This is a genomic window from Campylobacter sp. RM16189 (genome assembly GCF_012978815.1).
GTDB lineage: Bacteria > Campylobacterota > Campylobacteria > Campylobacterales > Campylobacteraceae > Campylobacter_A.
The window spans coordinates 173,015-225,158 of the sequence record NZ_LIWR01000003.1; the positions used below are offsets into that span (position 1 = coordinate 173,015).

The 52,144-nt window shown below is 36.8% G+C and carries 65 protein-coding genes (1 of these 65 only partly in view); 37 read left to right on the forward strand and 28 right to left on the reverse strand.

Going from position 1 to position 52,144, the window contains the following annotated elements:
* A protein-coding gene (gene mnmC, locus CDOM16189_RS03020) for a bifunctional tRNA (5-methylaminomethyl-2-thiouridine)(34)-methyltransferase MnmC2/FAD-dependent 5-carboxymethylaminomethyl-2-thiouridine(34) oxidoreductase MnmC1 (protein WP_169974167.1) crosses the window boundary here: on the forward strand, positions 1-952 show its 3' portion. It extends 923 nt beyond the left edge of the window; 952 of the gene's 1,875 nt are visible here — the last part of the coding sequence; its start codon lies off the left edge, out of view; its stop codon occupies positions 950-952.
* Between the two features lie 88 nt (positions 953-1,040).
* Positions 1,041-1,310, forward strand: a complete 270-nt coding sequence (locus CDOM16189_RS03025; protein ID WP_169974165.1) for a hypothetical protein — start codon at positions 1,041-1,043, stop codon at positions 1,308-1,310.
* On the opposite strand, the gene CDOM16189_RS03030 is transcribed toward CDOM16189_RS03025, so the two are convergent.
* From CDOM16189_RS03030 to aspS, 5 genes are all read right to left on the reverse strand, one after another.
* Positions 1,258-1,464: a hypothetical protein gene (locus CDOM16189_RS03030; protein WP_169974163.1), complete on the reverse strand. Its 207-nt coding sequence runs from the start codon at positions 1,462-1,464 to the stop codon at positions 1,258-1,260. The two genes, CDOM16189_RS03025 and CDOM16189_RS03030, sit on opposite strands and share 53 nt — an antisense overlap.
* 37 nt (positions 1,465-1,501) lie before the next feature.
* Positions 1,502-2,020: an inorganic diphosphatase gene (gene ppa, locus CDOM16189_RS03035; protein ID WP_169974161.1), complete on the reverse strand. Its 519-nt coding sequence runs from the start codon at positions 2,018-2,020 to the stop codon at positions 1,502-1,504.
* A 133-nt stretch (positions 2,021-2,153) separates the two neighbouring features.
* Positions 2,154-2,534 (reverse strand): YgiW/YdeI family stress tolerance OB fold protein, encoded by a 381-nt coding sequence (locus CDOM16189_RS03040; protein ID WP_169974159.1) that lies wholly within the window; start codon positions 2,532-2,534, stop codon positions 2,154-2,156.
* Positions 2,535-2,752: 218 nt separating this feature from the next.
* A complete protein-coding gene (locus CDOM16189_RS03045) occupies positions 2,753-3,322 on the reverse strand; it encodes an adenylate kinase (RefSeq protein WP_169974157.1) in 570 nt (189 codons plus the stop codon).
* A gap of 9 nt (positions 3,323-3,331) precedes the next feature.
* Entirely contained in the window at positions 3,332-5,083 is a 1,752-nt protein-coding gene (aspS, locus tag CDOM16189_RS03050) for an aspartate--tRNA ligase (protein ID WP_169974155.1), read from the reverse strand.
* A 94-nt stretch (positions 5,084-5,177) separates the two neighbouring features.
* On the opposite strand from aspS, the gene CDOM16189_RS03055 reads away from it, so the two are divergent.
* The 14 genes from CDOM16189_RS03055 (at position 5,178) to mrdA (ending at position 17,080) form a co-directional block, all read left to right on the forward strand.
* Complete coding sequence (locus CDOM16189_RS03055; RefSeq protein ID WP_169974153.1) at positions 5,178-6,053, forward strand: NAD(+) kinase; 876 nt, start codon at positions 5,178-5,180, stop codon at positions 6,051-6,053.
* The gene (locus CDOM16189_RS03060) at positions 6,046-7,569 is read left to right on the forward strand and encodes an AAA family ATPase (RefSeq protein WP_169974151.1); all 1,524 of its coding nucleotides are present in this window, start codon (positions 6,046-6,048) and stop codon (positions 7,567-7,569) included. The genes CDOM16189_RS03055 and CDOM16189_RS03060 overlap by 8 nt, the downstream gene beginning before the upstream one ends.
* Before the next feature lie 81 nt (positions 7,570-7,650).
* Positions 7,651-8,907 carry a GGDEF domain-containing response regulator gene (locus CDOM16189_RS03065; protein ID WP_169974149.1) on the forward strand — a complete coding sequence of 419 codons (1,257 nt, stop codon included), beginning with the start codon at positions 7,651-7,653 and terminating at the stop codon, positions 8,905-8,907.
* The gene (locus CDOM16189_RS03070) at positions 8,904-9,692 is read left to right on the forward strand and encodes a TatD family hydrolase (RefSeq protein ID WP_169974147.1); all 789 of its coding nucleotides are present in this window, start codon (positions 8,904-8,906) and stop codon (positions 9,690-9,692) included. Before CDOM16189_RS03065 ends, CDOM16189_RS03070 begins: the two co-directional genes overlap by 4 nt.
* Positions 9,693-9,704: 12 nt before the next feature.
* Positions 9,705-10,928, forward strand: a complete 1,224-nt coding sequence (locus tag CDOM16189_RS03075; RefSeq protein WP_169974145.1) for a lytic transglycosylase domain-containing protein — start codon at positions 9,705-9,707, stop codon at positions 10,926-10,928.
* The gene (locus CDOM16189_RS03080; RefSeq protein ID WP_249321498.1) at positions 10,912-11,721 is read left to right on the forward strand and encodes a septal ring lytic transglycosylase RlpA family protein; all 810 of its coding nucleotides are present in this window, start codon (positions 10,912-10,914) and stop codon (positions 11,719-11,721) included. Before CDOM16189_RS03075 ends, CDOM16189_RS03080 begins: the two co-directional genes overlap by 17 nt.
* Before the next feature lie 2 nt (positions 11,722-11,723).
* Positions 11,724-12,293, forward strand: coding sequence for an imidazoleglycerol-phosphate dehydratase HisB (gene hisB / locus CDOM16189_RS03085; RefSeq protein ID WP_169974143.1), 570 nt, complete (start codon positions 11,724-11,726; stop codon positions 12,291-12,293).
* Positions 12,290-12,778, forward strand: coding sequence for an HAD hydrolase family protein (locus CDOM16189_RS03090; RefSeq protein ID WP_169974140.1), 489 nt, complete (start codon positions 12,290-12,292; stop codon positions 12,776-12,778). Before hisB ends, CDOM16189_RS03090 begins: the two co-directional genes overlap by 4 nt.
* Positions 12,769-13,290, forward strand: coding sequence for an LPS export ABC transporter periplasmic protein LptC (lptC, locus tag CDOM16189_RS03095; RefSeq protein WP_169974138.1), 522 nt, complete (start codon positions 12,769-12,771; stop codon positions 13,288-13,290). Before CDOM16189_RS03090 ends, lptC begins: the two co-directional genes overlap by 10 nt.
* On the forward strand, positions 13,269-13,742 hold the full coding sequence (lptA, locus tag CDOM16189_RS03100; RefSeq protein WP_169974137.1) for a lipopolysaccharide transport periplasmic protein LptA: 474 nt from the start codon (positions 13,269-13,271) through the stop codon (positions 13,740-13,742). The genes lptC and lptA overlap by 22 nt, the downstream gene beginning before the upstream one ends.
* A complete protein-coding gene (gene yihA / locus CDOM16189_RS03105; RefSeq protein ID WP_169974135.1) occupies positions 13,739-14,341 on the forward strand; it encodes a ribosome biogenesis GTP-binding protein YihA/YsxC in 603 nt (200 codons plus the stop codon). The genes lptA and yihA overlap by 4 nt, the downstream gene beginning before the upstream one ends.
* Positions 14,341-14,805, forward strand: coding sequence for an N-acetyltransferase (locus tag CDOM16189_RS03110; protein WP_502707248.1), 465 nt, complete (start codon positions 14,341-14,343; stop codon positions 14,803-14,805). Before yihA ends, CDOM16189_RS03110 begins: the two co-directional genes overlap by 1 nt.
* Positions 14,806-14,879: 74 nt before the next feature.
* A complete protein-coding gene (locus CDOM16189_RS03115) occupies positions 14,880-15,260 on the forward strand; it encodes a hypothetical protein (protein WP_249321503.1) in 381 nt (126 codons plus the stop codon).
* Complete coding sequence (gene mrdA / locus CDOM16189_RS03120) at positions 15,257-17,080, forward strand: penicillin-binding protein 2 (protein WP_169974131.1); 1,824 nt, start codon at positions 15,257-15,259, stop codon at positions 17,078-17,080. The genes CDOM16189_RS03115 and mrdA overlap by 4 nt, the downstream gene beginning before the upstream one ends.
* A gap of 2 nt (positions 17,081-17,082) precedes the next feature.
* Here the strand turns inward: mrdA and ybeY are convergent, their stop codons facing one another.
* Positions 17,083-17,493 (reverse strand): rRNA maturation RNase YbeY, encoded by a 411-nt coding sequence (ybeY, locus tag CDOM16189_RS03125; RefSeq protein ID WP_169974129.1) that lies wholly within the window; start codon positions 17,491-17,493, stop codon positions 17,083-17,085.
* Positions 17,494-17,568: 75 nt separating this feature from the next.
* On the opposite strand from ybeY, the gene queC reads away from it, so the two are divergent.
* The gene (gene queC / locus CDOM16189_RS03130; RefSeq protein ID WP_169974127.1) at positions 17,569-18,237 is read left to right on the forward strand and encodes a 7-cyano-7-deazaguanine synthase QueC; all 669 of its coding nucleotides are present in this window, start codon (positions 17,569-17,571) and stop codon (positions 18,235-18,237) included.
* Positions 18,238-18,274: 37 nt separating this feature from the next.
* Here queC and CDOM16189_RS03135 read toward each other — a convergent pair whose 3' ends face one another.
* The 6 genes from CDOM16189_RS03135 to mobB all read right to left on the reverse strand — a co-directional run bounded on the left by CDOM16189_RS03135 (position 18,275) and on the right by mobB (position 23,555).
* Positions 18,275-18,718: a hypothetical protein gene (locus CDOM16189_RS03135; RefSeq protein WP_169974125.1), complete on the reverse strand. Its 444-nt coding sequence runs from the start codon at positions 18,716-18,718 to the stop codon at positions 18,275-18,277.
* Positions 18,719-19,131: 413 nt separating this feature from the next.
* Complete coding sequence (locus tag CDOM16189_RS03140) at positions 19,132-20,118, reverse strand: ferrochelatase (protein ID WP_169974483.1); 987 nt, start codon at positions 20,116-20,118, stop codon at positions 19,132-19,134.
* A gap of 2 nt (positions 20,119-20,120) precedes the next feature.
* Positions 20,121-22,016 (reverse strand): methionine--tRNA ligase, encoded by a 1,896-nt coding sequence (metG, locus tag CDOM16189_RS03145; protein WP_169974123.1) that lies wholly within the window; start codon positions 22,014-22,016, stop codon positions 20,121-20,123.
* Between the two features lie 12 nt (positions 22,017-22,028).
* Positions 22,029-22,232: a hypothetical protein gene (locus CDOM16189_RS03150; protein ID WP_169974121.1), complete on the reverse strand. Its 204-nt coding sequence runs from the start codon at positions 22,230-22,232 to the stop codon at positions 22,029-22,031.
* Positions 22,225-23,076, reverse strand: coding sequence for a class 1 fructose-bisphosphatase (locus tag CDOM16189_RS03155; protein ID WP_502707249.1), 852 nt, complete (start codon positions 23,074-23,076; stop codon positions 22,225-22,227). Before CDOM16189_RS03155 ends, CDOM16189_RS03150 begins: the two co-directional genes overlap by 8 nt.
* Entirely contained in the window at positions 23,076-23,555 is a 480-nt protein-coding gene (gene mobB / locus CDOM16189_RS03160; protein WP_169974118.1) for a molybdopterin-guanine dinucleotide biosynthesis protein B, read from the reverse strand. The genes CDOM16189_RS03155 and mobB overlap by 1 nt, the downstream gene beginning before the upstream one ends.
* Positions 23,556-23,663: 108 nt before the next feature.
* Between mobB and CDOM16189_RS03165 the strand changes: the two genes are divergently transcribed.
* A complete protein-coding gene (locus tag CDOM16189_RS03165) occupies positions 23,664-24,140 on the forward strand; it encodes a hypothetical protein (protein ID WP_169974117.1) in 477 nt (158 codons plus the stop codon).
* Here CDOM16189_RS03165 and CDOM16189_RS03170 read toward each other — a convergent pair.
* From CDOM16189_RS03170 to gltX, 3 genes are read right to left on the reverse strand one after another with little or no spacing between them, the layout of a single operon-like run.
* Positions 24,058-25,653 carry a lytic transglycosylase domain-containing protein gene (locus tag CDOM16189_RS03170; protein ID WP_249321505.1) on the reverse strand — a complete coding sequence of 532 codons (1,596 nt, stop codon included), beginning with the start codon at positions 25,651-25,653 and terminating at the stop codon, positions 24,058-24,060. The genes CDOM16189_RS03165 and CDOM16189_RS03170 overlap by 83 nt on opposite strands.
* A gap of 28 nt (positions 25,654-25,681) precedes the next feature.
* Positions 25,682-25,975, reverse strand: a complete 294-nt coding sequence (locus tag CDOM16189_RS03175; RefSeq protein ID WP_169974113.1) for a YggT family protein — start codon at positions 25,973-25,975, stop codon at positions 25,682-25,684.
* On the reverse strand, positions 25,972-27,273 hold the full coding sequence (gltX, locus tag CDOM16189_RS03180) for a glutamate--tRNA ligase (protein WP_169974482.1): 1,302 nt from the start codon (positions 27,271-27,273) through the stop codon (positions 25,972-25,974). Before gltX ends, CDOM16189_RS03175 begins: the two co-directional genes overlap by 4 nt.
* Positions 27,274-27,386: 113 nt before the next feature.
* Here gltX and mscL point away from each other — a divergent pair, with 113 nt between their 5' ends.
* The 7 genes from mscL to CDOM16189_RS03215 all read left to right on the forward strand — a co-directional run bounded on the left by mscL (position 27,387) and on the right by CDOM16189_RS03215 (position 32,884).
* Entirely contained in the window at positions 27,387-27,785 is a 399-nt protein-coding gene (gene mscL / locus CDOM16189_RS03185) for a large-conductance mechanosensitive channel protein MscL (RefSeq protein WP_169974111.1), read from the forward strand.
* Positions 27,786-27,812: 27 nt separating this feature from the next.
* Positions 27,813-28,451, forward strand: coding sequence for a cyclic nucleotide-binding domain-containing protein (locus CDOM16189_RS03190; RefSeq protein ID WP_169974481.1), 639 nt, complete (start codon positions 27,813-27,815; stop codon positions 28,449-28,451).
* A gap of 125 nt (positions 28,452-28,576) precedes the next feature.
* The gene (locus tag CDOM16189_RS03195) at positions 28,577-29,125 is read left to right on the forward strand and encodes a cytochrome c3 family protein (RefSeq protein WP_169974109.1); all 549 of its coding nucleotides are present in this window, start codon (positions 28,577-28,579) and stop codon (positions 29,123-29,125) included.
* A 19-nt stretch (positions 29,126-29,144) separates the two neighbouring features.
* Positions 29,145-30,491 carry a multiheme c-type cytochrome gene (locus CDOM16189_RS03200; RefSeq protein WP_169974107.1) on the forward strand — a complete coding sequence of 449 codons (1,347 nt, stop codon included), beginning with the start codon at positions 29,145-29,147 and terminating at the stop codon, positions 30,489-30,491.
* A gap of 150 nt (positions 30,492-30,641) precedes the next feature.
* Positions 30,642-31,715, forward strand: a complete 1,074-nt coding sequence (locus CDOM16189_RS03205) for a metallophosphoesterase (protein ID WP_169974105.1) — start codon at positions 30,642-30,644, stop codon at positions 31,713-31,715.
* Positions 31,716-32,525: a phosphatidylserine decarboxylase gene (locus CDOM16189_RS03210; protein WP_169974104.1), complete on the forward strand. Its 810-nt coding sequence runs from the start codon at positions 31,716-31,718 to the stop codon at positions 32,523-32,525.
* A gap of 11 nt (positions 32,526-32,536) precedes the next feature.
* On the forward strand, positions 32,537-32,884 hold the full coding sequence (locus CDOM16189_RS03215; protein ID WP_169974102.1) for a hypothetical protein: 348 nt from the start codon (positions 32,537-32,539) through the stop codon (positions 32,882-32,884).
* Between the two features lie 52 nt (positions 32,885-32,936).
* Here CDOM16189_RS03215 and CDOM16189_RS03220 read toward each other — a convergent pair whose 3' ends face one another.
* The 11 genes from CDOM16189_RS03220 to folD all read right to left on the reverse strand — a co-directional run bounded on the left by CDOM16189_RS03220 (position 32,937) and on the right by folD (position 41,155).
* Positions 32,937-33,674 (reverse strand): DNA alkylation repair protein, encoded by a 738-nt coding sequence (locus CDOM16189_RS03220; RefSeq protein WP_169974100.1) that lies wholly within the window; start codon positions 33,672-33,674, stop codon positions 32,937-32,939.
* A 12-nt stretch (positions 33,675-33,686) separates the two neighbouring features.
* On the reverse strand, positions 33,687-34,169 hold the full coding sequence (locus tag CDOM16189_RS03225) for a DUF6622 family protein (protein WP_169974098.1): 483 nt from the start codon (positions 34,167-34,169) through the stop codon (positions 33,687-33,689).
* Between the two features lie 25 nt (positions 34,170-34,194).
* Positions 34,195-35,298 (reverse strand): redox-regulated ATPase YchF, encoded by a 1,104-nt coding sequence (ychF, locus tag CDOM16189_RS03230; protein ID WP_170000719.1) that lies wholly within the window; start codon positions 35,296-35,298, stop codon positions 34,195-34,197.
* Positions 35,298-36,749: a leucyl aminopeptidase gene (locus tag CDOM16189_RS03235; RefSeq protein ID WP_170000721.1), complete on the reverse strand. Its 1,452-nt coding sequence runs from the start codon at positions 36,747-36,749 to the stop codon at positions 35,298-35,300. The genes ychF and CDOM16189_RS03235 overlap by 1 nt, the downstream gene beginning before the upstream one ends.
* On the reverse strand, positions 36,739-37,335 hold the full coding sequence (locus CDOM16189_RS03240; protein ID WP_169974095.1) for a DedA family protein: 597 nt from the start codon (positions 37,333-37,335) through the stop codon (positions 36,739-36,741). Before CDOM16189_RS03240 ends, CDOM16189_RS03235 begins: the two co-directional genes overlap by 11 nt.
* Before the next feature lies 1 nt (position 37,336).
* Positions 37,337-37,885, reverse strand: coding sequence for an adenine phosphoribosyltransferase (gene apt / locus CDOM16189_RS03245; protein WP_169974093.1), 549 nt, complete (start codon positions 37,883-37,885; stop codon positions 37,337-37,339).
* Positions 37,886-37,901: 16 nt separating this feature from the next.
* Positions 37,902-38,234 carry a hypothetical protein gene (locus CDOM16189_RS03250; protein WP_169974091.1) on the reverse strand — a complete coding sequence of 111 codons (333 nt, stop codon included), beginning with the start codon at positions 38,232-38,234 and terminating at the stop codon, positions 37,902-37,904.
* Positions 38,231-38,683, reverse strand: a complete 453-nt coding sequence (gene rpiB / locus CDOM16189_RS03255) for a ribose 5-phosphate isomerase B (RefSeq protein ID WP_169974090.1) — start codon at positions 38,681-38,683, stop codon at positions 38,231-38,233. The genes CDOM16189_RS03250 and rpiB overlap by 4 nt, the downstream gene beginning before the upstream one ends.
* A gap of 102 nt (positions 38,684-38,785) precedes the next feature.
* Positions 38,786-39,430, reverse strand: coding sequence for a site-2 protease family protein (locus tag CDOM16189_RS03260; RefSeq protein ID WP_169974088.1), 645 nt, complete (start codon positions 39,428-39,430; stop codon positions 38,786-38,788).
* Between the two features lie 6 nt (positions 39,431-39,436).
* A complete protein-coding gene (lepB, locus tag CDOM16189_RS03265; protein ID WP_169974087.1) occupies positions 39,437-40,303 on the reverse strand; it encodes a signal peptidase I in 867 nt (288 codons plus the stop codon).
* Positions 40,304-40,306: 3 nt separating this feature from the next.
* Positions 40,307-41,155 carry a bifunctional methylenetetrahydrofolate dehydrogenase/methenyltetrahydrofolate cyclohydrolase FolD gene (folD, locus tag CDOM16189_RS03270; RefSeq protein WP_169974085.1) on the reverse strand — a complete coding sequence of 283 codons (849 nt, stop codon included), beginning with the start codon at positions 41,153-41,155 and terminating at the stop codon, positions 40,307-40,309.
* A gap of 84 nt (positions 41,156-41,239) precedes the next feature.
* Between folD and CDOM16189_RS03275 the strand changes: the two genes are divergently transcribed.
* From CDOM16189_RS03275 to CDOM16189_RS03315, 9 genes are all read left to right on the forward strand, one after another.
* A complete protein-coding gene (locus CDOM16189_RS03275) occupies positions 41,240-41,611 on the forward strand; it encodes a c-type cytochrome (protein ID WP_169942476.1) in 372 nt (123 codons plus the stop codon).
* Complete coding sequence (gene hemL, locus CDOM16189_RS03280) at positions 41,601-42,887, forward strand: glutamate-1-semialdehyde 2,1-aminomutase (RefSeq protein WP_169974083.1); 1,287 nt, start codon at positions 41,601-41,603, stop codon at positions 42,885-42,887. The genes CDOM16189_RS03275 and hemL overlap by 11 nt, the downstream gene beginning before the upstream one ends.
* Complete coding sequence (locus CDOM16189_RS03285; RefSeq protein ID WP_169974081.1) at positions 42,880-43,167, forward strand: AtpZ/AtpI family protein; 288 nt, start codon at positions 42,880-42,882, stop codon at positions 43,165-43,167. The genes hemL and CDOM16189_RS03285 overlap by 8 nt, the downstream gene beginning before the upstream one ends.
* A 5-nt stretch (positions 43,168-43,172) precedes the next feature.
* A complete protein-coding gene (locus CDOM16189_RS03290) occupies positions 43,173-43,724 on the forward strand; it encodes a hypothetical protein (RefSeq protein WP_169974479.1) in 552 nt (183 codons plus the stop codon).
* 19 nt (positions 43,725-43,743) lie between these two features.
* Positions 43,744-44,931, forward strand: coding sequence for an MFS transporter (locus tag CDOM16189_RS03295; protein ID WP_169974478.1), 1,188 nt, complete (start codon positions 43,744-43,746; stop codon positions 44,929-44,931).
* Between the two features lie 16 nt (positions 44,932-44,947).
* Entirely contained in the window at positions 44,948-46,612 is a 1,665-nt protein-coding gene (gene fliK / locus CDOM16189_RS03300) for a flagellar hook-length control protein FliK (RefSeq protein WP_169974079.1), read from the forward strand.
* A 22-nt stretch (positions 46,613-46,634) separates the two neighbouring features.
* Entirely contained in the window at positions 46,635-46,901 is a 267-nt protein-coding gene (locus tag CDOM16189_RS03305; protein ID WP_169974077.1) for a FlhB-like flagellar biosynthesis protein, read from the forward strand.
* A 12-nt stretch (positions 46,902-46,913) separates the two neighbouring features.
* Complete coding sequence (locus CDOM16189_RS03310; RefSeq protein WP_169974074.1) at positions 46,914-47,480, forward strand: CheB methylesterase domain-containing protein; 567 nt, start codon at positions 46,914-46,916, stop codon at positions 47,478-47,480.
* A gap of 82 nt (positions 47,481-47,562) precedes the next feature.
* Positions 47,563-48,312 carry a CheR family methyltransferase gene (locus CDOM16189_RS03315; protein ID WP_502707250.1) on the forward strand — a complete coding sequence of 250 codons (750 nt, stop codon included), beginning with the start codon at positions 47,563-47,565 and terminating at the stop codon, positions 48,310-48,312.
* Here CDOM16189_RS03315 and CDOM16189_RS03320 read toward each other — a convergent pair.
* Together CDOM16189_RS03320 and CDOM16189_RS03325 are read right to left on the reverse strand one after the other, a co-directional pair.
* Entirely contained in the window at positions 48,309-49,511 is a 1,203-nt protein-coding gene (locus tag CDOM16189_RS03320) for an MFS transporter (protein ID WP_169974070.1), read from the reverse strand. The two genes, CDOM16189_RS03315 and CDOM16189_RS03320, sit on opposite strands and share 4 nt — an antisense overlap.
* Positions 49,512-49,607: 96 nt before the next feature.
* Complete coding sequence (locus CDOM16189_RS03325) at positions 49,608-50,054, reverse strand: copper resistance protein NlpE N-terminal domain-containing protein (protein ID WP_169974068.1); 447 nt, start codon at positions 50,052-50,054, stop codon at positions 49,608-49,610.
* A 114-nt stretch (positions 50,055-50,168) separates the two neighbouring features.
* On the opposite strand from CDOM16189_RS03325, the gene CDOM16189_RS03330 reads away from it, so the two are divergent.
* From CDOM16189_RS03330 to CDOM16189_RS03340, 3 genes are all read left to right on the forward strand, one after another.
* Positions 50,169-51,083, forward strand: a complete 915-nt coding sequence (locus CDOM16189_RS03330) for an SPFH domain-containing protein (protein WP_169974066.1) — start codon at positions 50,169-50,171, stop codon at positions 51,081-51,083.
* A gap of 16 nt (positions 51,084-51,099) precedes the next feature.
* On the forward strand, positions 51,100-51,492 hold the full coding sequence (locus CDOM16189_RS03335) for an NfeD family protein (RefSeq protein ID WP_169974064.1): 393 nt from the start codon (positions 51,100-51,102) through the stop codon (positions 51,490-51,492).
* 150 nt (positions 51,493-51,642) lie between these two features.
* On the forward strand, positions 51,643-52,144 hold a 502-nt coding region (locus CDOM16189_RS03340), incomplete at its 3' end, for a retention module-containing protein (protein ID WP_170000720.1).

Below are 52,144 nucleotides of genomic sequence, written 5' to 3' on the forward strand. Positions count from 1 at the left end.
CATGAACGCGTTTTTACAAGCGGTTAGGTTTTATAAAAAGGCTATGAGCAAGACTGAGTGTGAATTTAGGGGGTGCATAGACTATGCACACGATGAAAAGCTTTTAGCAAGGCTAGAAGAGTGGCTTAAATTTGATGATGAAAATGGAGTTTTTGATATAAATTTAAATAGCGCTCCTTATCCTAGTGCCTTTATAAAAGAAGGTGCCAAGGCTAGACCGCGAAAGATGTGCAAGACGGCAAGTAAGTGCGCTGATATCTTGCTTGGATATGAGTTTGAGAGCTATGAGGTTTTGCCTGATGGTAAAATTTCGGCGAAATTTAAAAACGGAAAAGCCATCATTAGCGATATGCTGATCCTAGCTCTTGGCAGCGATAGTATGGAGTTTTTCTCAAATTTTGACATGCAACTTAGCTCGGTTCGCGGGCAGGTCACGCACATAAAAGAGTCCGTAAAGACAAATTTGGCTTTTAGCGCTAAAGGCTATGTCTGCCCTGAGGTTGATGGCGTGCAAGTTGTCGGTGCAACTTATGATAGAAATTTAAAACTTGATGAGTCTAGAAGCAGTGACGATGAGAAAAATTTAGCCGATATAGGTGAGTTTTTGCAGGGTAAGAAGCCTAAAATTTTAGGCTCAAAAGTAGGCTATAGAAGCTATAGCGGAGATAGATTTCCGATTGTCGGAAGGCTTTATGACGACGAATTTTATAAAAATAGTTATAAAGCGCTTCTTTGGACGAAAAATAAAAGCGAAAATTTAAGCGCCAAATATATCCCAAATGTCTATATCAATACCGCTCACGGCTCGCGCGGACTCTGCACCGCCGTGCTTGCGGCTGAGCTCATCTGCGATCTTATGTTTGATCGACCGTTATGTATAGAAAAGAGCCTTTTTGACGCACTTCATCCAGCTAGATTTTTGATACGAAAGCTTAAAAAGGGCATTAAGTAGTTTTTAAAATTTAAACGCGATCTATGCAAATTAATTAGCACTAGCTATATTTATCGCGTCTTATAAAATAACTCGTTATAATAAATCCATGAAAAAGCTTTTTGTCCTTGCTCTTATAATAGTGTTTTTTACCGCTTTTATCTCTATGTTTAGACCGTCGATTCAGACTGAGCCCGGTGGCGTGGCGAGTGCTGCACGCACGATATTTTGGCTTTCGATTTTATATATAATTTATCTAAGCGATCCTGATAATATAAAAGGCATGATAAATTTCTTTAACGCAAATGATTTAGCGCTTGGTTTGCTTATTTTGACGGATATTTATCTTGTTTGTATGGTTTGTGAGGCTGCTCTTTAAATTTGCCAAATTCGCTAGAGTTTGAGTCCTCAAATTTCTTTGAAAATCCGCCGTATTTTTGAGTTTTGCCTCCGTGCATATCTATGATGCCTCTTTCTTGTGAGGCAGCAAGTAATGAGACGCAAGCTGTTAGTATAAGTAGTATTTGTTTCAAATTTTACCTTTTAAAGCCCCAAATTTAGGGGCTTATATTATTTATAGCTTTTTATCGCTTTATCTAAAATTTCTTTTGCCGTATCGGCACACTTAAACTCTTTTACTTTTACCCATTTGTTCGGTTCAAGCATTTTATAGGTTTCAAAGAAGTTTTTTATCTTATTTAGCGTCGCTTCGGGAAGATCTTTGTAGCTTTTTATAGCGTCATATCTTGGATCTATCTTGCTAACCGGCACTGCAAGAAGTTTTTCGTCCATGCCTGCTTCATCTTCCATCACAAGAACTCCGATCAGACGGCAAGGGATGACGCTGCCCGCTTGCAAAGGATACTCGTTAAGCACCAAGATATCGGCAGGATCGCCATCTTCTGCTAAGGTATTTGGCACGAAACCGTAGTTTGCAGGGTAAAACATCGCCGAATAAAGCACGCGATCGACGAAAACCGCGCCGCTGTCTTTGCAAATTTCATATTTTATGTTTGAGCCGTAAGGGATCTCGATAACGGCATTGATCTTATCAGGGTTTGAGCCTGCTTTGATTTTTGATATATCCATGTTTGCTCCTTGTTTTATGTGAGTGTGATTATACTTATTTGCGGCTTTTATTTAAGTTAAATTTGAGTTGTGACACGGCTACCGCTTGATAGCCGTGCGAGTGAATATGAGATGAGCTAAAAGTAAGTTAAAATTATTTGATTATCTCGACAGATTTTACGTCGATAGTTGTTTTCATGAGGTCTTTATCAACTTTTCCTGTAATTCTTATAGGCGTGTTTTCATCTACGGTTACGCCCTTCCAGACATGGTTATCTATCTCGATTTCGATTGTCTCACCGCTTCTGCCGACAAATTCATAATCATCTGATCTGATTTGAGATTTGATCTTGCCTTCAAGAATGACCGGCGCTCCGTCTCTCATATTAAGAGCTTCTTTGATAGTGACTAGCGTCGCACTTCCTTTGCCTGTGAAGCCGCCTTGGTTTTGTGCGGCGTTATTTGTGCCTATAAATCCTCCGCTTGCCAAAAGCGAGCCTGCTAGAAGAGCTGATAGTGTAAGTTTTTTAAGCATTTTATATCCTTTAAATTTTGATTTTATTTTTTAAGCTCCGCTAAATAGAGCAGCCTGATAACTTAGTTTTATAACTTACTATGAAGTTTGTTATAAACTGAAGCGAATTGTAATGCGAATTTGTTAATTAAAAGTTAAGGGGTAATATTGCTTAAAAAATAGTAAATTTGCCACATTTCGCGCTATTTGCAAAGCGTGGCAAATCAAATTTGTGTAGTTTACAGAAGTGAATTTATTAGTTTTCTCATGTCTTGCACGATCTCATCAATCGTTCTTTCGCCGTTTATCTCGTGAAGCAAATTTTTGCCTGAATAAAATTCACGAATAGCGCCGATTGGCTCAAGATATACTTTCATGCGGTTATTAAAGACTTCGTTGTTATCATCAGCGCCTCTTGCACGTCCAAGCACACGCTCTCTGGCTATATCTTCGCTAACGGCAACTTCGATAACGCCTTTTAGCGCGATTTCATCCTGCGCAGAGAGAACTTTATCAAGCTCACTCATCTGCTCGACGCTTCTAGGATATCCGTCAAGCACGACATTTGGCGTTTTGGAGCTTTTTATAGCGCTTATTATCGCATTTACAACCACTTCAAGAGGGACTAAATTTCCTTTTGAGATGTAGCTGTCTATGAGTTTGCCCAGCTCGCTTCCGCTGGCAACTTCTTCTCTAAGCAGATCGCCCGTGGAGTAGTGAGTAAAGCTCTCATCGCCTTTTGCGATCAAATTTGCGTCTGTTGTCTTACCGCTTCCCGGTGCTCCGATTATCAAAAATAGTTTTTTCATCAAATTTCCTTAGTTGGTTTTTTCTCTTAGTCTAAGTCCAAGCTCTCGAAGTTGCTCGGAATTTGCTTCACTCGGCGCTTTTGTCATAGGGCATTGTGCGCGCTGTGTTTTAGGGAATGCGATGACGTCGCGAATACTGGTTGATTTAGTAGCTAGCATCACAAGGCGGTCAAATCCTATCGCGATACCTCCGTGCGGTGGCGCTCCAAAGCTAAGCGCGTCAAGCAGGAAGCCAAATTTCTCTCTTTGCTCGGCTTCGTCTATGCCAAGAAGTTTAAATACCTTTTGTTGAACGTCGTTTTTGTGGATTCTCACGCTCCCTCCACCTAGTTCAAAGCCGTTTAGCACAACGTCGTGAGCTATGGATAGGATATCTTCCAAGTCCTCTTCGTCTATATTTTTAGGCATGGTAAACGGATGGTGCATTGCAGAGTAGCTTCCGTCGTCATTTTGCTCAAACATAGGGAAATCTAGCACCCATAAAAATTCCATTCTGTCTTGATCGATGATCCCCATTTGCTCGGCTAAGAAAATTCTAAATCTTCCCATATAGTCAAGTACTATCTTTTTCTTGCCTGCACCGAAAAATACGACGTCACCAAGTTTTAACTGGCATCTATCAACTATCTCTTGAAGGTCTTTTTCTTCAAAGAATTTGCAAAGAGGACCTTTTAATCCATCCTCTTTCATCTGGAAGTATCCTAGTCCTTGAGCTCCGAATTTGCGGACAAATTCTTCAAATCTATTCATCTCGCGTTTGCTGAATATATTATCTCCGTTTGGCACTTTAAGCGCTTTTATGCGGTTTTTCTTAGGATCTTTTGCGATAGAGCTAAAAATTTCATTTGTCGAGCGAGCAAATATATCAATCACGTCAACCATAGCTAGATCGTAACGAAGGTCAGGTTTATCCGAGCCGTATGTTTCGGTAGCTTCTTTGTAGCTCATGCGTCTAAACGGCGTTTTGACATCATATCCGCAGGCTGCAAAGATGTCTTTTAGAACTTCTTCAGCCATATTTAAGATATCATCTTGTTTAATAAAGCTCATCTCGATATCAATCTGCGTAAATTCAGGCTGGCGATCAGCTCGCAAATCCTCATCTCTAAAGCATTTTGCTATCTGGAAGTATTTATCAAAGCCCGAACACATCAAAAGCTGCTTAAATAGCTGAGGGCTTTGCGGAAGTGCATAAAACTGCCCCGGATATACGCGGCTTGGCACCAGATAATCTCTTGCTCCTTCAGGTGTGGCGCGAGTTAGGATAGGCGTTTCAAATTCTATAAAGCCAAGCCGGTCAAGTGCGTTTCTAGCGGCAATCGCAGCCTTTGAGCGCATTTTAAAGATATTTTGCAAGCGCTCGTTTCTTAAGTCCAAAAATCGGTATTTAAGCCTGATATCTTCATTTACCGAGTTATCGTTGATCATAAACGGAAGCGGTTCGCTTGGGTTTTCAACTATTACTTCGCTAACTACGACTTCGATCTCGCCGGTCTTTAGCCTTGGATTTACAAGTCCTTCACCACGCGCTCTTATCTTGCCTTTAATTTTTAAAACATACTCGTCGCGAACTTTTGACGCTATTTCATGAGCGCTTATGCTATCGGCAGGATCGCAAACCAGCTGGATTAGCCCTGTTCTATCTCTTAAATCGATAAAGATAACTCCGCCGTGGTCTCTATATGTATTGACCCAGCCGCAAAGATCGACTTCTTTGCCGATGTCCGCCGCACTAAGCTCTGCGCAATAATGGCTTCGCATTAGATACTCCTTAAAATTCGTTTTTGAAAGCCTGATTATACTCAAATTTTGCTTTTACCGAGCTTTTAAACCAAAATATGCTACAATCAAAACTATGAAAAAAGAGAGAAATTTAAATATTGCCGATGTAAAAAAAGTCGGAGTTGTAGCTAAGATAAATGCCGATTTGGCTAAAAATTTAAAGACGATTGAGAAAATTTTAGCCAAATACGGTGTAGAAATTTTACTTGAAAAAAGTTGCGCTAAAGAGCTTGATAAGCAGGGTTTTGAGCTAATAAATTTGGCTAAAAATTGTGATTTTTTAATCTCTTTAGGCGGAGACGGTACGATCATCTCAGTTTGCAGACAGAGTGCAGAAATTTCGCCGTTTGTGCTTGGAATTCACGCAGGAAGGCTTGGATTTTTAACCGATATCACGATGGATGAGTGCGAAGAGTTTTTTAAAGACTTTTTTGAGGGAAAATTTGATATCGAAACTCCGTTTATGCTTGATGTATTTATGCATAAAAAAAGTGGCGATACGGTAAAAAAGATAGCCTTTAACGAAGCCGCGATACTAAGCTTGAAGCCAGGCTCTATGGCTCATATCAATGCGCTTTTAAACGGAAAAGATTTTAACTCGTATTTTGGTGACGGCGTTCTTATATCAACGCCGATCGGCTCGACTGCTTACAACATGAGCGCAAACGGACCTATCATCTATCCGTTAAGCGATGTTTTTGCCGTTACTCCGATATGCTCTCATTCACTTACTCAGCGCCCGGTTGTGCTTCCAAGAGGGTTTGAGATGAAATTTAAAACCCAAAGCGATGCTGTTTTGGTTATCGATGGGCAAGATAGGTTTAACATGTCAAATTTAGATAGCATTAGCGTTGCTTTGAGTGAAAAATCGGCAAAATTTATCCGCCATATCGGTAGGGATTACTTTCAAATTTTAAAAGAAAAACTTCACTGGGGTTATAATGATTGAGAGGCTTTTGATAAAGGAATATCTAAATTTTGATAGCGTGGAGCTTAAATTTAAAGAAGGGCTTAGCGTATTTACAGGCGTAAGCGGTGCGGGCAAATCAGTGCTAATGAGCGCTATAATGGCTGTTTTTGGACTTAAGGATAGCGATGCAAAGCTGATTGAAGCGGATGTGGAGTATAAATTCAGTGCCGAGGAGTATGGGATTGAGAGCGAGCAGATAAATACTTTTAAACTGTTTAGAGATAAGGCGACAAGGTATTTTATCAACTCTCAGGCTATCTCAAAGAAAAATCTCGCCTCAATTGCAAAAGAGCATATAAAATATCTGTCCGCCAAAGAGATAAACGAGTTTGAAAACGAGAGATTTTTAAATTTGCTTGATATCGTCGAAAGTAAAAAAAACGGAGAATTTTTAAAATTTAAGCAGGAATTTGAGGCGAAATTTAAGGAATTTGATCAAATTTCAAAAGAGTTGCAAAATATAATAGAAGATGAAAGAAGGATTGAGGAGCTTAAGGAATTTGCAAGCTTTGAGATATCAAAAATAGAGTCTGTTAGCCCAAAAGTAGGCGAATTTGAAGAGCTTATGGAGATAAAAAAACGCCTTAGTAAAAAAGATAAGATAAATGAAGCTTGGAGTAGAGCCGAAGCCGTATTTCATGCCGAAAGAGCAGTCATAGATGCGCTAAATATAAGCGATATAGATGCGAGCTTTTTTGAAGAGTGTATGAACGAGCTTAGGATAGCGCGCGACAACCTAAATATGGATGAGCTTGAAGATATCGATATAGAAGGCGTTTTGGATAGGATCGAGGCACTAAATTCGCTAATTCGCAGATATGCAAGCATTGAAGAAGCGCTTGAAACTTTAAAAAAACGAAAAGCCGAGCTTAGTAAATATGAAAATATAAGCTTTGAAAAAAGCTTGCTTGAAGCTAAATTTAACGCTTTAAAAAGCGAGATTAACGATATGTCAAGCAAGCTTACAAAGGCAAGGAGTGAAAATTTAAAAGAGCTTGAAGAGCTTATAAATTCATATCTTAAAGAGCTTTATATGAGCAAAATCACTCTTAAAATAAGCCAAAAGCCGCTTGATAAATTCGGCGTTGACGAGATAGCTTTGAGTTTAAACGAGACTAATTTAAAAAATTTAAGCTCGGGCGAACTAAACCGCTTGCGACTTGCCTTTATAGCAAGTGAAACGCAAATTTCAGGAAGTGGAGAAGGGGTAATAATCCTTGATGAGATAGATGCGAATTTAAGCGGAAAAGAGGCGATGAGTATCGCAAATGTGCTTTTAAATTTAGCTAAATTCTATCAGATTTTTGCCATCTCACATCAGCCTCAGCTTAGCTCAAAGGCAAATTCTCACTTTTTAGTTGAAAGACAAGGCGAAAAATCAATCGCAAGAGAGCTTAAAAACAGTGAACGCATAACCGAACTTGCCAGAATGATAAGCGGTGAGAAGATAACAAATGAGGCTGTAAATTTTGCTAGGCAACTTTTGGAGGGTTAAAAATTTTATATTTTAACAAGAAAAAAAATGGTAGCATTGAAGAAAATTATAAATTTAATGTGTAATGGATAACTTATATTTATGAAAAAAAGTAGAATTTTAATAGTAGAAGACAACAAGGCATTGGCAAAACTTATTGCAAAAAAGATGGAAGGCAACGTCGAAATGGATATAGACGTAGCCCATAGTATGGCTGAAGCGGAAGTTTTTTTAGCTAAACCAAGCGAATATTTTATAGCCTTGCTTGATCTGAATTTGCCTGACGCTCCAAATGGAGAGATAGTAGATTATGTGATTTCAAAAGGTATTGCGGCGATAGTGCTAACAGGAAGTCTTGATCCTAAGACTAGAGAAATATTTATACATAAAGATATAGTAGATTATGTTTACAAGAGCAACATGGATGATATAAACTATATATTTCAAATGATAAATAGGCTTATTAAAAATAAGCAGTATAAGGTTATGATCATTGAAGATTCGATGCCTTTTAGAAATAATATTAAAAAAATTCTAACAAGTCTTCAGTTTCAGGTATTTACAGCCGCTCATGGCGAGGAGGCTATGAGCTATTTTGCCGATCACCCCGATATAAAGCTTGTTATAACTGATTATAGAATGCCTATTAAGGATGGCCTTGGAGTTTTAAAAGAGCTTAGAAAAGAAAACGACAAGAATAATCTTGGAATAATAGTTATTACATCTCCAAAAGAGGAGGTTAACGCCTCTATATTTCTTAAAAATGGAGCAAATGATTTTATCGCAAAGCCTTTTGAAAAAGAGGAATTTATATGCAGGATACATAATACCATAGAGGCTATAGAAAATATTAATAGAATTGCAAATTTTGCGAATCATGATTTTTTGACAGGTGTTTATAATAGAAGGTATTTTTATGCCAATATGGAGGAGTATTTAAGTAAGCATGAGGAATTCTTTGAACCTTACGCGATAGCTATGCTTGACATAGATCATTTTAAGAGTATTAATGATACATATGGTCATGATGGTGGAGATAAAGTACTGCAATTTTTGGCAAAAAAATTAGTCGATGAGACAAAAGGAAATGATATTGTAGCTAGATTTGGAGGGGAGGAATTTTGTATAGTTCTTAAAAATATCTCCAAAGAAGAGGCTATTAAATTTTTTGTAAATTTAAGATCTAATATTGCGTCTCAATCCATAACTCTAAAAAAAGAGAGTTTTAAATTTACTGTTTCTATCGGTGTTGCATTTGGAAGAAGCGATTATTCTTTAGATGAAATTTTAGAATTTGCAGATGATGCACTATATGAAGCTAAGGAGAATGGTAGAAATAGGGTAGAGGTAGCTGGATGATAATAGATACGCATTGTCATCTTGATGATAATAGATACGATGAAGATCTTGATATGGTTATGCAAAATGCCTATAGTGGTGGCATTGGTGGGGTTTTGATACCTGGTGCTGATATTAAAGATTTACCAAAAGCTGCTAGAATAGCCAATGCTTATAAAAATGTTTTTTTCGCAGTCGGAGTTCATCCGTATCATATAGATGATTTTGATGAGAATGAGTTGCGTAAATTTGCTAATGATGACAAATGCATAGCTGTAGGTGAATGCGGACTTGATTATTTTAGGCTGCCAAAAGATGAGAGTGAGAAATTAGCCGAGAAAGAGTCTCAGAAGAGAGTTTTTAAGGCTCAGCTTGATTTAGCTGTAGAGCTTAATCTGCCTGTAATTTTGCATATTAGAGACTCTAATGAGGATTGTTATAATATATTAAAAGAGTATGCAAGTAGGCTAAAAGGAGCGGTTTTGCATTGTTATAACGCATCGCCATTACTTTTAGAGCTTAGTAAATTTGGAAATTTTTATTTTGGAATCGGCGGAGTTTTAACATTTAAAAATGCTAAAAATTTAGTGGAAATTTTGCCTAAAATTCCAAGGGATAAGTTACTTATCGAAACAGATGGGCCATATCTTTCGCCTGAGCCATATAGAGGTAGGAGAAATGAGCCTTTTTATACGCAATTTGTTGCACAAAGAATGAGTGAAATTTTAGATTTAGAAAAAGAGGAGATAATTAGAATAACCAAGCAAAATGCTAAAATGCTTTTTGGAAATTTTAATACCGAATAAATAAGGAGAAAAATGAGAATTTTAAAAATAGTTTTTTTGTGTATGACCTGTACTATATTTTTATCTGCTTCGACTATGAATAAAAACGTTAAAGATGTAACCGAATTACAAAAAAAAGTATTGAAAGAATTTGACATAGACTATAAATTTCTAACCAGTCCTTACTATAAAACAGTTAAAAATAGTATCAAAGATAGTAAGAAAAAAGAATTTGCAAGGACAATAGAGAACGGATATAAGCATATTCCTGTCTTGCAAAAAATTATTAAAGATTCAGGTATCCCGGAGTCGTTTTTATATCTTGCGATGATAGAATCCGGTTTTTCCAACGAGGTTGTATCAAGAGTTAAAGCCGTAGGTATTTGGCAGTTTATGGCTCCTACGGCTAAGCTTTATGGTCTTAGAGTAGATGAGTACGCTGATGAGCGTAAAGATCCAATAGCTGCCACTATTGCCGCTACAAAGTATCTTCAAAATTTAAAAGATGAATTTGGAAAATGGTATTTGGCTATGATGGCATATAATTGTGGAGGAACTAGGCTAAAATCTGCTATAAAAAAGGCCGGAAGCGATGATATACACGTGCTTCTTGATAGCAAAAAAGGTTATTTGCCAAAAGAAACCAGGGCTTTCGTAACAAAAATTTTAACTGTAGCGAATATAGCTGCCGATAATAATACGCAAGATACAAATAATTCTAATCTAATAGGTGGTGATAAGGCTGTTGAACTAGCAAAGATTGATGTTCCTGGAGGAACTACCTTGATGGAGGTTGGAGACAGTATAGGAGTTAGCTTAAAAAGAATGAAAGAGTATAACTCTCATCTTAAATTCGTATATACTCCACCTACGGATAAGCAATACTATCTATACATTCCTAAAAATAAAAAAAATATGTTTAATGATAATTTTGAGGCCTCCCAAAATCGTAAATTTGAAATTTATACAATAAAAAAAGATGATACTCTCTTGGCTATTGCTCAAAAAACAGGAGTTAGTCATAAGATAATCAAAGAGTATAATAATCTAACATCCGATAAGTTAAAACCAAATGAGAACATAGTAATCCCTACGGAGCAAAACATCAACTATCTTGCCGAATATATAGTAAAGAGCGGAGATAGCCTAAATGAAATTTCTGAGAAATTTGATGTCGCACTTAAAGATTTAAAGGATGCAAACAGTCTAATTAGCTCAAATTCATCTATTGGAGCAAAGCTTGCTACTGCAAAATAGTATCAAATTTGGCCTTTTGGCTATTTTTGTATCTATTTTTTTTACAGGATGCTCTTGGATAGGTATAAATTTTGGCCCTACGGGACCTACAAACGTAAAGATAAATAATTCAAAAGGTGTTCATCAAGCCACCATGCGTCCCTATACCATAAACGGAAAGACATATTATCCGACTATAGTAAGCGTGGGAGATAGGGCAAGTGGAATAGCCAGTTGGTATGGACCGAATTTTCATGGCAAAAAAACCTCAAACGGTGAAATTTATAATATGTATAATATGACTGCCGCGCATAAAACTTTGCCTATGAATACAATGGTGAGAGTTACAAATTTAAAGAACGGCAAAAATATTATAGTTAGAATTAATGATCGTGGTCCTTTTGTGGCTGGCAGGGTTATAGATCTGTCAAAAGTAGGAGCGCAAAAGATAGACATGATAGCATCTGGCACTGCACCTGTAGTGCTTGAAGTTGTCGGGTTTAATGGTAGTATAAATAGCAAAGTTGCCAATATACCAAGCTCTCAAAAGCCTAAGGTATCAAGTAGAGTTCAGCAAGATACTTTTGTTGGCGGTATATTTATGGTGCAAATTGGTGCTTTTAGAAATTTAAGTGGTGCAAATGCTTACAAAAGAACTCACTCTGCCAAGAACTACAATACTCAAATCAAAGAGTATATACTTGATGGAAGGACTATATATAGAGTATTTTTAGTAGGCTTTAGAAGCGAAAACGAGGCTAGAGACTTCATCGAAGCAGGGCATATAGAAGGCGCATTTATCGCAAGGGAGTAAGCGTGCAAAAGATAAGAAAGACCAAAGAGACTGATATAAGTTTAGATTTAGAAATTTATGGAAGTGGAAAGTGTGATATAAGCACGGGCATAGGATTTTTTGATCATATGCTTGAAGCCTTTGGCAAGCACGCTTTGTTTGATATGAAGCTTGTTGCAAAGGGCGATTTGCATATAGATTTTCACCATACGGTTGAAGATACAGGCATCGTCATAGGCTCGCTTTTAAAAGAGATGATATATCCTGTAAACGGAATTGAGAGATTTGGCGAGGCGACGGTTGTCATGGATGAAGCAGCTGTAAACTGTGCTCTTGATCTATCAAACCGACCGTTTTTAGTTTATGAAAGTATTAGCGATGGTAAAGTAGGTGATTTTGATATCGAGCTTGTTAATGAATTTTTCCAAGCTCTTGCATTTAACGCAAATATCACGCTTCATATAACTAAAATTCGTGGCAAAAACTCTCACCATATAATCGAAGCAAGCTTTAAGGCCCTAGCTGTCGCACTTAGAAGAGCTCTTGCTAAAAACGAGCGAATCGGAGTTCCAAGTACGAAAGGCGTGTTGTGATAGAGATAATTTTTTTAGATGTTGACGGTTGTATGACTGACGGCAAGATAGTCTATGGCGCAAATGGAGAAGAGGTTAAATTTTTTGACGTTAAAGATGGATATGCTATAGAGAGCTGGTTAAAGCTTGGTAAAAAAGTCGCAATCATAACTGGTAGAAAGTCAGCAATTGTAGAAAAAAGAGCCGAAAATTTAAAGATAGACCATGTATATCAGGGAGTAAGTGATAAATTTGCCGTTGCTGAGGAAATTTTAAAGTTTGAAGGACTTAAGTTTGAAAATGCGGCCGCAATAGGTGATGACTATAATGATTATAAGCTACTTAAGGCTGTTGGTTGGAGCTTTAAACCAAAGGATGCAATTAAAGAGCTTGAAGTAAAGACAAAGCTGAAATACAAAGGCGGACACGGAGCTATTAGGCAGATGATAGAAATTTTAATAGATCATGAAAATTTAAAAGAAGAGTGGTCTAAGCGTTGGTTATAAAAGTTTTTTATTTTGTCATAGCTATCTTTAGTGTGGCTATGGTATATATGACACTTCAGGATCCTTACTATAGTGAAATTCTAAAACCAGATAATAGCATTGCCACTATCGGGATGAATGATGTTGTGGATTACGAAATCAATGCCACTATTGTAAGTGCTAAATATGAGGCTGACGAGTGGAATAGATATAAAAATATGGATGAATTTTTAAATTTTAAGGCTGATGTTTTAAGAGATGATACTCATCATAGTATTATTTCTGATAAAGCTTTTTATCAAGACGATACTATTAAGCTTAAAGGAAATGTTAGATATTTAAATAGTGAAAATTTGAAATTTGTTTCAGAAGAAGCAGATTATAATACTAAAACAAAAATTGCCAGTTCGAGCATGCCTTTTACTATGACTAAAAATGAGGATAAGATAGTTGGCGATAGTATTATTTATGATGCAAATTTAAAAAGAACTTACGCAAAGGGAATTCAAGCATGGGTGCAGGAAAAAAGATAATTTTGGCCTTTATTTTTAGTATTTTACCTTTGGTCGCTCAAAATGTGGAAGTAACCGCGGATGATTTTTTTGCAGATGAGAACAAATTTATAAGTGAATTGAGTGGTAATGTTAGTGTCAAAAAAGGTAAAGATATATTAAGTGCCGATAAAGTTGTGATACATTTTGATAAAAATCGTAATCCTATCAAATATGTTGCCACAGGAAATGCTAAATTTAAGGTTTTTATTAAAGACAAAAATTACAACGGAAGCGGACATGAGCTTATATACGAACCAAAATCAAATTTATATACTATAAACGGAAGTGGATTTTTGCATGAAGTTGATAGCGATAAGAGAATTTATGGTGAAAAGATAAGTGTAAATCAAAATAGTGGCACATATAGTGTAAATAGTGGCAATAAAAAGCCTGTAAAATTTGTATTTCAAGTGGAGGATAAGAAAAAGTGATCAGGCCGATAAATGCCAGATTTCTCTTATCTGCTCCAAGTATCTCTCTAGCTCCACCAATTAGTGGTAGCGAGGTCGCGTTTTTGGGACGTTCAAATGTGGGCAAAAGTAGCCTTATAAATGCTCTTGTAAATCAAAACAATCTGGCTAAAAGCTCCTCAACTCCGGGCAAAACAAGGCTTATCAATTTTTTTGAAGTTGAATATATAAATGATGAGGATAGAGTAAATTTAATATTTGTGGATCTGCCGGGTTTTGGATATGCAAAGGTATCAAAAACTATGCATGATGATTGGAAACGAAATTTAGATGAGTATTTGAAACAAAGATCAAATATAAGACTTTTTGTCCATCTTATAGATAGCAGACAACATGATATGCTCATAGATAGAGAGGTGGGTGATTATCTGCAAAGTTTTTTGAGAGCCGATCAGAAAATTTTAAATATCCTAACAAAGGCTGATAAGCTAAATCAAAGTGAGAAAAGCGCAGCTTTAAAAGCATATCCTAACGCACATCTAGTATCGACTCTAAAAAAAATAGGAATTGATAAAGCAAATGAGCTTATAGTAAAAAACGCATTAGGTATAAATCAGTAGTGAAAAATTTAGATTTTAGAAAGCCCAAGCCAAAAGATATAAAAGCTATGCAAGATCTTGTTAAAGATGAGGTTGCAAGCGGAGTTATACTGCCAAGAAGCGATGATGAGATCGCTATGAATATTCGCTCATATATCGTGGTTTGCGACAAAAATGAGATAGTGGGCTTTTGCGCTTTACATATACACACTGCAAATTTGGCCGAAGTAAGAAGTCTTGTAATATCTAAAAATTTAAGAGGTAGCGGAATAGGAAGCGAGCTAGTAAGAAAAATACTTGATGAGGCTAAATTTTATGATATTGAAAAGGTTTTTACGCTTACTTATAGAAAGAGTTTTTTTGAAAAATTGGGCTTTGTAGAGATTCCTAAATCAGAACTTCCTGCACAAAAAATTTGGGCTGATTGTATTAAATGCAAGCACTTTCCGGTATGCGACGAAATAGCACTGATATACAGCTTTTAAAATCCTTTTTTTGGATTGTTTTTTTATTTTTATACCAAGCTTCTACTACGGTATTTGTATGGGTTCCTCCCCTGATGGGGCTATTTTTCGCATATATGATTATTCTTACTATAGAAAAGCAAAAGAAACTTTTAAAATATGATATAAGGTGGTATTTTTCTATAGCCTATATTATTTTTGTTGAGCAGATTCACGGATTTGCCCTATTTTCGGTGATTTTAGCCTTTATAATTTTTTATTACTTTGTTTGCGATTGGCTTGTAGTAACTTTCAAATCAAGAGCTATTTTACTGATATTTTTTGTACTGAACGGGTATTTAGGAACATATCTGATAAGCTCTTTACTTTTGTATATCAAAAATTTACCTATTTTAAATTTTGGATATGAATACTTTGTCTATACTGCCTTAGAGTCGGCTTTGGCTATTGTTTTATTTAAAGAGCGCGTCAAATGAGAATGCGCATAGTTTTTGCCATAATATTTAGTGTCTGGGTGCTTTTGCTGGTTAGAATCTATTATCTAAGCATCAAGTCTAATGAATTTTACGAGGAAATTGCAGAACAAAATATAGTAAAAAAGCAGTTTATGCCACCTGCAAGAGGACTCATACTTGATATTAAAGGGCGTCCTTTGGCAGTTAATAGGCTTGGCTTCTCAGTATCTGTTAAGCCTCATCTTGGTAAAAAAGATGTTTTGGATCAAGAACTTGAAAATTTGCAAAATATGTTTCAAGATCTAAACGTTACAAAATTAAAAAAAGATTATATTAAAGCCGATTCGCCTTATAATCAAGATTTTATAGAAATTATTGACTTTATAGATTACGACAGGATGATTCCTAAGATAGCTGCGCTTTCCTTGCGTGAAAATTTAGAGGTTAAACCGGCTTCCAAGCGTCACTATCCATATTCCAACCTTGCTTCTCATATCATAGGCTATGTCGGCAGAGCTAATCAGCAAGATTATATCAATGATCCTGTGACCAAGATTACAAACTATACGGGAAGAAGCGGAATAGAACGCTATTACAACTCTATTTTGCAAGGACAAGAAGGTGTTAGAAAAATAAAGGTAAATGCTCTTAATGAGGAGATAGAAGAGATTTTTAAAGAAGAGCCCAAGAGTAGCGATATAAGGCTAAGCATAGATCTGGAATTTCAAAAATATATAGAAGAAATTTTTGGAGAAAATGCAGGTGCTATTATTGTAATGGATGTCACCGACGGCTCTATTATAGCTGCCGGGAGTTTTCCCGAGTATGATTTAAATCCATTTGTAACAGGAATTTCACAGGCTAGATGGAACGAGCTTATAAACAGCATAGATCATCCTTTTACTAATAAGCTTGTAAACGGGCTATATCCTCCGGGATCAGTTATAAAGATGGGCGTGGCTTTGGCGTTTTTAGATTCTGGCAAGATAGATAGAGGGACTGATTATTTTTGTAGCGGTTCCTTTGAGCTTGGAGGGCGAAATTTTAGGTGCTGGAACATATACGGACACGGTAAAATGGATATGAATTCCGCAATTAGGGAGAGCTGTGATGATTATTTTTACAAGGGAAGTTTAAAAATAGGCATAGATGCTATAGCTCCGGTGCTTGAACGCTTTGGTATGGGTCAAAAGACAGGCGTGGATCTGCCTAATGAATTTGTAGGTATTGTTCCGAGTCGCGAATGGAAGATGCATAAATACTCCCAACCTTGGTATCAGGGAGAGACCCTAAATACCTCAATAGGACAGGGCAATTTCCTAGTAACCCCTATGCAGATTGCAAGACATACTGCTATGCTTGCGACAGGTAAAAATGTAATACCTCATTTTTTGCACAGTATAGGTGAAGAGGAGGCTAAATTTGAGACTAATGATATATTCACTCCTTTTGAAAAAAAGCAACTTCCACATATTAGAAAGGCTATGTATGAAGTTGCAAATCATCAAAAGGGAACAGCATTTAAATATTTTACAGATGCGAATCTCACAATAGCTGCAAAGACCGGAACAGCCCAAGTAGTTGGTATTTCTCAGGCTGAGAAAAAGCGTATAAAAGAGGAGGATATGAAGTATCTTCAACGCTCTCACGCATGGATTACAACTTATGCTCCATATGAAAAACCAAAATATGTAGTTACTATAATAATAGAGCATGGAGGTCACGGTGGGCTTACTGCGGGTCCTATGGCGGTAAGAGTCTACAATAAGCTTATAGAGCTAGGATATATCGATAAAAAATATGCCAAGAGTGAGCAAGCTATTAAAAAAGTCAAAAAATAGGCTTAAATTTGATCCATAGTCCTTACAATTAGACTTTTTGGAAGGTTAAATTTATCTATTATCTCCTCTTCTTTTTCTCTCATCTCTCCGCTATCTTTTTCATGATCAAAACCTAAGATATGAAGTAATCCATGCGTAAATAATAGCGCGATCTCGTCATCTTTAGAGTGGTTAAATTCTTTTGATTTTTCCTCTGCTAAATCTAAATTTATAACGATACAGCCAAGAGGAACGTGCATAATGAACTCAAATGGAAAACTTAAAACATCTGTTGTTTTATTGATTTTGCGCTGTTTTAGATTTATCTCTCGCATTTGTTCGCTATCTACAAAGCTTAGCTCTACATCACTGGCTGTTAGATATTGACAAATTTGATCTAAAATTTCCGGATATTTTTCATCGCAAATTATCATTTTTAGGCTCTTTCATATAAAATTTTGTATAATTCTATCTAATTTTTAATGTTTTTAAATTTTAAAGAGGTAGTGATGGTAAAAAAAGCCGTTTGTATAATGAGTGGAGGGATGGATAGCACTCTATGCGCTACTATGGCAAAAAAACAAGGTTATGAGGTAATAGCGCTTCATTTTGATTACAATCAGTGCACTATGAATCGTGAAAAAAGAGCTTTTGAAGAAATTTGCGACAGACTTAGGATAGAAAAAAGACTGAATTTAGATGTTGGTTTTATAGCCGATATTGGTGGAAATTCTTTAACCGATACTAATCTAAAAGTGCCAAAAGCCGGGCTTGGCAATGAAATTCCAAATACCTATGTGCCTTTTCGCAACGGAATCTTTATCTCTATCGCTGCTGCACTTGCTGAAAAAGAAGGTGCAGAGGCTATATTTATAGGAGTAGTTGAAGAGGATAGTAGCGGCTATCCTGATTGCTCGGCCAAATTTATAGAGAGGATAAATTTGGCGATAAATGAAGGCACCTCGCCAAATTTCAACGTCAAAATCATAACCCCTCTTGTAAATTTAAGCAAGGCTAATATCGTGGCTAAATCCATTGAAATGAACTCTCCTATCGAGCTTACATGGAGTTGCTATGAAAGTGAGGATATAGCTTGCGGAGAGTGCGATAGCTGCAGGTTAAGACTAAACGGGTTTAAAAGAGCCGGAGTAAAGGATCCGATCCCGTATAAAAAATAGACCTCACCTGTTTTTGATCAAGAGGCGAGGAGTAAGATTATTTAAATTCTTGAGCAATTTTATCTGTAAGTTGTTTTTCGTAAATTCGTAAAGCGTCATTTGTCACTTTTTGATAGTCTCTATCTAAAACCATCTGAGATTTTTCCATGTGATCCACATCTGTAGTAGTGTTTTTGCTGCCTGTAGAAACGTCGCTTTTTATATGTGTATTTACAGCAACCGACCAAAATCCTGGACGGAAAAAAGACCAAAATTTAAGCACATCAACTTTTAATATTATTGTATTTTGATTTATTTGTTTTTCATCGTTTAAAACATAAAATCCATTGTTTGCAAATGCTCTAGCAACACTCGTTTTGACTAAATTTGTAACTGTTTGATTGCCATCAAGAACTATATTTTCCATAGCTTTGCCGTAACTATTTCTTTTTCTTGCTATATACTTATCTTTTTCTTTTGCATTCAGACTTTCTACTTGCATATTGTGAACAGATGGAATCGAAGCATTTTTTGGAGTATCTTCAAATTCTCTTTTATCGTTAACTGAAGCTATAAATACAACTCCTTTTGCTGAATTTATATTTTGGTAATTCTGAAATTCAGGGTTTTGTAGTGTAAATTTACCTTTTAAAGCTCACTGTCAAGGTACTTGCAAAGAAAACTAGTAACAGTTTTGTAGTGTAAATTTACCTTTTAAAGCGGGGTAGCCAGCTAAAAATAAAGCTATGAAAAACATAAAAACTATATGGATAAACCGCATATCTTCTCCTTTTTTTGAAATATTATTTAATATCCGGTAAAAATAGAAATTTTATTTAGATTTGCTTAATATTTATTTATGATATATAGATTTATATAAATAATTTTTATGATATATTTGAAAAATTCTGGATTTTAAAAATCAAATAGAGTTTTTTCGGTTTCGCTCTTGTTTAGCATTGCTTCAAGCTCTTGTTTTTGACACTTTACAATAGCATATCGAAAATCTTTGAGTTGTTTTAGCTCGGCTATATCGTTAAAAATGAAGGTTGGATCTATCTTTGTCTTATAATTTTTAGGCGCACAAATTTCTACTGAGTCTTTGAAGTTTTTTCTTAAAAAATTTGCTTCCATCTCAAATAATTCATCGTCGCTTTCTACTATAAAAGCTCTAAAACTTGCTCCGAATGGAGTTATCTTAAAATTTCTATCTACAAAAACAGGCTCAAAATGCTCAATCCCTCTTAAATCGCCCATCTTAAAGGATATTTGATTTTTATTAAGATGACGAATAAGCCCTGACAAAAACCCCTTGAATGCTTTTGGTATGGCTAAATTTTGATAATACACATCGTCGCAAATAATTGATGTAAAAAATATTGAGCCTTTATTAATTGCTTTTGCTTGTGTATCTGTCCATACAGTATCGTAAAATGGCGCAATCTTTGATAGAATTTTTATATCGTCACTAAAAAATATATCGTTTTTATCCGCATTTATGATTTTTAAAAATAGCTCTTTAGTATCTATGGGCAATATATTTGCATGTTTTGGCAGGCTAGTTCGTTTTAAAATGGCCTTTTGTACACAGTTTATAGAGTAAAATTTAAGATTTTTATAGCTGCTTTCAAAGCGCATTAGACGCATTAAAGCCACACTTAGACTATCTACTTTTAAAAACGCAATCTCTTTATCGATAACTTCAAAATCATCCTCTATAATGACTGCATAGGCCCCGTTTAATATGGCTTCTTTAATCTCATCCTCATTGGCATTTATGCCTATATAGGCATAGCCTTGTCTGATATTTTTAGCTTCAAATGAGAAATTTAAGACGCTTGAAACACTTGGCTTGTTTAAAACCTCTGCATTTATTAGGCGTCTTAAATTCTCAATATTCATCATTAGCCGACAATCGCTCCGTTTTTAACGCTTGAGATAGGACTTAACAGCGCTAGTGAGCCGTCTTCTGCCGTAAGTATCATGCCTTGAGAGATATTGCCAAATATCTTAGCCTCTTTTAAATTTGCCAGCACACAGACCTGCTTGCCGACAAGCTCTTTTGGATCATAAAATTTAGCAATTCCCGATACGATCTGTCTTGGCTCGCTCTCGCCAAGATCTATTTTGAATTTAAGCAGTTTATCGCTGCCTTCGATATTTGAAGCCTCTAAGATAGTTCCAACTTTGATAACACACTTTTTAAACTCATCTATTTTGATTTTTGGTGTTTCATCCTTGATAGGCTCTGCAACGCTTGGCGCAGGAGTATTCATAAGCTCTTTTTCTATCTTTGGAAATAGCGGCGGTGTCTGCTCGCAAACAAAACCTAAAACCTCATTTTCAAGTATGGTTTTTCTATAGTTTTGGGTTGAAATTTCAAATTTCATCGCTCTGGCTATCTTCTCGCAAGTCTTTGGCATAGCAGGACTTAGCAAGATCGCTACACGTGCAAGCAAATTTGCACAAAGGCTTACAAGGGCGTTTGCTTCATCGTTTTTGCCCTCTTTTATCAAATTCCAAGGCTCAAATTTTGCAATGCTTGCGTTTGCGATATTTAGCACCCGCCAAAGCTCTTCTAAGTAACGATTTGTGGCAAAAATTTCTAAATTTTCGCAGGCTGCTTTTAGATGCACAGTTGATTCATCTAAAATTTCTCCATAATACTTTCTAACGTCTTTGCTTGAAACTTCGTAGTTTGAGTACTTGCCGCTCATTCCGATTATGCGGTTTAGTAAGTTTCCAAGATCGTTGCTAAGCTCCGAGTTTATGCGCTCTATAAGTGCTTTTTGTGAGAAATCGCCATCTTGACCAAACGGCACTTCACGCAGCATAAAGTATCTGAAATTTTCAAGTCCATAAGCGTCTGCAACCTCTTTTGGCACTACTACATTGCCCTTGCTCTTGCTCATCTTTTCGCCGTTTCTAGTCCACCAACCGTGAGCCGCGATATGTTTAGGAAGCGGCAGGTCAAGGCTCATCAAAAACGCAGGCCAGTAAATCGCATGAAAGCGCAAGATATCCTTGCCCACTAGATGCACCGCACTATCCCAAAAGCTCATCTTCTCGCTGTCTCTAGTGTATCCAAGAGCTGAAAGATAGTTCATTAGTGCATCAAGCCAGACATACATCACGTGCTTTGGTTCATTTAAATTTGCAGGCAGTTTTACGCCCCAGTCAAAGCTGGTGCGAGTTATAGATAGGTCTTTAAGCCCGCCTTTTACGAAGCTTACGACTTCGTTTTTTTTACCTTTTGGAAGTATGCATTGCTCGTTTTGCTCGTACCATTTAAGCAGGGCATCTTCGTATTTTGATAGTTTAAAAAAGTAACTTTCCTCTTTGACTAAGTTTGTCGGTCGCCCGCAGTCAGGACAGCACTCGTTATCCAAAAGTTGAGTTTGGGTAAAAAACGTCTCGCAGCTAACGCAGTAAAAGCCCTCGTATTCGCCTTTGTAGATGTCGCCTTTTTCAAGCATTTTGTTAAAAGCGTTTTGAACGGTTAGTTTGTGGCTCTCATCGGTTGTGCGGATAAAGTGATCGTAACTTATCTCAAATTCATCCCAAAGCTCTTTAAATTTTGCGCTTATCTCGTCTGCGTATGCTTTTGGGCTTTTGCCTTTTTTTTGCGCAGCTTGTTCTATCTTTTGTCCGTGCTCATCGGTTCCTGTTAAAAAAAACGTCTCTTCGCCTTTAAGCCTTGCAAATCTAGCCATCGTATCGGCAATTATCGTAGTGTAGGCGTGTCCGATGTGAGGAACGTCATTTACATAATAAATAGGTGTTGTTATATAAGCTTTCATAATCTTCCTTAATTAAAAATCAAATCCGCCGGTGCTGCCCTTAGACATCGAATTATAGACGGCATCAACATAATTTTTACGAATTTCGCATTCAAATAAATTTTCGCAGGCAAAACAGCTTGTTAGACCTTTTTGCTCTTGGCACGATCTTAAAATTTCAAGCTTTGCGTCAAGCTCAAGTTCAAATTTGTCCTTTTGCTTAAGCTCTTCAGCCATTTTTGCTTCCGTAAAATTCGTGCAGTGTCTTTATCTCGTCTTTTGAGCCAAAGAAGCACGGAGTGGTTTGGTGGATTTTGTCTATCTTTACTTCAAAAAGGCTTTTTGAGTAGCCATCGCTCGTAGCTCCTCCTGCGCGCTCATAGATAAAGGCAAAAGGAAGCACTTCAAAAAGCACTCTAAGCTTGCCGTTTGGCGCATCTGTGGTAGCCGGATAGCTAAAAAGCCCGCCGCCTTTTAGTAAAATTTGATGCAAGTCGCTTACCATCGCACCTGAATATCTCAAACGATACCCCCTCTCAAAAAGCTCTCTTATAAATTTAGCGTGCTTCTCGCTCCAGCCTTTTTGCGTGGCACCCGTGGCGTTTAGCTTGCCTTTTTCTTTTAGCTGCAAATCTTTGATAAACTGAAATTTGCCCTCTTTGTTGAGTCTATAAAGCTTTGGTTTGTCCGTGCAGATAACCAGCTCAAGCCTAGGGCCGTAAACGCTATATGCTGAAGCTACTAAATTTTCAGGTTTTAGTTCGTTTTCATATATGCCAAATATCGAGCCGATAGCAAAATTTACATCAACCAAGCTTGAGCCGTCAAGCGGATCGTAGGCTACGATAAATTTTGCATTTTCGTTTAGTGAGAGCATCTCATCTTTTTCTTCACTAACCAGTGCTTTTACGCAATCTAAATTTGCAAATTCGCGCGTGATGATCTCATCGCTTAGCACATCAAGCTTAAGCTGGGTGTCTCCAGTGGCGTTTGCGTGATCGGTGTAGCCAAGATCTGCAAATTTTATCTCGTTGCTGATTTTAACGGCGATTTGTTTAATCGTTTCAAAAATTCTTTCCATCATAAAGCCTTTGCGTTTTGTAAAATCCACTCACAAATTGTGTCTATATCGTCTAAATTTATATTTAAAATATCAAATTCGCACTCTTTTTTATAACTTGCGATCGCGTTTGAAAACCCGATATAATCAGGATTTATCTCGTCTTTAAATACGCTTAATCTAGGAAGCGGCAAAGTCTTAAGCCCCTCGACCAAGAGCAGGTCAAACTCTCCAACCATCGATACAACCTCTTCAAGGCTCTTTTGCTCTTTTGAAAAATATGTCGTGCGAGTGGGACTTAGCACAACTACATCAGCGCCCATCTCGCTAAATTTATAGCTATCCTTGCCCTCAACGTCAAAGCGAGCCTTGTCGCCCGGATCATGCTTAATGATAACTACCTTTAATCCGTCTTTTATAAATTTTTGCCCGACCTTTAAGATAAGTGTAGTCTTGCCACTGTTTGACGGTCCGGAAAATGCCATTGCCAGTCTTTTCATCTACTTCCAACTTCTAAATTTTCGTGAGATTATAACAAATTTAGGCTTTCTTAAAGCAAAAATTACTTAAATTAAAGATAAAATAAGAGAAAATTTAAAGGTCTTAGTATGAAAAATTTATTGATATTTTTGGCTTTAGTTGTAGCATTTTTCGGGTGTTCAAGCAAAGTTGTCGTGCATGAACCGCTTAAAAATGAGCTACTAGCTTACACAAGCAAAAGCGAAATAATCCAAAAAGATCTTAAAATTTTAGTATTAGGAACTTATCTAAACCCCGTTCATAGCGAGCTTATAAAAGAGAGTAAAGATGAGAAATTTATCATCGCCCTCTATCCAAAAGATAGCGAAGTAAATTTTAAAAGTTTTAGCGTAAATAACGACATAAGCGGCATAAAAGCCAGAGTTTTAGATGAAAATGACGAGCTTTTAAAGCTCATCACATTTCAAATGCCGTGGGGCAAATATATCGAAGTAAGCGCGCCTGAAAAGATCTCAGATAAGCTTAATCTCTCTTTCGAAATTTATCCGTCAAAGCAGGTGAGCTTAGAGTTTCAAAAAGTTTCAAAATCGATGTACTGGAATTAAGCAGGTGTGAGTATATAACGTAGTTTGCAAGCACCTTTTTGCCGTAATGCCTGCTTTCTGCATACGGCACAAGCTCAAGCGATAAAAACGGCTCAAATTTCCCTTCATTAAATAGATCTCCGCGCTGAAGCATACGCTTGGTAAAGCCGATGCCGCCGTTATACGCATAAGCCACAAAGAGCGGATGATATAAGAAGCTCTCAAGGTAGTTTAAGTGGTGATCGGCAAATCTTAAAGCAACTCGCGGATCAAACATATCATCTTGATCAAAGCCTTCTATCGTGAGCTCTTTTTTGCCGATGTGATTAGCAAGAAAGGGCATAAACTGCATCATCCCAAGCGCGTAAGATGTCGATATCACAGATGGGATAAATCTGCTTTCTTGCCTGCCGATAGCATAAATCGTAGCCTTTCTTGTGGCGTTCATATCGCCAAGTTCTTCTAAAAACGGCATGACGAAGTAGTGGTCTTTGTATCCGCTTGCCTTTTCCATGAAGTAAGCGTGCTGCCCAAGTGTCTCTTTGGTGTTAAAAAGCTCTGCAAATTCAAGTGCTTTAGTTGCATTTACCTCTTTTACTATCGCAAAGGTCTTTTGCCACAAAAACGGATCTTTGATATCGTAGTCTTCGAGCTTTTGCTTGGTCGGCGTCGGTGAAAAAACAGCCGGAATTTCTTTTCCTGTTAGCTCGTTTGCATATAGTGTATAGATGTTTATATCGCTGCTTTTGTTTAGCTTTTCAAGCAAAATTTGGTTTTTAGTGATGAGGTATTGCCAAAAGATCGCAGCGTCTTTTGCACCTTGGTTTTTAAAGCTATCTTCGGCTCTTTTAAAAAACTTAAAAGCAGTCTCTTTTGAGTCTAGTAAAATAGCGTTAATGCCAAGAATATAAGCTATCTGATCGCTTATCAAATCATCTTTGATATTTAAAAAATTCGCTCTAAATTTAGGAAGCTCTTTATCTATAATTACTCTATTTATGATTTTTTGAAAAGATTGTTCTTTGGCTAGTAGATTGATAAATTCGGTACTAAATTTTTGATTAAACCTAAATTCTTTATGTTTTTTGTCACTTGCCTCAAATAACTCTATAAAGGCTCTTGCATCTTTAAATTTATCAAATTTCAAGGCCGAATTTTTAGAGTTTAGAATCCTTAAATTTCTAGCCGTTGTTTTATTTATATCATCAAATTTTTGAGCCAGTTTTTCTCTATCTTTTTTGGATATTTTTAGCATAAAAGGTATTTTTAAAAGCGCTTTTTGACAGGTTAAATTGGCATCTACTATGTTTTTTGCATTTATCTTTGCGCAGTTTGTAGGTTTTAACTCCGGTTTTATTATAGTATTTAGCGCTTTTATCATGGTCGGAGAGCGACGAAATATATCCTTATTTAGCTCCTCAACCTGCTTAATTGTATAATTTCCCTCTGTTATTAACCTATATATATAATAATCTTTTGCTAGCCCTTTTTCTTTAACTTTTATCTCGTTAAAGCTTTTTACCTCTCCAAACAAGAAAGTCGTAAGGAGAAATAAAATTATATTAAATCGAATTAGCATATTGCAGCAGTAAGCTTATGAAAAATCTATCAAAAAACTGAAGTGCTAAAAGTATGAAAATCGGCGCCAGGTCTATCCCTCCAAATACTGTAGGGACAAATTTTCTAATCCAGGCATAAACGGGCTCCGTAAGACGATATAAAAGCTGAACAACAGGATTATACGGATCTGGTCTTACCCAGCTAATAATGGCTGATATAATGATAATCCAGACGTAAATTTGAATCACCATATGCAAAATATCGGCAATAGCGGATAAAAAAGTAGATAGTATCATTGTAAAATTTCCTTTAATTTTTCTTTTATTAGAGGGAACAGCTCGCTTAGTTCAGGTCCGTGCTGTTCGTTTGTAAGCAAAATTCTAAGCGGCATGAAAAAGCTTTTGCCTTTTAAATTTGTAGCGCTCATTAAAGCCTTTTTAAACTCGTCAAAGCTTTGAAATTCATCTAAATTCAATGAATTTGCAGCGCCTTTTATGATCTCGCACTCGTTTTTAAACTCATCAGGAATGTCTTTTGGCGCAAATATCGCCTCTATCTTTTGCTTGATCTCGTTTAGCAAGCTTGCCTCTTGGGTGTAAAATTTGATTAGATCCGCTAAATTTTCATCCAATCCGCTAAGTGCGGCAAGTCGCTCGCTGCTAGCTAGTTTGATATGTTCTCTGTTTATATGCTCAAGCATTTTTATATCAAATTTCGCAGGACTTGGCGAGACTTTAGAGATGTCAAACCACTGTGCAGCGTCCTTTATAGTAAAAATTTCCACAGGAGCTTTATAGCCAAGCGATATGATGTAGTTTGCTATGGCTTCCGGCATAAATCCTTTAGAAAGCAGCCACTTTACGCTACTTTCGTTCTCACGCTTGCTCATCTTTTTGCCCTCTATATTTAAGATGATAGGAAGATGTGCGTAGCGAATTTTACTCGTGTAATCAAGCCCCTCTCTGATAAGCTCTTGCTTAGGCGTGTTGCTTACGTGATCCTCTCCGCGTATGACGAAAGTAACGCCCTCAAGCATATCGTCGGTTGCACAGGCGAAGTTGTAAGTAGGGGTTTTATCGGCACGCATGATGACAAAGCTATCGACATTTTCGGGCTCAAAGCTTACTTCGCCTTTGATAGCGTCTGTAAATTTCATCGTTTCTTTTGGCTTTTTCATGCGGATTACAAAAGGCTTTTCGCAGGCTAAAACCTCTTCATCGCTCATCCTTTCGCAAGTGCCGTCATAGCGATATGCTATGCCTTTGGCTTTAGCGTTTTCTTTTTTAGCTTCCAGTTCGCTTTCAGTGCAAAAGCAGGCAAACGCTCGCTTATCTATCATTAGCTTTGAAGCAAGCTGACGGTGGAATTTTAAATTTGCGCTTTGATAGTAGAGCTGATCCCATTTGATACCGAATTTAGTTAAAATTTCTAAAATTTCTTGGTCTTTTCCTTCTATATTTCTTTCTTTATCGGTATCTTCTATACGCACTATAAAGCCACTTTTATCTTGTAAAGAGCAAAGATAATTTAATATAGCTACGCGCAAATTTCCAAGGTGCATATCTCCCGTAGGAGAGGGTGCAAAACGATACATTTTCATATTCCTTTATTAATTTTAAAGGGTGATTATATCATCTTGTATTTAAATCGCTTGTTAAGAAAAATCTTATATAATGCTATTTATTACATTCGAACAAGGGGTAAAACATGAGCTTCGTTAAGGAATTTAAAGAATTTGCTATGCGTGGAAACGTCATAGACATGGCTGTAGGTGTCGTTATAGGAGGCGCTTTTGGCAAAATCGTAAGCTCTCTTGTGGGTGATGTGATTATGCCTATCGTAGGTGTTTTAACTGGAGGAGTAAATTTTACAGATCTTAAATTTACTCTTAAAGATGCAGTAGGAGATGTGCCGGCTGTTACTGTTAATTATGGCTCTTTTATACAGACTATGGTTGATTTTATGATCATTGCGTTTTGTATATTTTGTGTTATAAAGGCTATAAATACTCTTAAAAAACCAAAAGTTGAAGCTCCTAAAGAACCTGCTAAACCAAGCGAGGATATCGTTCTTTTAACAGAGATTAGAGATCTTCTTAAAAAGTAAATTTGGCTGTTTTACTAAACAATGAGCATTTTAGGACAAATTCCATTTTTTAAAGAGCTGGACCAAGAGGAGCTTAATCAGCTAGAAAAAATCAGCATAATTAAAAAATATAAAAAAGGCGAATTTTTGTTTATGGAAGGAGATGATTCTAAGTGGCTCCATCTTCTTCTAAAAGGCTCATTGAAACTTTATAAAACTACTCCAAAAGGAAAAGAAATTTTCATGCATCAGCTCAATGCTATGAATTTCGTAGCCGAGCTTGCAAATTTTGAAAATATTAAATTTCCCGCTACAGCACTATTTGTAAGCTCTGGGGAGGTTTTGAAGATAGATTATGAGAAATTTTATAAGGACTTTCTGTCAAACCCTCAAATTTCAGTAGCTATAATCAAATCTCTATCTCAAAAACTAAAAATTGCAAGCGATGTTTTGCATCAGGAGCTTGTTTTAAGCTCGGAGGCAAAGGTTGCTAAATTTTTAACAGATTATCAAGACCTTTTTAATACATTAAAGCATGTAAAAATTGCTTCAATCTTAAATATAACTCCGGAAACTTTATCGAGAACACTCGCGAAATTTAGGGCGCAAGAGCTTGTTGATTTGGATCAGAACAACAAAATAATCAATATATCAGAGACAAAGCTTAAAAATTTTTTTGATAACTGATACTTAATTTCAAATTAAGAATAATTGATAAACGTCAAGAATTTCTATCTTCAGTTGGGTTATAATAACATAAATATTTTATTAATAACATTTAAATAAAATAAAATATTACAAGAAGGATCTGCATGAAAAGAAAGTTTTTTGTTTGGTCGGTTGTAGTTGGTATATTTATAGGACTTATATCATCGATCGGAATTGCTGATCTTATCCACTATACTGGAAGCGATAAGTTTTGCACAATGTGTCATACTATGGAGCCTATGGTGAAATCTTATCACAATGATGTGCATGGAGGCAACAACAAACTTGGTGTAAAAGCGGAGTGTTCGACCTGTCACCTTTCGCATGATAATACCTTAATGTACCTATGGACAAAAACAAAGGTGTCTTTAAATGACGGTTATAAGACTGTTTTTACAGATGTGAGTAAGATTGATTGGCATGCGAAACGAAAAAATTCTCACAAATTTACATACGATAGTGGCTGTATGACCTGTCATTCAAATTTACAGGAGATGAACAATCAAGTAGATAAGGCTTGGCTTGCTCACAGAGACTATTTCGCTGGTCATATCAACAAGACCTGTGTTCAGTGTCACAACAATGTAGGTCACAAGAATATGGGTATTGAGATAACAAAACATTGGGAGAGTATAAATGCAAACAATAAATAAAACCTATAAAAGAGGAATAATGTTGAAAAAAGTTATTGCATTACTAGCCTGTCTTTTTTCGTTCGCATTTGCAGAGAGCATTTCGGATGCAAATCTTGTGAAAAACCTAAAAGTTGATCGCAATTTAACTCCGCTTGCTAAAGGCTGTATTGAGTGCCACGCAAAAGAGACACCGGGTATTGTGGCGGATTGGAAAAATAGCCGTCACGCACATGTTGGAGTAAGTTGTACAGATTGTCACTCACACCCTGCGGATAGCCCTATGGCGATGAAACAAGCGCATCCAAAGGATAGCAACAATCACGTATCTGCTTTGGTAAGCCCAAAAACCTGCGAAAAGTGCCACGCTAACGAAGTTAAGCAGTTTAACGAGAGTGGTCACGCAAGAGGTGGTATACAAGTGTATGCTAAAAAGGGTATGCTTGATCTAATGTATCATTTTGAAGGTCGCGGTCACCCTGATCTACAAATTTCTCCTGATTCAACAGGTTGTATGCAGTGCCACGGCTCTGTAATTAAGATGGACGCTGATAATCGTCCTACAAAAGAGACTTGGCCAAATTACGGTATAGGCAACCTATATCCAGACGGTGGAATTGGTGGATGTAAATCATGCCATAGCGGACATAAATTCGCTGTTAGTGAAGCTAGAAAACCAGCTGCTTGTGCATCTTGTCACCTTGGACCTGATCATCCGGATATCGAGATTTACAACAACTCAATGCACGGACATATCTTTAACTCAGAGGGACATACATGGAATTTTGATAGCGCTCCTGATACATGGGCTGTGCCTGATTATAGAGCCCCAACTTGTGCTACTTGTCATATGAGTGGAGTTGGTGAGCTACAAACTACACACAACGTTTCAAGACGCTTGAAATGGAATTTGTGGGCACCACATAGTAATCTAAGAACAGGCGGCAACGATACTGCTGTAAGTGAATATGAAAAAACAGGCAAACTAAATGTCGGTACACCACTAGCAGGTCACGTTGATGGTCCTGATGCTGCCAGAAAAGAGATGATGATAGTTTGTAAAGAGTGCCATAGTCCGCTTCATAGCGAAAACTTCTTTACAATGGCAGATAAGCACGTAATGCTTTACAATGATTACCATAAAGATGCAAAAGCTATGCTAGATGACCTAAAATCTAAAAAGCTTCTTAAAGAGGATCCTTGGGCTGATGAATTCCAAAGAATTTACTACCACCTATGGCATCACGAGGGTCGTCGTATGAGACAGGGTGCGATGATGAACGGTCCTGACTATGCTCACTGGCATGGAGTATTTGAGGTTAAAGATGATATCAGAAAACTTCAAGATATCTACGACAAGAGAATTAAGAGCGGAACCATCGAGTAATATTTTTTAAAACAGAGAGCGAGAATTTTCTCGCTCTATTCGATTTTTTTATTTTCTATCGGGACACTACTTTATTTGACGACATTATTTAATAATTTTTGCTAAATTTATAATATGTTTTATATCGTTTCTTCACTAATTATCATTTTAATGAATTTTGTTGGCTACAGAGGGCTGTTTGCTAAAACAGAAGGGCGAAGTCTGCATAAATTTTTGCTCGCAGTCTTTTTTGCTACTCTTGCCGTAGGTGGCGTGCTGCTAGCTTTTTCGCTGAGGTTTAACTTTTTAAATGCGGAATTTAGACTTGCTTTTTCGCTTATGCTTGCACTTAGCTTTATACTATTTTCGTTTGTTCTCTTTTCAAATTTGATTATAGTCGCTTTTAGACCGGTTACGAAGCGTGTTTTTAGCGAAAGTAGGCGTAAATTTTTAAGATTTTATCTTGACGTTACGATATTAATTCTTGCATTTAGCTACTTTTTTAAAGGTATGTATAACGCTTCGCACGTTCCTGAAGTAAAGCGCCAAAATATCGTGCTTGATGGGCTTAAAGACCCTCTTAAGATAGCAATGATAACCGATATTCATTTAGGAGATTTTTTAGGAGTTCCTTTTGCTAAGGCTTTGGTTGAGCGTATAAATTTACTAAATGCCGATGCGGTCGTTATAGTAGGAGATATAGCCGATCTTCCTCCAAGCAGGCTTGGCGAGTATATAGCTCCTTTTGCCGAGTTTAAATCTCGCTACGGGACATTTTATGCGCCGGGAAATCATGAGTATTATAACGGTATTGAAGGAACGCTAAAAGAGATTAAAAAGATCGGCATTAAAATTTTAGGCAATAAAAGCGTGAGTATAGGCGGTATAAATTTAGCCGGAGTTTATGATCTCATCGGCTATAGATATAAATTTTATGAGCCTGATTTAGAAGCCGCTCTTAGAAATACCGATAAGAATTTGCCGACCGTTTTGCTTGCACATCAGCCTAAATTTATCAAATACATGCATAAAGATGTGGATTTGGTTTTGTGCGGGCACACTCACGGAGGACAAATTTTCCCATTTTCGCTTCTTGTAAAGCTTGATCAGAAGTATTTAGCGGGGCTTTATCAAGTAAATGATAAAATGCAGGTTTATGTAAGCAGGGGTGCGGGATTTTGGGGGCCTCCGGTGAGAGTTCTTGCGCCTAGCGAAATTTCTTTGTTGGAGCTTAAAGGAGAGTAGATGAGAAAGAGGATTTCTCAAATTTTCGGCAAAATCGCAGGAACCGCATTTCCTAAATTTATGCAAGATTTTATAAATTCAAACTACGTCAAATATTTTAAAATCGACATGAGCGAGTTTAAAAGACCTCAAGATTACGAGAGTTTAACCGCGCTTTTTACAAGAGAGCTTGTGATAATGAGAAAATTTGATGAAGCCAAAGAGGTGCTTATAAGCCCAAGCGACGGGCTTTGCCTTGAGTGCGGTATTAGCAATTTAAGAAAAGCTATTAGTATAAAAGGACACGAATACTCCATAACCGAGCTTTTAGACTCCGCTTTGAGCGAAGAGGATGCTGGTCGTCAAGAGGAGTTTGTCTATGCCAATATCTATCTAAGTCCTAGGGACTATCACCGCTATCATGCTCCTTGCGATATTGAAATTTTAAGCGCTCTTTATGTCCCTGGAGATTTATATAGTGTAAGCGTCAAGGCTCTTGAGAAAGTTGAAAATCTATATGCCCTTAACGAAAGAGTTGTTTTAAAGTGTAGAATTTCAAATAAAAAGATAGTTTGGCTTGTATTTGTCGGAGCTTTAAACGTTGGAAAGATGAAATTTATTTTTGATAATAGAATTCAAACTAATGCGATGGCCTCATTTGTCCAAAGCTATGAGTATGAAAATTTAAGTGTCAGAAAAGGTGAACTTTTGGGTTATTTTGAGCTAGGTTCTACGATTGTGATAGTCGGCGAAAAAGATAGCTTAGAGCTTAATCTTTTTAACTCTAAAGTTTTAAAATTCGGCGAAAGTGTCGGAATTATAAAAGCTTAAAGGGAGGCAAGATGGGAACTCAGCTGATTGAGCAAGCAGAACTAAAGGAAATGATCGAATTTAAAGAGCGTATAGAGAATAATACGGTGGTTGAGTTTTGGGAAAACTCTGAAGATTTCGAGCGTCTAGCCAATACTACTGTTAAGACTATGCGTTATGTCAATGAAGAACAGATTAGGGAATTTGCTCAAGGTATAAATCAGATGAATGAAAAGATCTTAAATCTTACATTCGAAGGCGTTAAAAAGCACTACGAAAAGCAACACGAGAGTGTTGGCAAAAAGCAAAAAATTAATATCGCCTGTGCATTTGCGATAGGACTTATTGTTGGAGCGGTACTAGTTAAATTATTTTTCTAAATTTGACGCTGGAGTGCCTGGCAATTCTTAAGCCCAAACTCTGGCGTTTGCTCTAAATTTTAATCTTTCTTGTGGCGTGTTTTACTATCCACTGCGTGTTTTGATTTTTGGATTTCGCCCATTTACTAAGAAGCTCTTTGGCTGCGTCAAAATTTAGCTTTAGATAGTCATTCATGTGATTTGCCACCGATCTTTGCACGAATTTTACATTATCCTCTTTTAAAAGCTCTAAAATTTCAAAAACAGGCTTTGGATCATCTATGAAATTTTCAAGCTTACTCGCCCAAGGAAGCTTCGGACGCAAGCCCTCAGATGCAAGACGCCTTAGGTGAAAGTTACGGGACTTCGCCCAGTTTCGCATAACTTCTAGCATTTCGTTTGGATATTTTCTTATAAATACTCTTATCGCATATTCGCCCGTGTTTCGCTTAGTTATCTCGGCAATCGCATTTATGGAGGTTTCAAAGTCGTTAATTCCGTAAATTTCAACAAATTTGCCGATAGGAAGAACCCAATAGTATTTTTTAAACATACCTGTTTCGTTTGGATTTTCTTCGCCTAATATGCTTGTTAAAATTTCTATTTGGTCTTTGTAGTCTAAATTTAGCGCGGAGTTAAGCTCTATTGCGTGAAGCTCTATCCTGTCTGAATAGGCTAGATCATCAACCTTGCTTGCTACATTTTTTATATATTTTTGTTCGTCAAATTTAGGATATACGGCTTTGATCTTGCCTGATAAAATCTCTGCTAAATTCACGCCAAAATGTTGCGCTAAGCTATAATCGCTCATTAAATTCCTTTTTTATCTTAAACGTAGTATTGCTAAAATTCTAGCGGTAAATATTCCGCTGAAAACTCCTAGTATAAAGCTTGCTGAGCTTATAAATAAATTTGATTTAAGTATTTCAAGATTTCTAGCTTCGCTGTAAGCAACTATATATTTTGCAAAAAAAATTGCCATCATGATTACTATATAGACTCTATTGCCCTTGATTAAAAACGAATCCGAAGATATTTTTGTGATTTGAGATTTAAATTTGTATAAACCTATAATAATACCCAAAATAAGACCTATTAGCCAACTCAAAGATGAGCAAAATAAAAATCCAAATGACGATAAAAGGCTAAAAATTGAAAAGACTAGCATTAAAATAGGAAAAACAACCGCTTTTGTAAAGCATAGAGTGCGATCAAAGCTTTGCTTGTAGCCTAGAAAAATCAAAGCGATAAATATCACAAAAACCCACCAAGGCGTATATAAAATAGCCTCGGTTATAGTATTCATGACTTATTTTATCGCTTTGATTAAATTAAACATTAAACCTAAAGTGCATTACATCGCCGTCTTGCACTATATATTCTTTGCCTTCAAGACGCATTTTGCCCGCTTCTTTTGCACCTGTTTCGCCATTACAAGCTATGTAGTCATCATAGCTGATTACCTCTGCTCTGATGAAGCCTCGCTCAAAGTCGTTGTGAATTACGCTTGCGGCTTTTGGAGCTTTCCAGCCTTTTGTGATCGTCCATGCTCGCACCTCGACAACGCCTGCGGTAAAATAGCTTATCAAATTTAGTTTAGCAAAAGCGGTGCGAATGATCTTTTCAAGACCGCTTTCGTTTGCGCCAAGCGAGCTTAAAAACTCATGCGCTTCTTCGTCGCTTAGTCCTACAAGCTCCTCTTCTATCTTGGCGCATAGTTTTATCACCTCATGCCCTGAACGAGCGGCAAAATCACGAAGTTTTTTTACATACTTATTATCTTCGCTTATGCCTTCCTCGTCGACATTTGCGCCATATATTACTTCTTTTGCGCTAAGTAGCCTTAGTTCTTTATTTAAGGATACAAACGCCTCTTCTTCTCTGTCTTCAAAGCTACTTGCGCTCTTGCCCTCATTTAGGTGGGCTAAAAGCTTGGTTGCTATTTCAAGCGCTTCTTTTGCACCTTTTTGATTGGCTTTTGCATCTTTATTCAGGCGTTCGATTTTTTTATTTAGCTGCTCGATATCGGCTAGGATTAGCTCGGTTTCTATGATTTCTACATCTCTCACCGGATCTACGCCGCCTTCTACGTGAGTGATGTTTTCATCCTCAAAGCAGCGCACTATATGAAGTATGACTTCGGTTTCGCGGATGTTTGAAAGAAATTTATTTCCAAGTCCTTCGCCCGAGCTTGCGCCTTTAACAAGTCCTGCGATATCGACAAAATCTATAGTAGAATACTGAATTTTATTTGGATTTACGATTTTAGCTAGCTCGTTTAATCTCTTATCAGGCACCGGCACGACGGCCTTGTTTGGCTCGATCGTGCAAAACGGGTAGTTTGCGCTTTCTGCATTTTGCGCCTTTGTAAGAGCATTAAAAGTAGTTGATTTGCCGACGTTCGGAAGTCCTACGATACCTACTCCAAGACCCATTACAGCTCCTTTGCAAGTGCGTTAAGATAATATAGATTCATTCTTACGCCCGCACCCGTCGCGCCTGATTGGTTGTATCCCCACGCTTTTTCGGTATATGCAGGACCTGCGATATCTTGATGAATCCATTTATCTTTAAACTCTTCTTTTATGAATTTATCAAGGAATATGCCGGCCGTGATGGCTCCGCCGTATCTACTTGAAGCGGTGTTGCTAACGTCTGCTATCTGGCTTTTTACAAGCTCTTTTAAAAAGCGGTTAAATTCTAAGATAGAAGCAAATTCACCGCTTTTTGCGCTTTTTGCCTTAAGCTCGCTCTTTAGCTCCTCGTTATTTCCCATAAGCCCTATGGTGTATTCGCCAAGACCCACTACGCAAGCGCCCGTAAGTGTCGCCATATCGATTAAGATATCAGGCTTTAGCTCTTGCGCCCAGCTTAGGCAGTCAGCAAGCACCAAACGACCTTCTGCGTCAGTGTTTCTTACTTCTATGCTCACTCCTGAGCGTGAGATCAGTACATCATCAGGCTTGTAGGCGTTTCCTCCTATCATGTTTTCAGTCGCTCCGCAAACAGCGTGAATTTCAAAAGGCAGCTCAAGTTCGCTTGCTCCCTTAATGATACCAAGCGCCGCCGCCGCTCCTCCTTTATCGGCTTTCATCGTAAGCATATAATCAGCAGGCTTTAAGCTAAGTCCGCCGCTATCGTATGTTAAGCCTTTGCCTACAAATACGATCTTCTTTTTAGGAGATTTTGGTTTATAGACAAGATGTATGAGGCGAGGAGGATGCACGCTTGCGCGATTTACGGCTAAAAATGCGTTCATACTCTCTTTTTTTAGGAATTTTTCATCGTAAATTTTGCATGTTACGTTTTTTAAATTTTTAGCTAAAATTTGCGCATCTTCAGCCATTTTTACCGGAGTGTAAATTTCAGGAATTTCATTTACGATATCTTTGGTGAAATTTGCCGCATTTGCCATTATCTCACCGTGCTTGATACCAAGTTGGGCTTTTGATATATCAACTTCTTTGCCGTTAAATTCCTCCGAGCTAAAGATGATCTCATCTAGCGCGTAAGCTTCTTTTTTCTCTTTGTATTTGTTAAATTCGTAAGCTCCAAGCACAAAGCCTTCAACCAAGCTTTGAAAGCTCATTTTGGTGCATTCGCCAAGATAGCTTGCAAGCTTGAGTTTTTTGACGTTTAGCCCTTTGACGGCGTTATAAGCTTTTGCCGCAGCTAGTCTAAATTCTTCAAATTCAAGTTTGGCTAATGGTATATAAAGTCTTGCATTTTCTATGAGAAGTAGGGAGCCATCGCCTTTGTAGTTGCTAAATTTAAAGCTTTTGTCGTCTTTTATAAATTTATGCTTTAAATTTTTATCCACGACAAAGATCAGCTCCAAATCGGCTTTTATGGCATCTATTTTTTTATTGACTATACTAAATTGCATTACGTCTATTTTTCCTTTCATTTAATATCTTGTTTTCTATCCTTTTAAATCCATACAAAAGCGCCCCAAGGAAGGTTGCAGCAATAGGTATTGCTATATACCAATGCTCTTTTGCCTTATCTAAAATATCTAGTATATGCTCTCCTAAAAAATATGCAGGGATGATTGTTATCGCAGCCCAACACCATGCGCTTATTAAATTTATAAAAGCAAATTTTTTGGCATCATATCTTGTAAGTCCTATACTCATAGGTATTACAGTCCTAAGTCCGTACATATAGCGCTGAATAAAGATGATCGGCCATCCGTTTTTCTTAAGAAGTATATGGGCTATTGCGAATTTTCTTCTTTGGGAACGTAGTTTTTTGGATATAAAATTTTTATTATATCTCCCTATGTAAAAATAGACTTGATCTCCTGCAAATCCGCCAAGTCCTGCTATAAATATAGCAAGTCCCAAATCCATCTGTCCCGTATGAGACATGATACCTCCCATAATGAGAGCCATCTCTCCTTCCATCATACACCATATAAAAAGTATAATATATCCGTATTTTGTAAGAAGATCTATAAAAAAAGCCTCCATATTAGATCTCCAAAATACTATAAATTTTTGTAAGAGGTTTTAGATTCTCGCTTCCTTTAAGCTCTTTTAAATCTATTAAAAAGCACGCTTCAACACACTTTGCGTCGGTTTGATTGATTAACTCAACCGAAGCTTTGGCCGTGCCGCCGGTGGCTATGAGATCATCTACCAAAAGCACTCTAGCATCCTTTTTATCGCCAAATGCATCTATATGAATTTCTATCTCGTCAACTCCGTATTCAAGCGAGTATTTTTGCGAAATCGTTATATAAGGCAGCTTTTTAGGCTTTCTAATAGGCACAAAAGGTATCCTAAGTCTTGCCGCGAGAGCCGCCCCGAATATAAATCCGCGCGATTCTATACCTGCAATAAAGTCGATCTCAAAATCCTTATATCTCTCAAATAGATGATCCATTAAAAAGTTAAAAGCTTCGGTATTATTTAAAAGAGTAGTTATATCGCGAAAAACTATTCCGGGTTTTGGAAAATCCTTGATACAGCGGATTGAATCTAGTAAAAACTCTTTATCTTTTTGACTTAACTCTCTCATGATTTGTCCTTAAAATTTATAGTAATGCCTCGATTTTACCCTCTAGCTCACGAATTCTCTGTCTTAGCTTGTCATTTTCTAAGCGGTATTGAGAATTTCTCGTGCGAAGGGCGTTTGCATCATTTTTTACCTTGCCGAGTTCCTCGGTTAGAATATCGATATTGCCTAGACTTCTTTGTAATTGAACTTGAAGCTTTCTGATAACAACTTCGGTATCCTGGAGATTATCTTTCATAAAATCTTTAGTAGCTCTCTCTTTTTTAAGTAGGGTTTTGAAGTAAAATACCATTACAACTAAATATATGCAAATGCAGATTAAGAATGTAAGTATGAGCCAATCAGTTATCATATTTGCGCCCTGCAGCAGCCCAGCTTATCGACTCTTCTTAAGTGTCTTCCTCCCGCAAATTCGGATGAAAAGAATTTTTTTATCATCTCTTTTGCATCCTCTGGCTTTGTAGTTCTTGCACCAAAAGCGATTATATTTGCATCATTATGCTCTCTTGCCATAGATGCTGTGTATATATCGTGACATAGCGCACATCTAATATGTTTGTGTCTATTGGCGGCAATTGATATTCCAATACCTGTTCCACAGATTAGGATTCCATATTCGTTTTGGTTTTTTAAATTTTCCGCCATCAAGTTTGCAAAATCTGGATAATCTACGCTTACTTCGGAGCTGTTTGTACCAAGGTCTATGACTGTTAAATTTAAGGTTTTTAGAAATGTTTTTATCTCGTCTTTTAGTTCAAATCCTGCGTGGTCGCTCGCTATAAAAATCTTTTCGATATTCATTAAGTAGTCCATAGGTTTATTAAATTTAGCAATTATATCAAAACTACTATTAAATAAAAATTTTCTAAATTTCGGTAATAAAAATTTGCGTTTTTTGTTTAATTAAAGCGCAAATTTAACCATTTCAAGCGCATATCTTATAGGATAAAAAACATAGTCTTTAAGCGGTGAGGCTATGATGAGAATAAGTATTATCATTCCGTAACGTTGAAGACTAGAAAATAAACTTGCGATTTTATGAAGATTTATGGATCTTAGTGAGTATTCTACAGCTTGAGAGCCATCAAGCGGAGGAATAGGGTATAGATTAAATAGCCCTAGTATTAAATTTACGAGCATGAGCATAATTAAAAATTTTTGTAAATCCGCTTGAAAAATCCCGGTTTTTATCATAAAAAACGATATGGTTGCAAGAATAAAGTTATATATAATTCCTGCAAGAGATACTAATATCATCGCCTTATATCCACCGTTTCTAATAACCGTATTAGCGTTTATAGGAACAGGTTTGGCCCATCCTATAACAAATCCGGCGGTAATATATAGCAATCCCGGAAATATGATGGTTCCAAACGGATCAATGTGCTTGATAGGGTTTATGCTAAGGCGACCGAGATTTTTGGCTGTATTGTCTTTAAATTTATAAGCGACCCACCCATGAGCTATCTCGTGTCCTACGATAGCTATGGTGAGCGCTATGACAAGAGTAACAATCTCTACGATATCGATATTTTCAAATCCGCTCAAATCTTATCACTCTATCTTGGTGCCGTCATCATGCCCTTCGCTCATAGCTTTTTGGGCATATATAGAATCGTTTTGGATGCTTTCTATCGATTTACCGATTCTATTCCATCTTATCTTGTACTCGTTATCCCAGCTAAAGTAGATGAACCAAGGCTTTCCGACAATATCTTTATAGGCAACGCTTCCCCAAAAGCGGCTATCGTTAGAGTGGTCTCTGTTGTCTCCTACCATGAAATACTCATCATCTGGAACCTTGAAGTAAAATGCATTAAACGGCAGGTCTTTTATCTTGTCAAGCTCATTGACTATAACTGGTTGCATAGCGAATTTGCCAGCATTTAAATAATATAGCGCCTGCTCGAATAAATTTACCTTATCGTCATAGTAAATTCCTGGAAATTTATAAGGCTCTTTTACAAAGAGTTTTCCAGCTATTGTTATCAAGCTCTCTTTTGGATAATTTTCTTTGATAAATTCCTCTCCTTCTTTAGGGTGTAAAAATAGAGCCTTTTCTGTAAATATTACCTCATCTCCTCCGGTTGCAAAATTTCTCTTTACATAGTGAATTTTCTCATCGTGAGGATATCTAAAAACAACGATATCGCCTCGCTTTGGTCCGTCTCCGTTTATAATATGTCCGTTACCTCTAAAATCTGGTAAAATTTTAAGCTCTATCCATGGAATTCTGGGAGTAGGGATTCCGTAACTAAATTTTTTAACAAAGAGGTGATCGCCTATTAGGAGTGAATTTTTCATAGAACCTGACGGAATTACAAAAGCTTGAGCTATAAAAAATATGACAAGCAGGACAATTACAACGGTGCCTGTCCAGCTGTTTGAGAAGTCTAAAAATTTATTAAAAGCCTTTTTCAAAATTTACGCCTTTGCTCTATTTTTGGCTGATTTGATAGTGTTTGCAAGCAGCATTGCAATTGTCATAGGGCCCACTCCGCCGGGAACCGGTGTAATATAAGAGCATTTTGGCGCGACCGAGTCAAAATCGACATCTCCTACAAGTCTTCCGTCTTCGAGTCTGTTTATGCCTACATCTATGATTATTGCATCATCTTTTACCATATCGGCTGTTAGAAAAAACGGCTTTCCTATCGCAGCTACGATGATATCGGAATTTAGGCAAATTTCTTTTAAATTTTTGGTTTTACTATGAGTTACGGTAACCGTTGCGCTTGCGTTTAGAAGCAAATTTGCCATAGGTTTGCCCACGATATTGCTTCTTCCGATTACGCAAACGTTTTTGCCTTTTACATCTATTTTATACTCTTTTAAAATTTCCATTATACCAAGCGGTGTGCAAGGCACAAATCCGTCAAGTCCGCTTGCTAATTTGCCGACATTTATCGCGTGAAAGCCGTCTACGTCTTTGTTCGGGCTTATGCTTTCTAAAATTTTATTCGTATTTATGTGTTTTGGAAGCGGAAGCTGGACTAAAATCCCGTCTATGCTATCGTCTAAATTTAAAAGATCTATCAGTGCCAAAAGCTCGCTTTGAGTTGTTTGTTCGGGTAACCTGTGCATGATGGATTTGATCTCGCAAGCGTGGCAGGCTTTTTCTTTTGATGCGACGTATGTTTGGCTTGCCTTGTCCTCTCCGACTAGTATCACCGCAAGAGCAGGCTCAACGCCTAAATTTTTGAGCTTCACGGCTTCGTTTTTAACTCTTTCTTTCATCTTTGCGCTTACGGCTTTTCCGTCTAGCAAAATCATAACCAATCCTTTATGCTGTTTTAATCACAAAGATTGTATCATAGCTAATTTTATATTAAATTTTACAAAAAACGAAAAGGGCGTATGAGAAAATTTATTCTGCCGATCTTGCTTTTTAACTGCGTTTTTGCAAGCGATTTTATAACCAAAAACGAATACGCCAAGATGCTTTACTCAAACCCGCGCGGCATAGGATGCGATAAGTGCCATGGCAAAAAAGGCGAAGGTGCGCTCATAGCTAAATTTAAGCACTTTGACAAAAAGAAAAATGAAATGGTTGATGCAGAACTAAAAGCTCCTCGTATCAACAACCTTGATTTTTGGAAATTTAGCGAAGCTTTAAAGCGCCCAAAAGACGTTATGCCAAGCTATTTTTTAACAGATGAAGAGACGCTTTTATTATACGAATACGTAAAAAATTTCAATGATGATAAGGACAAAAAAGATGACAAATAAAGAGGCTTTCAAAGAGGCAAAGAGCTATATTCCAGGTGGCGTAAATTCGCCCGTTCGAGCATTCGGCAGCGTTGGCGGCGAGCCATTTATGGTAAGTTACGGCAAGGGCGCTTATCTTGTGGATGTAGAGGGAAATCGCTATCTTGACTTTATTCAAAGCTGGGGACCGCTTATATTTGGACACTGTGATAAGGATATAGAAAATGCGGTTATAGAAACGGCTAAAAGAGGACTTAGCTTTGGCGCGCCTTGTGAGCTTGAGACGAAACTTGCTAAGCTTATTTGCGATGAGTTTGAAAATGTAGAAAAAATTCGTTTCGTAAGCTCAGGCACGGAAGCTACGATGAGCGCAATAAGAGTTGCAAGAGGATACAGTAAAAAAGACGGACTTATCAAATTTGAAGGTTGCTATCACGGTCATAGCGATGCGCTTTTGGTTAAGGCGGGAAGTGGCGCTACCACTTATGGAAACGCTTCAAGCTCGGGAGTTCCTGAGGATGTGGTGAAAAATACTTATCTAGCAAAATATAACGACCTTGCAAGCGTTGAAGCGATATTTAAAAGCGGTGCGCAAATAGGAGCGGTGATAATCGAGCCGATAGCCGGAAATATGGGTCTTGTGCCTGCTTGCAATGAGTTTTTAGAAGGTCTTAGAACGCTTTGTGATGAGTATAAGGCTGTGCTTATCTTTGATGAGGTGATGAGCGGCTTTAGAGCAAGCAAGCACGGATCGTTTGAGTTTAATAAAATAAAAGCCGATATGGTAACCTTCGGTAAAGTTATAGGTGGAGGCATGAGTGCGGCTGCATTTGGCGGGAAGGCCGAGATAATGGACTGCTTAAGCCCTAACGGCGCCGTTTATCAAGCGGGCACGCTAAGCGGAAATCCTGTTGCTATGGCTGCAGGTATCGCTTCGATTAGCAAAATTTACAAAGACGAAAAGCTCTATGATAGGCTCGGCTTACTTGCCAAGATGCTTGTTGAGGGCTTTAAAGAAGCTGCCGATAAAAACGGCATAGATCTGCAAATTTGCACTCGCGGCTCTATGTTTGGATTCTTTTTTAATGAATTTGAAGTAAAAAACTATGACGATGCGCTAAAGAGCGATACCGCCCTTTATGCTAAATTTCATAAAAAGATGCTTGAAAAAGGAGTTTATCTAGCTCCTAGTCAGTTTGAAACAGGCTTTATATGCAATGTAATGAGCGAAGAAAATATAAAATTCGCGGTCAAAGCCGCAGAGGAATCTTTGTGCGAGATAAAAAACAATGGCTAAACTAAATTTTGGCGAGATTGTAAAGGGTGCAGAGCAGCTAAGTCTTGGCATATCTATGGTGGTTGCGGTTGCCATAGGAACCGGACTTGGGTTTTGGATAATGAAGCAGACGGGTTGGACTTGGGCACTGTTTGTTGGTATGGCTTTTGGTATCGCAGCAGCCATTTTAAATGTCAAAAAGGCTTATAATAGAGTTAAAAAGAGTATGGATGAGCTTAAAGACGAGACAAAATTTAAGCCTGTGCCATACGATGAGGATGATGAAGAGGAAGACAAATAGTGTCTGTGGCTAGAAGGCTTTTAGCTATTTACGGTATCTTTGAAATTTTGCTTTTAGCAAGCTCTTTTTTTATGGGCAAAAGCTGGTTTTATAGTACTCAAGTAGCGTTTTTTGGCTCTCTTTTAATCTTGTTTGCGACATTTAAATCGTATCAAAGACGTGTTCTTTCAAGAGTTGAGAACGAGAAATTTATCTTAGACGATGACTATTATGATGAAGATGATGGTAGCGAATGGGGTGAAAATTTTACCGAATACACAGACGATGGTAAAAAAATCATTAAAAAAGATAGCAAAATAGAGGACCTTGCTGAACAAGAGCTTGATCCTAAGGAAATTTTAAAAAGAGAAAAAGAAGCTATGAAAAAGATTCCTAAATTTGCAAATTTGCATACCGCTTTTGTGCCTTTTAGGCTTATTACTTATGCTGTTTTGGCTCTTGGATTTTTAGCTTTAAACAGACAGGGAAATTTAAATATCATAGCATTTTTAATAGCTCTTGGAATTATGCCCATAGGAGCTTTAGTTTATGGAGTAATGAGTCGTGCAGACAAGTAGTAAAAGAACGATAAAGGCGATGATCCCGCTATTTTTCGGGATAGCGCTTCTTTTTGTAGGAAATGGACTTGTAGTAAGCTCGGCTGGAATTGAGCTTAAAAAAATGGGCGCTGGTGAGCTTGAAACCGGACTTGTAATATCAGTGTTTTTTGTAGGCGCCATGCTTAGCACTATAATATCACACAAAATCGTATCAAAAGTAGGGCATATTAGAAGTTTTGCCATATTTTCATCGATATTTGGCGTCTGTGCTATGTTTCATGATTTAAGCCAGAATTTATATCTATGGGCGCTTCTTAGAGGCGGTCTTGGATTTTGTTATTACTCTATTTTGATGATAGCTGAAAGCTGGCTGAATACTAGAGCTAAGGATCAGATAAGATCGCGTGTTTTAGCCTTTTACGAAGTTGTTTTTTACTCTTGTTTTGGACTTGGAATTTTGATATTAGGATTTAATCTAACTAGCTCTCAGATATTTTTAATCAGCGCGGCTTTTATTCTTTTATCAAGTATTCCTCTAAATTTAAACCGTATTAAAGAGCCGCCAATACCAGAAAAAAGAAGCGTTAGCATACCAAGTATATTTAACTTAGTGCCGCTAGCTCTTATTACAAGCATAGTTGCCGGAGTTTTGGTAAACGGCTTTTTTTCTATGGCTAGCATATATATACTACTTCAAGGATATGATGCCAAAGAGGTTTCGTTTTTTATGACTATTGCGATGGTTGGAGGGTTTATAGCTCACTGCGTTATAGGTTCACTTTCCGATAGATTCGGAAGAAGACCGGTGATAATCGGCTGCTCTGTTATATCTTTAATTGCGGCGATTATATTCATATTATTTGATGCTGGCATAAATTTACAATACATATTATCGTTTTTCTTAGGGTCCGGAGTCTTTTGCCTATACGCTTTGGCTCTTGCAAGGGCAAATGATATGCTTGAATATAAATCAAAATCTATAGAGATAGGACGGGCTATACTATTTAGCTACTCTCTAGGCTCATTATTTTCTCCTATAATAATGGGGGCTACTATGTATTTTTTTGGTCCTCAGGGATTTATGTGGGTCTATGTGGTGCTTTTGATATCTCTTATTATTTTTGCACTTACTCAAAAAACTATTCCAATTGAGAGCAGAAAGAGCTTTGAACATAGCCCTGGAACCATAGCCAATGTCACTGTAGGCACGAAGCACAAGCGATAAATAGCGATTTGATAATATGGAAATTTTAAGAAATTTAACCTCGGCTAAGATAGGGCTAGACTCAAATCAATTAAAAGGCTCCGAGACCAAAGAGGGTAAAACTCTATTTAAAAATCAGCCTCAAAATTTACCGACTCAAATAGATTCAGAAGTTTCTATTAACGATATAGGCGATATCAATAAACTTGTAAATAGGCTTTTAGACGAGCTTAAGACAAGCTCTAGCAGTGCAAAGATGGCTGAAATCGCAAATCAAGCTAAAGATTTGCAGGTTTCGCCAAATTTAGTAAAAGATCTGAAATCTTTAATAAAATTAGCAGATCAAAATCCTGACCTAAAGCCATTTGTTGATAAATTAAAGAGCTTTTTAAAACCTGTTGCAGAGCTTAAAGCGAGTGCATTAAATGAGCAGATCAAAAATTCCGGAATAATGCTTGAGGCCAATTTAAAAGACGTTATAGTAAATAAAAATATCCTTCCAGTTTCAATAAATAAACTTTTTGACGATATTAAAAACTTATATAATTCCAAGCTTTTAAATCAAATTTTAACTCTAGCCAAAGATGATAGTTTAAACACTAACGAGAGCTTTGAAAAACTAAGTGAAATTTTAAAAAACGCAAAAATTCAAAACAAAGAAATTTTAAATAACTCCTCTATAAAGTCGCTCTTAGAAAACAGTGCCAAGCTTGAAAATATCGTTAAATTTCTAGATAAGCAGGCCAATGCAATGAGCGAAAAAGGACTTGTTTTGAGTGAAAAAGCAGTAAATAATGAGATTAGTAAAATAAATGAATTAATGGCAAATTTAAAGGCTAAAATGCCTGAAATTTCAACAGAAAAACTAAGTCAAAATAGAACTTATAGCTCAAATTTAAAAGAGCTTTCAAGTCTTATAAATGAAGTTGAAAAAGCTATAGAAAATACGGTAAATCAACCAAATGTGATAAATTCATTTGTCGAGCAAATTTTAAATAAAGGATTTAGTGTAGAAAATTTGAGTTTGCAAGATAGATTAAAAGCTGTTGCAAATAAGCTAAATCAGGCGTTAAATTTAGCCGATAAAATAGGATTTGAAGCAAAGACAAATATAGATGAGATAAACAGGCTTTCAAAACAGCAAAATTTGGCTCAAAAAGATATTAAAAATATTCAGCCAAAGATTGCAGAAGAGAGTGTAAAAGCGCTTCAAAATGATGTAAAAAGCGTGCTTTTAAATTTGCAGGCGAAGAGCGTTTCCGACCCAAATTCTCAAATAAATCAGCTGAGCTCAAAACTGATAGCTCAGATAGAGATGCATCAGCTAGTATCAAGTGTGGCAGGAGGAATTGAGACATATCTTCCTTATGTTTGGGATGATGTTGACGGAGCTAAAATCGCCTTTAAACGCGGTAAAAAGCAAAAGCACTATGCGCAGATAGATTTAAATTTCCAGAAGCTAGGCAGTATTAATATAGTTTTAGGACTAAGTGAAAATAGATATATAGATATATCCATAGCAACTCAAAAAGAGGAGTTTAAGCAGCTGATTTTAAGCGGCGCCAAAGAGCTAAAAAGGGTCATAAACGATCAAGGTCTAATACTTTCTAATTTTAGTTTAAAAACAATGCCAAAGCTCTCGTTAAATACGCTTTATAATGATTTTGATAGACTTAATATGGGATTTGACAGGATAATATGAGTTGTGATTTAAGGATTTTGTTTTGGCGAAAGTAAAGACTAAAAAAGCAGTAGCTTTAGGATATAATCGTTCAAAAGATAATGCACCCAAAGTTTTAGCCAGCGGATCTGGCGAAGTGGCCAAAAATATAATAAATTTAGCAAGATCTAACGATATCCCTATAAAAGAGGATGCAGATTTGGTAGAACTATTAAGCAAGGTGGATATAAATCACGAGATTCCGCCTAATCTTTATAAGGCAGTTGCCGAGGTTTTCGGATTTCTTTATAGAATGACAAATAAAAAATAGATCGGATAAAATTTGAAGAGAAAATTAGTATTAGTAGGAGCTTCTACTGGAGGTCCAGGACACCTAAAGAAGCTTTTTAGAAATTTAAAAATACACAATACGAGTGTTGTTATAGCCCAGCATATGAGCTTAATGTTTATACCAAGTTTTGCAGATCAATTTGGCAAAGAGTGTTGTGTGGACGTGGTAAGGCTGGAAGGCAAAACAGAGCTTAAGGATGCTATATATATATGCGAAAAGAATTCCGAAATAACTACATGCAGGCCACTTAGCGCAAAAGTATGTGATCTTATTAAAGAGACTACATATAATCCCAATGTAGATATTTTGTTTAGCTCTGCTGTTGAAGCTTGTAAATTTTGTGATGTTATGGCAATACTTCTTACCGGCATCGGAGATGATGGAGCAAGGGGATTGAATGAGCTTTATAAGGCCGGAGCAAACTGTATAGCGGAAAGTAAAGAGAGTGCGATAGTATATGGTATGCCAAAGCGTGCAAAAGAGATAAATCCAAATCTTAAATCCATGTCTATTTATCAAATAAGAGCTGAGCTTGAAAGGTTTATAAATGTTTTTTGATAAATTTAAGAAAGATAGTGTTGCATCAGGTGTAAAAGATACAAAAATACCTCCTTTGCCTAGCGATAGTTCGGGGCTTGATATGCTGATAGACAATATTAAGAGTATTTGCGGGGTAGATCTTGAATCAAAAAAAGATATCGTAAGGCATCGTTTGGCAAATTTTTGTCAAGCCAACAGTATTGCCACATTTGAAAATTTAAGCCTAAAGATTAGTGTCGATAGATCCCTTAGACAAGATATACTAAACCTCATCACAATAAACGAGACATATTTTTTTAGAGAGCTTACTCAGCTTCAAGCAGCAATCTATTATGCTAAAAATTTAGGCATGGTGCGCATACTTTGCGCCCCTTGTTCTAGCGGAGAGGAGGTATATTCTCTAGGGATCTTGGCTCATTCAAATTTACTTAACACCTCTGAAATTTCAATTACCGGCATAGATATAAACTCAGAAGCTATAGATAAGTGCTTTGAGGGGCTGTATTCCGAGCGATCATTGCACCGTTTAAACGATACGCAAAAGAAGCTCTATTTTGATAGAGTGGATGATAAATTTAGGATAAAAAAAGAGCTTTTGCCAAGGTGTGAATTTAGCTTAGTAAATATCTTTGATGATTCTATTTTTAGACTTGGCAAATTTGATATTATATTTTCTAGGAATATGATTATATATTTTAACGAAGAGTATAAGCTAAAGACCGTCGAGAGATTTCATAAAATTTTAAACGACGGCGGAAGGCTTTATATGGGGCACGCTGACTTGGTGCCTTATACCAATATATATAAGAAGCTAACATCACCAAATGTGACTTATTACACAAAGGTCTAGTCTAGAGTATCTTTGTATTTTTTATAAACTATACTCCAATATATAGCCCCTAAAAAAAACATACATCCCATTAGTATCGTAATGCCCCAGAGTGTAACTCCAAGCTTAAATAGCATTCCTATACTGGCTGATGTTATGGCTCCTATTCCAAGATAAACCATATCGTTATATGCTATTATGCGTCCATGATACCTCTCATCGCATTTGCGCTGAAGCAAGGTATATGTATAACTCCAAAGTGTCGAAGTAAAAAATCCTGCCGCCATAGTGCCTAAAAATCCAAGATAGAAGTTAAATTGTAAAATCCCCCATAGGCAGACCCCCACCCCGTGACCTATATAGATATAGACTAAATTTTTATTGTTTATGATTTTACTCATCAGGATAGGACCGCTAATAAGAGCTATGGCTCTACACGCATTTATAAAGCCTATTACAAGAGAGGCTGATAAAAGCTCTTTGTACCGATAGTCGGCCAAAAGTGCTACAAGGGCATCATAAGATGTCACACCTACTATTCCGTGAAGCAAAATCAGGTGCATTATAATAGGATTTTGCTTCATATACGAAAGTCCGCTTTTTAGCATCTGCATAGCTGAGGCTGAAGCCTTTGAAAACTCTCCTCTGATATTTATTTTTAGCAAGATAAAAAGAGCTATGATATACAAGATGCAGTCAAGTAAAAATGCGCTTTTAATACCAAAAAAATGTATATAAATACCAGCCAGTCCCATTCCGGCCGTATATGAAAATGCCCATATTAAAGAGTGAATTTCGTTGGCAAGCTTTAAATAATCTTTATTTAAAATTTTAGGAAAAAGACTCATCTCTACTTGAAAGTATGTGCCTCCCACACCCGCTCTTATAAAAATGATTGTAAAAAGTAGCCAGAGCATATCCAAAGAATCTATGAAAATGAGCATAAATACCGTCACAGCCTCTACTATGGTAAGCAGTACAAGCATGGGCTTTGGACTAAATTTATCAACTAAAATTCCGCTAAAAGGAGCTAAAATAACTCCAGGTAAAAATGCCAAAGCAGCAGCGGTAGTTATAGCCCATACGGGGGCTTTAAGCTCGATTAGCAGTGTAAATACTCCAGTGTGTGAAAACCAAACTCCAAAATAGCATATTAGCTGAATAAGCGAAAGGCGGGTGAGAATCTGATCCTTTTTTAGTAAGGCAATAAATCTATTCATTTATATTTTTACTTGCTCCAGTCCATATTAAAAAACGTAAATTTATCAAAATTCTCCTAAAATTTAAGGATTAGTTAGCTAGTAAATTTCATGAATTTAGTTTGAATGCTTATCTTCCAAAGGTCTATATATCACCTTTTGCCAAATCGGTTCTTTTACGAAGATATCTTTTGATTCAATTCTGATTAAATTTATCCCGTCAAACCTATATTTGCTTTTTTCCCTATATTGATTTGTGAGAGTTAGGATGTCTCCATCTATCGAGAAAAGTCCGGTTTCAACTATTTTTTGAACATTTTTTTTGTTAAGCACAGTTTTTATTTGAAAGCTTTTGTTTTCATTTAATGTAAGCGTGCTTGTCGCACTTTCACACTCTTTACAAATTAGATTTGCTAAAAACGTGTTTGGGATTTTTATGTTTTGAATTTTACAGGTAGTCGTACTTTGTGTTTTCTCACACTCTGATGTAGGTTTATTTAAATTTTGTGAAGCACAGCCTGAAAAAATACACGCAATAACTATAAAAAATATCATCCTTTTCATCGGCTATCCTTTTAAATTTTTGTGATTATAACTAATTTAAATTATAGCTAGATAAGTTTAAAATTTTTAAATCCATATGTGTTATAATAGTTTAAAATCTATAAAGGAGACTAAATGTATAGTGAAGCGTTTATTATTTTTGTCGTTATTATAGCCGTTTTGGTTTTTTTATTTTTAAAAGCCGGTATCAAAATCGTATCTCAATCAGATATCATGATAATTGAGCGTTTGGGCAAATTTCATAAGGTTTTAGACGGTGGATTTCATCTAATAATTCCTTTTATAGATAGGATTAGGGCTGAAATAACAGTCAGAGAGCAACTTGTCGATATTTTAAAGCAGCAGGTTATTACAAAGGATAACGTAAACATCTCTGTTGATGGTATCGTGTTTCTAAAGGTGACTGATGGAAGAATGGCTCTTTATAACGTTGATAGCTATAAAAAAGCCATCGCAAATTTAGCCATGACTACCCTTAGAGGCGAGATAGGAGCGATGAATCTTGATGATACTCTAAGCTCCAGAGATAGATTAAACGCTGCGCTTCAAACAGCTCTTGGAGATGCCGCGAGCAACTGGGGTGTAAAAATTATGCGTGTTGAGATTTCAGAGATTTCAGTGCCTGCGGGAATTGAGGCAGCTATGAATATGCAGATGAAAGCAGAGCGTGAAAAGCGAGCTATAGAGCTTAAAGCACAGGCTGAAAAAGAGGCTTTGATAAGAAATGCAGAGGCTTTGAAACAAGAAAAAGTCTTGCAGGCCGAAGCTATAGAGAGAATGGCTGATGCTAAAAAATATGAGCAAATAGCGATCGCGCAAGGTCAAAAAGATGCTATGGATATGATAAATGAGAGTATGGAAAAAAATGCCAATGCAGCAGAGTTTTTGCTGGCTCGAGACCGCGTAGTAGCCTTTAATGAGCTTGCAAAAAATAGTAGCAAGGATAAAATTTTAGTACCTTATGAGGCAACTGAGCTAATCGGAGCCATTAGTGTTTTAAAGAACTTTGTAGGCACTAAGAAAAGTTGAAATTTAGGAAAATAAAATGATATCTCCGTTTTTAGTCTTAGCTTTAGGTGTATTTTTGATAGTAGCCGAGCTACTTATAGGCTCATTTTTTATAATGTTTTTTGGCCTTGGGTTTTTGATAGTAGGATTTTTTGGATTTTTTATAGATATGCTCTGGTATCATCAAATTTTACTTGCAGCTATTATATCCGTCATCCTGCTTTTTACCCTAAAAAAGCCTATAAAAGAGAAATTTTATAGCTCAAAAAATGAGGTTAAGGATGATTTTTTAAACGAAAGTGGAATCGGCGAGGTAAAAGAGGGTAAGATTTACTTCAAAGGAACTCTTTGGAATTACGATGGAGAGCTAAAAGAAGGAGAAAAGGTTCAGATAATTGGCACAAAAGGAAATAAGGTTATATTGAAATAGCTATTCGTTTTATAATTTTAGTTATTCTTATGTTAAAGATATTAAAAGAATATAAAATGTTACTGCCAATTTATATTGTACTTTAGTACAATAGATTTTTATTGGCTATAAATGTATAATGTTGATAAATTAAAATGAAAAGGAGATTTTATGGTAACTATTAACGGAGTCGTAAAACAAATTTCAGGCAAAGTTTTGGCAGTAGACGCTAACGGAAACGAAAGATTACTTAATGTAGGAGATAAAGTATTTGTAGGAGAGACTATAAAAACCGAAGGAGAGTTAAGTAGCGTAGTTATAACTCTTAATGATGGAAAAGAGATAACAATTTTGGGTAACGATGAGTTGGCTTTAGGTCAAGGTCTTATAGATTCTGGCTCAGAAGACAATGTTTTGGCAGATATATCTTCGTTACAAAAAGGCATATTGCAAGGTGAAAATTTAGAAAATCTAGAGGCAACGGCCGCTGGTGGTGGTGCAATAAATTCTGAAGGTTCATTTAGCCAAACTTCGTTTTTAGGAAGCGGTAGTATATCTAACGTTCTTTCTGACTATGGTGATTTGGGATCTGCTATAAATAATAACAGAGAAATTTCTTCGGTTGTTGGAGCTAACATTCCTAATTTGGCGTCCCAACCGCAACCAGAGCCTC

Bases quoted from the DNA above. Each gene is read 5' to 3' on its own strand.
- CDOM16189_RS03025 (WP_169974165.1), top strand. From the start codon at position 1,041: ATGAAAAAGCTTTTTGTCCTTGCTCTTATAATAGTGTTTTTTACCGCT.
- ppa (WP_169974161.1), bottom strand. From the start codon at position 2,020: ATGGATATATCAAAAATCAAAGCAGGCTCAAACCCTGATAAGATCAAT.
- CDOM16189_RS03040 (WP_169974159.1), bottom strand. From the start codon at position 2,534: ATGCTTAAAAAACTTACACTATCAGCTCTTCTAGCAGGCTCGCTTTTG.
- CDOM16189_RS03045 (WP_169974157.1), bottom strand. From the start codon at position 3,322: ATGAAAAAACTATTTTTGATAATCGGAGCACCGGGAAGCGGTAAGACA.
- aspS (WP_169974155.1), bottom strand. From the start codon at position 5,083: ATGCGAAGCCATTATTGCGCAGAGCTTAGTGCGGCGGACATCGGCAAA.
- CDOM16189_RS03055 (WP_169974153.1), top strand. From the start codon at position 5,178: ATGAAAAAAGAGAGAAATTTAAATATTGCCGATGTAAAAAAAGTCGGA.
- CDOM16189_RS03060 (WP_169974151.1), top strand. From the start codon at position 6,046: ATGATTGAGAGGCTTTTGATAAAGGAATATCTAAATTTTGATAGCGTG.
- CDOM16189_RS03065 (WP_169974149.1), top strand. From the start codon at position 7,651: ATGAAAAAAAGTAGAATTTTAATAGTAGAAGACAACAAGGCATTGGCA.
- CDOM16189_RS03070 (WP_169974147.1), top strand. From the start codon at position 8,904: ATGATAATAGATACGCATTGTCATCTTGATGATAATAGATACGATGAA.
- CDOM16189_RS03075 (WP_169974145.1), top strand. From the start codon at position 9,705: ATGAGAATTTTAAAAATAGTTTTTTTGTGTATGACCTGTACTATATTT.
- lptA (WP_169974137.1), top strand. From the start codon at position 13,269: ATGGGTGCAGGAAAAAAGATAATTTTGGCCTTTATTTTTAGTATTTTA.
- CDOM16189_RS03115 (WP_249321503.1), top strand. From the start codon at position 14,880: ATGGGGCTATTTTTCGCATATATGATTATTCTTACTATAGAAAAGCAA.
- mrdA (WP_169974131.1), top strand. From the start codon at position 15,257: ATGAGAATGCGCATAGTTTTTGCCATAATATTTAGTGTCTGGGTGCTT.
- ybeY (WP_169974129.1), bottom strand. From the start codon at position 17,493: ATGATAATTTGCGATGAAAAATATCCGGAAATTTTAGATCAAATTTGT.
- queC (WP_169974127.1), top strand. From the start codon at position 17,569: ATGGTAAAAAAAGCCGTTTGTATAATGAGTGGAGGGATGGATAGCACT.
- CDOM16189_RS03135 (WP_169974125.1), bottom strand. From the start codon at position 18,718: ATGCAAGTAGAAAGTCTGAATGCAAAAGAAAAAGATAAGTATATAGCA.
- CDOM16189_RS03140 (WP_169974483.1), bottom strand. From the start codon at position 20,118: ATGAATATTGAGAATTTAAGACGCCTAATAAATGCAGAGGTTTTAAAC.
- metG (WP_169974123.1), bottom strand. From the start codon at position 22,016: ATGAAAGCTTATATAACAACACCTATTTATTATGTAAATGACGTTCCT.
- CDOM16189_RS03150 (WP_169974121.1), bottom strand. From the start codon at position 22,232: ATGGCTGAAGAGCTTAAGCAAAAGGACAAATTTGAACTTGAGCTTGAC.
- CDOM16189_RS03155 (WP_502707249.1), bottom strand. From the start codon at position 23,076: ATGGAAAGAATTTTTGAAACGATTAAACAAATCGCCGTTAAAATCAGC.
- mobB (WP_169974118.1), bottom strand. From the start codon at position 23,555: ATGAAAAGACTGGCAATGGCATTTTCCGGACCGTCAAACAGTGGCAAG.
- CDOM16189_RS03165 (WP_169974117.1), top strand. From the start codon at position 23,664: ATGAAAAATTTATTGATATTTTTGGCTTTAGTTGTAGCATTTTTCGGG.
- CDOM16189_RS03175 (WP_169974113.1), bottom strand. From the start codon at position 25,975: ATGATACTATCTACTTTTTTATCCGCTATTGCCGATATTTTGCATATG.
- gltX (WP_169974482.1), bottom strand. From the start codon at position 27,273: ATGTATCGTTTTGCACCCTCTCCTACGGGAGATATGCACCTTGGAAAT.
- mscL (WP_169974111.1), top strand. From the start codon at position 27,387: ATGAGCTTCGTTAAGGAATTTAAAGAATTTGCTATGCGTGGAAACGTC.
- CDOM16189_RS03195 (WP_169974109.1), top strand. From the start codon at position 28,577: ATGAAAAGAAAGTTTTTTGTTTGGTCGGTTGTAGTTGGTATATTTATA.
- CDOM16189_RS03200 (WP_169974107.1), top strand. From the start codon at position 29,145: ATGTTGAAAAAAGTTATTGCATTACTAGCCTGTCTTTTTTCGTTCGCA.
- CDOM16189_RS03205 (WP_169974105.1), top strand. From the start codon at position 30,642: ATGAATTTTGTTGGCTACAGAGGGCTGTTTGCTAAAACAGAAGGGCGA.
- CDOM16189_RS03210 (WP_169974104.1), top strand. From the start codon at position 31,716: ATGAGAAAGAGGATTTCTCAAATTTTCGGCAAAATCGCAGGAACCGCA.
- CDOM16189_RS03215 (WP_169974102.1), top strand. From the start codon at position 32,537: ATGGGAACTCAGCTGATTGAGCAAGCAGAACTAAAGGAAATGATCGAA.
- CDOM16189_RS03220 (WP_169974100.1), bottom strand. From the start codon at position 33,674: ATGAGCGATTATAGCTTAGCGCAACATTTTGGCGTGAATTTAGCAGAG.
- CDOM16189_RS03225 (WP_169974098.1), bottom strand. From the start codon at position 34,169: ATGAATACTATAACCGAGGCTATTTTATATACGCCTTGGTGGGTTTTT.
- ychF (WP_170000719.1), bottom strand. From the start codon at position 35,298: ATGGGTCTTGGAGTAGGTATCGTAGGACTTCCGAACGTCGGCAAATCA.
- CDOM16189_RS03235 (WP_170000721.1), bottom strand. From the start codon at position 36,749: ATGCAATTTAGTATAGTCAATAAAAAAATAGATGCCATAAAAGCCGAT.
- CDOM16189_RS03240 (WP_169974095.1), bottom strand. From the start codon at position 37,335: ATGGAGGCTTTTTTTATAGATCTTCTTACAAAATACGGATATATTATA.
- apt (WP_169974093.1), bottom strand. From the start codon at position 37,885: ATGAGAGAGTTAAGTCAAAAAGATAAAGAGTTTTTACTAGATTCAATC.
- CDOM16189_RS03250 (WP_169974091.1), bottom strand. From the start codon at position 38,234: ATGATAACTGATTGGCTCATACTTACATTCTTAATCTGCATTTGCATA.
- rpiB (WP_169974090.1), bottom strand. From the start codon at position 38,683: ATGAATATCGAAAAGATTTTTATAGCGAGCGACCACGCAGGATTTGAA.
- folD (WP_169974085.1), bottom strand. From the start codon at position 41,155: ATGATTTTGCTAGACGGAAAAGCCGTAAGCGCAAAGATGAAAGAAAGA.
- CDOM16189_RS03275 (WP_169942476.1), top strand. From the start codon at position 41,240: ATGAGAAAATTTATTCTGCCGATCTTGCTTTTTAACTGCGTTTTTGCA.
- hemL (WP_169974083.1), top strand. From the start codon at position 41,601: ATGACAAATAAAGAGGCTTTCAAAGAGGCAAAGAGCTATATTCCAGGT.
- CDOM16189_RS03285 (WP_169974081.1), top strand. From the start codon at position 42,880: ATGGCTAAACTAAATTTTGGCGAGATTGTAAAGGGTGCAGAGCAGCTA.
- CDOM16189_RS03295 (WP_169974478.1), top strand. From the start codon at position 43,744: ATGATCCCGCTATTTTTCGGGATAGCGCTTCTTTTTGTAGGAAATGGA.
- fliK (WP_169974079.1), top strand. From the start codon at position 44,948: ATGGAAATTTTAAGAAATTTAACCTCGGCTAAGATAGGGCTAGACTCA.
- CDOM16189_RS03315 (WP_502707250.1), top strand. From the start codon at position 47,563: ATGCTGATAGACAATATTAAGAGTATTTGCGGGGTAGATCTTGAATCA.
- CDOM16189_RS03320 (WP_169974070.1), bottom strand. From the start codon at position 49,511: ATGAATAGATTTATTGCCTTACTAAAAAAGGATCAGATTCTCACCCGC.
- CDOM16189_RS03325 (WP_169974068.1), bottom strand. From the start codon at position 50,054: ATGAAAAGGATGATATTTTTTATAGTTATTGCGTGTATTTTTTCAGGC.
- CDOM16189_RS03330 (WP_169974066.1), top strand. From the start codon at position 50,169: ATGTATAGTGAAGCGTTTATTATTTTTGTCGTTATTATAGCCGTTTTG.
- CDOM16189_RS03335 (WP_169974064.1), top strand. From the start codon at position 51,100: ATGATATCTCCGTTTTTAGTCTTAGCTTTAGGTGTATTTTTGATAGTA.